The organism is Nitrospirillum amazonense (genome assembly GCF_007828035.1).
Lineage (GTDB): Bacteria > Pseudomonadota > Alphaproteobacteria > Azospirillales > Azospirillaceae > Nitrospirillum > Nitrospirillum amazonense.
In genome coordinates this window covers 230687-278281 of the sequence record NZ_VITV01000009.1, presented here as the reverse complement: position 1 = coordinate 278281, position 47595 = coordinate 230687, and the positions used below count along the sequence as shown (strand labels likewise).

38 protein-coding genes and 2 pseudogenes (1 of these 40 running past the window's edge) are annotated in these 47595 nt (G+C 65.5%); 18 read left to right on the top strand and 22 right to left on the bottom strand.

The features are described from left to right. Positions 1-89 precede the first annotated feature (89 nt). From FBZ87_RS22985 to FBZ87_RS22975, 3 genes and pseudogenes are all read left to right on the top strand, one after another. Positions 90-738, top strand: a pseudogene (locus FBZ87_RS22985) (helix-turn-helix domain-containing protein); the annotation flags it as partial. A gap of 12 nt (positions 739-750) precedes the next feature. Beyond that, positions 751-1201 (top strand): annotated as a pseudogene (locus tag FBZ87_RS30240) (transposase); the annotation flags it as partial. Between the two features lie 326 nt (positions 1202-1527). Further along, on the top strand, positions 1528-2433 hold the full coding sequence (locus FBZ87_RS22975) for a Stf0 family sulfotransferase (RefSeq protein ID WP_145612917.1): 906 nt from the start codon (positions 1528-1530) through the stop codon (positions 2431-2433). Between the two features lie 207 nt (positions 2434-2640). Here the strand turns inward: FBZ87_RS22975 and FBZ87_RS22970 are convergent, their stop codons facing one another. From FBZ87_RS22970 to FBZ87_RS22930, 9 genes are all read right to left on the bottom strand, one after another. After that, positions 2641-3441 (bottom strand): glycosyltransferase family 2 protein, encoded by an 801-nt coding sequence (locus FBZ87_RS22970; protein ID WP_145612916.1) that lies wholly within the window; start codon positions 3439-3441, stop codon positions 2641-2643. 4 nt (positions 3442-3445) lie between these two features. Then, on the bottom strand, positions 3446-3958 hold the full coding sequence (locus tag FBZ87_RS22965) for a GtrA family protein (RefSeq protein ID WP_145612915.1): 513 nt from the start codon (positions 3956-3958) through the stop codon (positions 3446-3448). Further along, positions 3955-4794, bottom strand: coding sequence for a sugar phosphate isomerase/epimerase family protein (locus FBZ87_RS22960; protein ID WP_145612914.1), 840 nt, complete (start codon positions 4792-4794; stop codon positions 3955-3957). The genes FBZ87_RS22965 and FBZ87_RS22960 overlap by 4 nt, the downstream gene beginning before the upstream one ends. Continuing rightward, entirely contained in the window at positions 4791-5738 is a 948-nt protein-coding gene (locus tag FBZ87_RS22955) for an NAD-dependent epimerase/dehydratase family protein (RefSeq protein ID WP_145612913.1), read from the bottom strand. The genes FBZ87_RS22960 and FBZ87_RS22955 overlap by 4 nt, the downstream gene beginning before the upstream one ends. Positions 5739-5929: 191 nt before the next feature. Next, the gene (locus FBZ87_RS22950) at positions 5930-6901 is read right to left on the bottom strand and encodes a glycosyltransferase family protein (protein ID WP_145612912.1); all 972 of its coding nucleotides are present in this window, start codon (positions 6899-6901) and stop codon (positions 5930-5932) included. A gap of 12 nt (positions 6902-6913) precedes the next feature. Then, on the bottom strand, positions 6914-8029 hold the full coding sequence (locus tag FBZ87_RS22945) for an NAD(P)/FAD-dependent oxidoreductase (RefSeq protein WP_145612911.1): 1116 nt from the start codon (positions 8027-8029) through the stop codon (positions 6914-6916). A 57-nt stretch (positions 8030-8086) separates the two neighbouring features. Further along, positions 8087-9583 carry a hypothetical protein gene (locus FBZ87_RS22940; RefSeq protein WP_145612910.1) on the bottom strand — a complete coding sequence of 499 codons (1497 nt, stop codon included), beginning with the start codon at positions 9581-9583 and terminating at the stop codon, positions 8087-8089. A gap of 263 nt (positions 9584-9846) precedes the next feature. Next, a complete protein-coding gene (locus tag FBZ87_RS22935) occupies positions 9847-11298 on the bottom strand; it encodes a M20/M25/M40 family metallo-hydrolase (protein ID WP_145612909.1) in 1452 nt (483 codons plus the stop codon). A gap of 77 nt (positions 11299-11375) precedes the next feature. Next, positions 11376-12491, bottom strand: a complete 1116-nt coding sequence (locus FBZ87_RS22930) for a phosphatidylinositol-specific phospholipase C1-like protein (protein WP_145612908.1) — start codon at positions 12489-12491, stop codon at positions 11376-11378. Between the two features lie 328 nt (positions 12492-12819). Here FBZ87_RS22930 and FBZ87_RS22925 point away from each other — a divergent pair, with 328 nt between their 5' ends. Further along, positions 12820-14673: a DUF885 domain-containing protein gene (locus FBZ87_RS22925; protein ID WP_145612907.1), complete on the top strand. Its 1854-nt coding sequence runs from the start codon at positions 12820-12822 to the stop codon at positions 14671-14673. A gap of 63 nt (positions 14674-14736) precedes the next feature. Here FBZ87_RS22925 and FBZ87_RS22920 read toward each other — a convergent pair whose 3' ends face one another. From FBZ87_RS22920 to FBZ87_RS22910, 3 genes are read right to left on the bottom strand one after another with little or no spacing between them, the layout of a single operon-like run. Beyond that, positions 14737-16239, bottom strand: a complete 1503-nt coding sequence (locus tag FBZ87_RS22920; protein ID WP_145612906.1) for an efflux transporter outer membrane subunit — start codon at positions 16237-16239, stop codon at positions 14737-14739. Continuing rightward, positions 16239-19415, bottom strand: coding sequence for an efflux RND transporter permease subunit (locus tag FBZ87_RS22915; RefSeq protein ID WP_145612905.1), 3177 nt, complete (start codon positions 19413-19415; stop codon positions 16239-16241). The genes FBZ87_RS22920 and FBZ87_RS22915 overlap by 1 nt, the downstream gene beginning before the upstream one ends. A 15-nt stretch (positions 19416-19430) precedes the next feature. Then, on the bottom strand, positions 19431-20612 hold the full coding sequence (locus FBZ87_RS22910; RefSeq protein WP_145612904.1) for an efflux RND transporter periplasmic adaptor subunit: 1182 nt from the start codon (positions 20610-20612) through the stop codon (positions 19431-19433). 233 nt (positions 20613-20845) lie between these two features. On the opposite strand from FBZ87_RS22910, the gene FBZ87_RS22905 reads away from it, so the two are divergent. Then, positions 20846-21550 (top strand): TetR/AcrR family transcriptional regulator, encoded by a 705-nt coding sequence (locus FBZ87_RS22905; RefSeq protein WP_145612903.1) that lies wholly within the window; start codon positions 20846-20848, stop codon positions 21548-21550. A 20-nt stretch (positions 21551-21570) separates the two neighbouring features. Here the strand turns inward: FBZ87_RS22905 and FBZ87_RS22900 are convergent, their stop codons facing one another. After that, a complete protein-coding gene (locus FBZ87_RS22900; protein ID WP_145612902.1) occupies positions 21571-21843 on the bottom strand; it encodes a hypothetical protein in 273 nt (90 codons plus the stop codon). 212 nt (positions 21844-22055) lie between these two features. On the opposite strand from FBZ87_RS22900, the gene FBZ87_RS22895 reads away from it, so the two are divergent. Continuing rightward, entirely contained in the window at positions 22056-22700 is a 645-nt protein-coding gene (locus tag FBZ87_RS22895) for a TetR/AcrR family transcriptional regulator (protein ID WP_186454927.1), read from the top strand. Positions 22701-22761: 61 nt separating this feature from the next. Here the strand turns inward: FBZ87_RS22895 and FBZ87_RS22890 are convergent, their stop codons facing one another. Next, positions 22762-23616, bottom strand: a complete 855-nt coding sequence (locus tag FBZ87_RS22890) for an SDR family oxidoreductase (protein WP_145612900.1) — start codon at positions 23614-23616, stop codon at positions 22762-22764. A 105-nt stretch (positions 23617-23721) separates the two neighbouring features. Here FBZ87_RS22890 and FBZ87_RS22885 point away from each other — a divergent pair, with 105 nt between their 5' ends. The 9 genes from FBZ87_RS22885 to FBZ87_RS22845 all read left to right on the top strand — a co-directional run bounded on the left by FBZ87_RS22885 (position 23722) and on the right by FBZ87_RS22845 (position 33958). Beyond that, positions 23722-24660: a LysR family transcriptional regulator gene (locus FBZ87_RS22885; protein WP_211107103.1), complete on the top strand. Its 939-nt coding sequence runs from the start codon at positions 23722-23724 to the stop codon at positions 24658-24660. A 154-nt stretch (positions 24661-24814) separates the two neighbouring features. Continuing rightward, positions 24815-25378 carry a 3'-5' exonuclease gene (locus FBZ87_RS22880; RefSeq protein ID WP_186454926.1) on the top strand — a complete coding sequence of 188 codons (564 nt, stop codon included), beginning with the start codon at positions 24815-24817 and terminating at the stop codon, positions 25376-25378. Positions 25379-25533: 155 nt separating this feature from the next. Beyond that, positions 25534-25899 carry a c-type cytochrome gene (locus FBZ87_RS22875; protein WP_211107101.1) on the top strand — a complete coding sequence of 122 codons (366 nt, stop codon included), beginning with the start codon at positions 25534-25536 and terminating at the stop codon, positions 25897-25899. A 33-nt stretch (positions 25900-25932) separates the two neighbouring features. Continuing rightward, the gene (locus FBZ87_RS22870; RefSeq protein WP_145612897.1) at positions 25933-27333 is read left to right on the top strand and encodes a D-arabinono-1,4-lactone oxidase; all 1401 of its coding nucleotides are present in this window, start codon (positions 25933-25935) and stop codon (positions 27331-27333) included. Then, complete coding sequence (locus FBZ87_RS22865; protein WP_145612896.1) at positions 27326-28627, top strand: alanine racemase; 1302 nt, start codon at positions 27326-27328, stop codon at positions 28625-28627. The genes FBZ87_RS22870 and FBZ87_RS22865 overlap by 8 nt, the downstream gene beginning before the upstream one ends. A 104-nt stretch (positions 28628-28731) precedes the next feature. Next, the gene (locus tag FBZ87_RS22860; RefSeq protein WP_211107099.1) at positions 28732-31017 is read left to right on the top strand and encodes a TonB-dependent receptor; all 2286 of its coding nucleotides are present in this window, start codon (positions 28732-28734) and stop codon (positions 31015-31017) included. A gap of 135 nt (positions 31018-31152) precedes the next feature. Then, the gene (locus tag FBZ87_RS22855) at positions 31153-32571 is read left to right on the top strand and encodes a coniferyl aldehyde dehydrogenase (RefSeq protein ID WP_145612895.1); all 1419 of its coding nucleotides are present in this window, start codon (positions 31153-31155) and stop codon (positions 32569-32571) included. Positions 32572-32622: 51 nt separating this feature from the next. Continuing rightward, positions 32623-32997 carry a hypothetical protein gene (locus FBZ87_RS22850; RefSeq protein ID WP_145612894.1) on the top strand — a complete coding sequence of 125 codons (375 nt, stop codon included), beginning with the start codon at positions 32623-32625 and terminating at the stop codon, positions 32995-32997. A gap of 232 nt (positions 32998-33229) precedes the next feature. Next, positions 33230-33958, top strand: coding sequence for a hypothetical protein (locus FBZ87_RS22845; RefSeq protein ID WP_145612893.1), 729 nt, complete (start codon positions 33230-33232; stop codon positions 33956-33958). A gap of 105 nt (positions 33959-34063) precedes the next feature. Here the strand turns inward: FBZ87_RS22845 and FBZ87_RS22840 are convergent, their stop codons facing one another. From FBZ87_RS22840 to pcaF, 4 genes are all read right to left on the bottom strand, one after another. Further along, entirely contained in the window at positions 34064-35266 is a 1203-nt protein-coding gene (locus tag FBZ87_RS22840; protein WP_145612892.1) for a GGDEF domain-containing protein, read from the bottom strand. A gap of 235 nt (positions 35267-35501) precedes the next feature. Next, positions 35502-36161, bottom strand: a complete 660-nt coding sequence (locus FBZ87_RS22835) for a 3-oxoacid CoA-transferase subunit B (protein WP_145612891.1) — start codon at positions 36159-36161, stop codon at positions 35502-35504. Positions 36162-36177: 16 nt separating this feature from the next. Then, the gene (locus FBZ87_RS22830) at positions 36178-36864 is read right to left on the bottom strand and encodes a 3-oxoacid CoA-transferase subunit A (RefSeq protein WP_145612890.1); all 687 of its coding nucleotides are present in this window, start codon (positions 36862-36864) and stop codon (positions 36178-36180) included. A gap of 79 nt (positions 36865-36943) precedes the next feature. Then, on the bottom strand, positions 36944-38149 hold the full coding sequence (pcaF, locus tag FBZ87_RS22825; protein WP_145612889.1) for a 3-oxoadipyl-CoA thiolase: 1206 nt from the start codon (positions 38147-38149) through the stop codon (positions 36944-36946). 254 nt (positions 38150-38403) lie between these two features. Between pcaF and FBZ87_RS22820 the strand changes: the two genes are divergently transcribed. Together FBZ87_RS22820 and FBZ87_RS22815 are read left to right on the top strand one after the other, a co-directional pair. Further along, on the top strand, positions 38404-39168 hold the full coding sequence (locus FBZ87_RS22820) for an IclR family transcriptional regulator domain-containing protein (protein WP_145612888.1): 765 nt from the start codon (positions 38404-38406) through the stop codon (positions 39166-39168). A 73-nt stretch (positions 39169-39241) separates the two neighbouring features. Continuing rightward, the gene (locus tag FBZ87_RS22815; protein ID WP_186454925.1) at positions 39242-40465 is read left to right on the top strand and encodes a phytanoyl-CoA dioxygenase family protein; all 1224 of its coding nucleotides are present in this window, start codon (positions 39242-39244) and stop codon (positions 40463-40465) included. 46 nt (positions 40466-40511) lie between these two features. On the opposite strand, the gene FBZ87_RS22810 is transcribed toward FBZ87_RS22815, so the two are convergent. Together FBZ87_RS22810 and FBZ87_RS22805 are read right to left on the bottom strand one after the other, a co-directional pair. Continuing rightward, positions 40512-42740 (bottom strand): helicase-related protein, encoded by a 2229-nt coding sequence (locus tag FBZ87_RS22810; protein WP_246134539.1) that lies wholly within the window; start codon positions 42738-42740, stop codon positions 40512-40514. 99 nt (positions 42741-42839) lie between these two features. Further along, positions 42840-43445 carry a substrate-binding periplasmic protein gene (locus FBZ87_RS22805; RefSeq protein ID WP_186454924.1) on the bottom strand — a complete coding sequence of 202 codons (606 nt, stop codon included), beginning with the start codon at positions 43443-43445 and terminating at the stop codon, positions 42840-42842. 442 nt (positions 43446-43887) lie between these two features. On the opposite strand from FBZ87_RS22805, the gene FBZ87_RS30135 reads away from it, so the two are divergent. Then, positions 43888-44022 carry a hypothetical protein gene (locus FBZ87_RS30135; protein ID WP_277906069.1) on the top strand — a complete coding sequence of 45 codons (135 nt, stop codon included), beginning with the start codon at positions 43888-43890 and terminating at the stop codon, positions 44020-44022. Positions 44023-44124: 102 nt separating this feature from the next. Here the strand turns inward: FBZ87_RS30135 and FBZ87_RS22800 are convergent, their stop codons facing one another. Then, positions 44125-45285 (bottom strand): efflux RND transporter periplasmic adaptor subunit, encoded by a 1161-nt coding sequence (locus tag FBZ87_RS22800; protein ID WP_186454923.1) that lies wholly within the window; start codon positions 45283-45285, stop codon positions 44125-44127. A gap of 19 nt (positions 45286-45304) precedes the next feature. Continuing rightward, positions 45305-47595, bottom strand: partial view of an efflux RND transporter permease subunit gene (locus tag FBZ87_RS22795; protein WP_145612884.1) — the 3' portion only. The gene runs 925 nt beyond the window's last position; 2291 of the gene's 3216 nt are visible here — the last part of the coding sequence; its start codon lies beyond the right edge, outside the window; it ends in the stop codon at positions 45305-45307.

The following is a 47595-nucleotide window of genomic DNA, read 5'->3' as shown; positions in this document are numbered from 1 at the left end:
TCCATGAGCAATCGGTCAGGCAAAGGCTCGCCCGCATCGCCGCCCGCCGGTCAGCGCCGAAAAAGGCAAAAACGCGGTGATCCGCTGACGCTTACGTGGCGACGGCCTTCGGTACGACAGCGAAGACCGTCAGGAAATGGGTTGGTCGGTATCAGGCTATGGGCCTGCCCGGCCTGGAGGATCGATCCTCCAGGCCGCATCGGCTGCGCAAGCCCACACCGCCAGCCGTGGTGGAACAGATCATCGCCTCGCGTCGTCAGCGCCTGGTCGGCAAGCAGATCGCCCAGGAAGCTGGGGTCTCCCGCTCAACGGTCAGCCGTATTCTTCGGGCGGCAAAACTCAGCCGCGCCAAAGACCTTCAGCCGCAAGAACCGATCATCCGCTATGAGCGCGAGACGCCCGGCGACCTTATCCATCTGGACATCAAGAAGTTGGGCCGCTTCGAGAAAGTCGGCCATCGTATCACCGGTGACCGCACGGGCCAGAGCAACAGCCGAGGCGTCGGCTGGGAGTTCGTCCACGTCTGTATCGATGACGCATCACGCCTGGCCTTCAGCCAGATCATGCAGGACGAGACAGCCCATAGCTCCGTCCCGTTCCTGAAGGCCGCAGTCGCCTACTACGCCAGCCTGGCTCCACCGATACAACTGGCATCGACCACACGGCAGCTTAAAATCATTGCCGCCCATCAGCCGTATCGGCCTCGATAGGGACAACCTAATGAGGCTCCACATCTAGCCCGTACCGATGCCGCCCACCATGGCCGACCAACTCGAGCCGTCGCGGTGGGCGGCACATCCGACCGGCGAGGGCACCAAAGGCCTCCGCCTCTACGACTGGGCCCGCTTCCCACTCTCCTGGGCGCATGCCCCGGAATTCGAGCGATGGGTGCTGATCCGGCGCAATCGTCAAGCCCCAGATCAACGCGCCTATTACTTCGCCTTCGCGCCAAAGGGGTACGTCGCTTGCCGAGCTGGCGGCCGCCGCCGGCTTGCGCTGGACCATCGAGGAATGCTTCCAGCGCGCCAAAGATGATCTGGGCCTCGATCACTGCGAGGCGCGTTCGTGGCATGGATGGCACCGCCACATGACCCTCTGCATGGGCGCGGCCGGCTTCCTCGCCCAACTCGCCGCCGATCTGTGCCGATCCGCTTGGAGCAAACCGAACGAAACGAGTCCGGCGCCGGCAATCGCCGCCTGACTGCCCCCCGGCGCTCCTACCGTCCGCTGCAGAGATCCGCTGCCTGCTGGCCAGAACCATACTCGCATCGCCTGCACAACGCTATTCACCATGGCCTGGTCGTACTGGCGAAGACGGCAACAACTCAGCGCCGCTCTCGCCCATTACAAACGGCGAAAAACACAACTGTAGTACTAGGCGACGGCTTATCCAATAGGTGTATGTCTTAATATGTAGCCAGATTTGCAAATGAACAGAAAAGCGTAATAGGTGTCTATTTAAAATTACTTTGCCTCTTGCTAGCCTTTCGCCAAAGTGACATAAAAAGATTTTTGTAAGAGGCCGTCATGGTGAGTGAATTAAAGTTATGCGAGCCCTATAAGGCTGTTTTTTGTGATAATAGCACTATTAATCTTGAAACAATAATGAGGCTTAAAAAGCGGTATAAATTGTACATAATATTTATTATTGCTCGATCTGGCAGTACATGGCTAACAGAACTTGCAAAAAATTCAAATGTGTTGGGTGTCCCGCAGGAGTGGTTCAATGAGGGATGGATCCAGACAGAAGATCGTGCGTTGGGGTGTTCACCGCCTAAAATAGTCGGGCTCCGTGATATCAACACTTATGCACAGTGGTTAGCTCGGAGCTCTGCTTCTCCTTGTCGGGTCGTAGGCGTGCAATTAAGCTACTATCAGCTGCTGGCTATGCAGCAGCTTGCAAGAGTTCCCTCCAGCGCATTCCGAGACATCACGTTCTTCTACCTGCGACGAAAGAACATTATTGCTCAAGGAATATCACTTTACAAAAGCGCGTCCAGCGGAGTTTTTCACAGCTATCAAAGTACTGACCACAGTGACGCATATTTGTCCAAAGTTGCTTATGACCCTGACCGGATCAAGGAAACGATCATGGGGCTGTTGACCTGCGAAAGTGGGTTCGAGAAGCACTTCAGCGATCATGACATGACACCCAAGCGCTTCTTTTACGAAGACCTGATGGCGAATCCGCTGAATGTGTTGAACTGGATGGACCGGACGATCACGGGAGTGCTCCATCCCCGGATAAGGACTTTGCCGGCCACCACGGTCCGTCGCCTTTCCAATGCCGGCAGCCTGGCGTGGGAGCAGCAATTCCAGACAGAGTTTCCCGACTTTTGCCGAGAAGTGGACGCACGGCGGTCATCGCTCGACAGCGGTGACGTGAGCGGTCCGCTTGTGGCAGGGCACCTTCCAATTTCCCTGGCCGGATAAAACCCGAAGTCCGGTAGAGCAACCCGCCATGTTTGGCTGGCCGCGTGCTCATGCAGGGCCTGCCCCCGGGCGTTGGGCACCAAGGGGACATGCCGGTTCGCTCCAGACGCCAACCGGCGATGCGCCGGGCGCTCACCGTAGAGGTCGGTCGGGTGGGGCGGCATGGTGTCGCGTCGGCCGTGGCGTCCGCCCTTTTCCCCACGCGCTTCAGGGGTTGAAGCCTCCCGTGGCGGCGCGCCACAGCTCCTCCAGAATGGAAAGCTTGCCTTTGAAGCCGGCAATTTTGGTCGGTGTCGCCTCTCCCACCGGATAACTGCGGCGGACCGGAATTTCGCAGACGCGAAGGCCCAACTGCCCGGCGCGCGCGGTCAGGTAGAAAAGCAGTTCGTATCGCGAGAAAATATCGCGGAACGGGGCGACCCGAGGGTCCAGTAGATAGCGCCGTGAATAGGCACGAAACCCATTCGTCGTGTCGGTGAACCAGTGGCGTCCCGCGATGCTGAGCAGCGGTGCATGAATCAGCCGATTACCGATCGTCCGTTCCAAGGGCGTGTTCTCCGCCTTCCCTCCCGGAAGGTAGCGAGAGCCTTGGACGTAGTCATACCCTTCATCAAGCTTAGCGCACATGCGCCGAATGGCATCGACGCCGTCCTTGCCGTTGCCGTCCATAGTGATGATGCCGCTGTAACCGTCAGCAAGGCACCAGGAATAGGCCATCCGCAACTGAGCGCTCAGTTTTCCCGGACCGGTTTTCACCAGTACCGCGCGGATGGGCAGCGTGCGGATGAAGTCGGCGGTGAGCGACCCGTCCGTTGAGCCGCCATCGGCCACGATCACGTCGACAGGCGGCAATTCCTCGGCAATCGCCTGCAGCTGCCGGCGGATCCTTCCGCCTTCGTTGATAACCGGGATCACCAGCGCATACCTGTGCCCGCGAGGGCAGAAAAGGTTCACGTCAAACGAGGGGACTTGCCAGCCTTCCTCTTGCCGGCTGGAACGAAATTCCATCGCGCTATTCCCTCAAACTGGATTTGATTCCGGCTCGGCGAAACACCACTAGGCGGCTGAGCAGGTAGTTGACCACGAATGATGCGCCAGCCGCGGCAACGAGCACGGCGAGATTAGCCAAGTGACTGGTTGCCAAGGTATACATGGCCGTAACTAGGCCCAGGCGAACGCACAGGCCAATGAGGGAGGTCATCAGGTAAAGCGATGCCCTTTTGGTCGACAGGCCGTTTCCGCCCTGTCGGGGACGGAATGTCCATAATTCATGGAGAATATAGTTGAAAACCGCGCCTGTCAGCAATCCTGCGGCGGAGCCGACGGTGAGTGACAGCCCGGCAACATTGACGATGATTGAGCCGACCGTGAGATCGACGACCAAGCCACCGCCGATCACCAACGCGAAGCGCATCAGTTCGGGAGATAACAGCGTCGCTGTTCCCGTCGAACCCCTGCCATTGGTGCCTTTTTCCAATGAAATAACGTGGGCATCGGCAGAGGCCGACCGGTCATGATGGCTCAAGGGAGTCCCTCCAAAGTCGCGGCTGCCTTGAGAAGGGCGACGGAGGTGGCGAGCGTTTCCAGCGCGTTTGGCGAGGCCTTCATTTCAATCGAAACCGCCCGATCATAGCCGATAGATTTCAGTGCCGAGAAGACGGCACGCGCGTCTTCTTCATTCATCGGCGCCGGTGCCAAATGCGCGGAGGAAACATGAACGTGCGAGATGTGCGCCGCCGCTTCTTGCGCGAATGACACAACCTGGTCAAAGGCCTGATTCATATAAAGTGCACCAACGTCGAAATTAAAGGTTACAGCCGCGTGACCTATGTGGCGCACGACTTCCAGAGTCTCTTGGAAGGTCGTCATGAAATTGGTGCCATAGGCGGCGGCGTTCGGCTCCAGCGCAATATGGGTCCGTTTGGCCGCAGCTTGGTCGCCGAGGGGCCGGAAAATTTCAGTTACGGCTGCAAGGACCGCATCCTTCGCTAGACCCGGCGGAATGACGCGCTGCTTGGGCGAGCCAAAGACCAAGTTGGCGATGTGGAGTTTGCCTGCTAGTTCAATGGCCCGGACAAGCCCCTGTTCCAGGCGGCGCCGTGCAGCGGGCTCTCCGAACAGATCGGCGCCCTCGATGCCGAACAGCAGCGATTGCATGGAAACCAGCTGCAGCCCGAAGTGGTCGAGTTCCCTTAGGCGTGCCAGAACGGCCTCCCGAGAGGGAACGAACGGATCAACCTCGTCGGCGAACAACAAGCCTGGGGCGATCTCAAGTCCGGTTATGCCATGATCGCGAAGGATGGCGTAGGCATCCAGGCGCTGCGGATAGGACCACGCAATGTTGGAAACCGCGAGTTTCATGACGCTGCCAGGCTTCTGAAGAAAGTGCTGATGTCGCTCAGAACCGATGCGCGGTCCTGGATGTATCCTCGGCTTCCGCCCAATAAGTCAGCATGGAGGGTCTTCATATCTTCATGATAGGTCGCAGCGTCCGTCCCGCTGAAGGAATGACCGGTCACGAATTGATAGATATCACCGGCACGCAATGGCTCTGGCGCGAGATGTACCACGGGCAGTTCATTTCGGATGACAACACCGATGTCCGACCACAGGCGCGCCAAACCATAATATTGGTAACTGCTATCAGGATTTGTGAAGTTGAGGGCGGTAAAGCCGGCGGTTCTCATCGCGTCAACCAACAGGCCTCGATTCGCGCCGATCAATCGCTCACGCGCGCACCGATACATCGCCAAGCCTTGGTCGAACTCATAAACCGCTTTCAGCAAGCCGACCGCTGCGTGTGGCAGGCGATCGAGCATGTCCTTATAGCGTTCCTGGCTTAGGAAGGAAGGGGCCGGATTCAATATATCGAAGAGGAAGTTTTTTTTCAGGCCGGAGCCAAAGAGCGCGGGTAGGCGCAGGACATGGCACCGCGGGAATAGGGCCGTGCAGGCTTCTTCCAGGAAGCGCCGGTTGCGGCCATAAGCCTTACCTGTTTCGAAGCGGTTGGTGCTTTCATCCAAGCCGACGGGATCGGCGAGAACCGCGATCGTCGAAATAAGGACGAAACGTTCCGCCCGGGCTCGCTCAATATGAGAGAGTAACCGGTAAATGTTTTGGAGGTCGTTTTCCGGGTCCTTATTGGCAGCCCACATCGTAGCAGGGGCCGCGGCGCAGACCAGCACATCAAATTGGCTGCCGTCGAGTTCGGCGATATTCTTGGAATTGAACAGGCCCGCGAAGGTGTGGGCGGCGCCAAGATTTGTTCCAACGAAGCCGGTATGGCCTATAAGCCCGTCCGCCATGGTCCCTCCATTTTAAAATCCGGTTCTGGCCGTGACGGCCTGGCGAGGCACGTAAATTCAATTCCTTGAGGCATGTTCAAGTACCACCCCGACGAGATGGATTGGAACACTCCGCCTTGTCCGATGTGGGGGCGGGCTTGAGTAAGCCTAGCCGTCCATCCTAAGGTGGCATCACGTCCTAAGGACGACGGTTATACGGAATCGGTGAGCACATTTACGCGCTGGTCGTTTACCATAGTCCTGCTGTTCCGTTCTGAAACCACTGCGTATTCCGCAATTCCTCGTCTCTCATCGAGTAGGCGGCCCAGATATTCGCTGATGAAGGCAAGAATAAGGAACAGCAGCATGAACTGGATGGACATGAATAGGACGGTCGTTGTCCAACCTTCCATGACCTTTTCTTTCAAAATATTGATCAAAACGCTGTAGCAGGCGAAGATCAGTGCTATTAAGCTGCCCAGCAAACCAATCCCCGACATCCATCGTAGCGGGCGTGATGAATTGAACACCAGAAGATGGAGGAACTGTCGGCAGGCTTGTGGCAGCGACCTGTCCCGGCGAGCCTCAGCCTTTTGTTCGTAGGCTATGGCTTGGGACGGATAGCCGGTCTTTTGAAGGCGAAGATTGAGCTGGTGATGGGAACGCCCGGTATTGATTACCGCGTTGATCGCCCGCCGGCTTACGCATCTGAAGTCAGTTGCGTTTGCGGGCAACTGATAGTCGATGGACGCCAGCAACGGCGACGCGATGCGCCGGCCCAGGCGATACAGCGGGGAAGGCGCCAGAATGGAAACGCCGACGATAATATCGCTCCCGCGCTGACAGGCGGCCACGGCCTCGGCGATCAATTCAAGGGGATCGGCGGCAAGGTCGAACAACAGAACGAAATCGCCGATCGCATTCTCAACGATGGCGGACCGCGCTACGTCGGAAGGCACCGCGAAGGAAAGTTGAATGAAGCGGATGCAGGGGATATTCGAGAGGATATCCGCAGCTTGGGCATCGGATACCTGCTGGAGCACCGGTCCCTGTATGATCACTAGGATCTCGTAGTCGGAATAGAGGGCATTAAGGGTGCGTTGGACGGCCGCCAACTCATCCTTCAGGGAGGGAATCGGACGGTTGACGACGATGCCTGCGGATACAAAGAGTTCACTTTTCACTGTATGCCCCCCTCAAAGCCCGATGCTGTTGACTTCAATCGCTTTGACAACATCATAAACGTTGTCGATTTTCCCCCCTAGGACGCTATGCAGACCGGGCAACCCATGATTGGGGCGAAACAGAATTGGACGGGAATCATCGGTTTCACTTCGCGGCAAAACAGTCTTCACCTCCCACAGGGACTGGCTGTAGCGGCATTCACTCAGGACTGGGATGTAGCGGGCCGCATCCTTGCGCATGGCCTCCCACGCGCTTGCGCCCGGGCGCGCGTCGAAAAGACGACCCTGGGCACCATCGGCGTCGCCTCCTTCGTCCAGCCACTCATAATGCGGGGTGTACCGCACGTGGCTGACTGAATGCAACCCCAGGGCCGGAAACGGCATCACGGAGAAGAATGGTCCGCACATGACCGTTATCCCAGATTGCCGGATTTCGTCTGGCACCTCGACGATGCACATTTCTGTCATTTCATGTTTCAGCGGAATGGGTGGCGCCCCGGAGTTCGCGAGCAGGAAATTGATATTGGAGTAGGTGCAATTGAAAACGTGGGCAGCGGTCAATTCCTCGGCGGATGAGTCGGTGTTCCGTATGCTGACCGCCAGGGCGCCCGCTTTCTGGCGCACGCCTTCCACCGTGGTCCCCAGGCGAATCTCGACGGAGACGGCATTCAATCGCTGAAGCATCGTGTCGCGAAGCGCTGTAGCGTCAAAGGCATATTCCACGGTGGAAAAGCAGGCTTCAACGAAATGGGGGTTGGTAAGCCGACGCAGCCAGGTCGGGGCCACCTCGCAGGGGGCGCCGATTCGCTCACAGAACTTCTGGAACTGGTAGGCGGACACTTTCCCCAAAGGAGAGCCGATCAAATAAAATTTCTGAAAATCCGAAACAACGCAGTTACTATATTCTTGTATGAATCGTGGAAATGAAATCCTGGACCTCAAAGCCGTCAGGACACTGCGAGGGTAATGGTAGCCATTATGAACGCGTGCCTGATTGTGATAAGAGGCACGGCGCATACAATCTTGCTCCCGTTCTACCAGCAGGACGCGGCGTTTCTTCTTGGCAAAATATTCTGAAATGTACATGCCAAAGAAGCCGCCACCAACAATAATTATATCATAATCCATATCGTATCTCTTCAATATTAGTTGCCTAAATTAAACAATATTCTTTAAATATTGGGCTCAGGCATCATATTTATCTTTTCTGAACAAAAAGAAATATTTAGAAAGATTTATATTTTCGGTGCTGGCAAAAATATACAGGAACGCCACGATCGTTGCTGCCACCAGGAAATAAACGTACCTAAAATCGCATGCGATTCCGATCACCAAATAGCTTCCGGCGAAAGCCAGAGCCGATAACAACATGCAAATAATCACAACGTTGCCTTTGGTGGGGCGCCACAACAGATACGCAATCAGTAGCGCGGCGATGACGGCGTAGAATGTTGGGTTCATGAGCGGGCCGCCAAAATAATGCGTACTGTAATTGTAAAGTGCTTGATCCGACGGACGAGTCCCTTCTTTCAACCCAAGGCTTTGGATCAAATCTATCGGCCCGTAGATTCCGACATGAACTGGTAAGCAATGGCTGGGATCGGTTGGGAACATAAGCCATTTAAAAACTGCAATGCGGTGAGCCGCGTACGCGCGGGGGTGACTTAATATGAGCCCCTGCCAAAGGTTGATTGTTTCGGCAGGGGAGAGATGGGAAAAGCCAGAAATCGCGATCTGGGAGCTATGAGGGTTGAGCGGATTGTCGAGCCGTTCTGCCGTGTAGTTCTGCCGGATCGCGTTCTCGAATTTAGCAATATCCACGCCTCTTTCATTTAGCAGAGGCAAATCGAAATCTTCTTCAAAAGCAATGATTCCAGAGATGTCATATCTGGCAAGAACCATTAGCCCAGCCCCGACTACGCTTTCTTGCCTAACAGCCGTAATACGGATCAGTTCGTTTGATAATGAGCAAGCTCCCAAGGCGAACAACACGGCGCAAAAGCCGAAACTGACGGAACGCCAAGCCTTTTTGGCCGGACCCGTTGGCGCCACCCGCCTGTATTCCTTCAAGCCAATGGCAAGTGCCACGAATAGGATGACGACAAAACCGTTCTGACGCACCAGAGCGGCAAAGGCCGCAAGGATGCACGTAACCTCATATGCAATAAAGCGCCGCCCCTTTAATGGCCCGTCGACGGTTCCAAGCACGGCAAACGCCAAGATGGCGAGGTTGGCAAATAATACATCTTTCCAAACAATGCCTTGATAGACCAAAACGGGGGGGGTGAAGCAAGCCGCTATCGTAAGCACCATCGTAGGCAGCGGGCGCGCCGCACGGCTAATGAGAAGCGCAAGTGCACCGAAGAACAACGCCATGCTGAAGGCGAGGTAAAGCGCGGTTCCCGGCACGACGCTGTCGGCGACTCCCAGCATGGCTGACATAAGTGGCGGATGCATGCTGAGATAAGTCGCTGTCCGTCCTTCGTTTAATTGGACGATGGAATCGTAAGACAACTGGCCTGGCGCGCTAATTGCCAGGATCACCCCCCATAATAGGACGATGACGCCCAACACCAGACTTGAAACCGGGCGCTGGGCTGATTGCCGATCCAGAATGGCGCCATTAATGCTCATCGGATCGACAGTGCCATTTGCCAGTTCGCCTGATTTCAAGAAATTCATTGGAATACGTCTCCGCTAAAGAATTAAATTTTTTGTCTACAGTCGCGCCAATTGCCGAGAATTGATCTTTAAAACAAATTTTCTGATAGATTTCATATTAAGCGTTTGCGGGGATTTGATAGCACCACCCCGACCACCGTGCAAGCGTGGCCGGCGAAGTGAAGGTCGTGTTCAAGCATGCGTAGACTGGGAAGAGATAGAGAGTTGGCCGTGAATAATCACTAAGCTCCTGATCGGGCGTGTAATTATTCACGGATAGCTCCTCACCCCGCGTACTTCTTCACCACGGCGTACAGAAACTCCCGCCCCTCATAGAGCGACCGCACGCGGATGCGTTCGTTCAGGCCGTGCACCCCACTGCCGTCCGGGTCGCGGAACATGCCGCTGAGGCCGTAGGTGGCGATGCCGGCGGCGTTCAGGAAGCGGCCGTCGGTGGCGCCGGTGGACTGGGTGGGCACCACCGGCACGCCCGGCCACATCTTGGCCGCCACCTCCTTGACCGGGTCCAGGACCGTGGGCGTCAGGGCCGGGGGAGGGGAGACTGGGCTGGGTTCGCCCACCGCCGTCACCTTGATGGCGGGATCGTCCAGCACCTTAACCAGGGTCTGGCGCACGTCCTCCAGGGGCTGCCCCGGCAGGATGCGGCAGTTGACGTTGGCCTGGGCGTGCTGGGGCAGGGCGTTGGGCGCGTGGCCGGCATTTACCATGGTGGCGACGCAGGTGGTGCGCAGCGTGCTGTTCCAGCCGGCGTCCTGGCTGATGCGCGCGATGGCTGCCGGGTCGGGGTTGTCCTTGGTGATGGCGGCCATGTCGGCTCCCACCGGCCCGCCGATGACCGGGGACAGGGCGGTGAAATAGGCCTTGGTCACCGGGTTCAGCGCCACCGGGAAGTCGAAGGCCGCCAGCCGGTTCAGGCCCGCCGCCAGGTGATAGATGGCGTTGTCCTTGCTGGGCCGGGAGCTGTGGCCGCCGGGGTTGGTCGTCTCCAGCGTGAAGTCCTGGTAGACCTTCTCCCCCGCCTGGATCTCCAGGGCCAGGTACTTGCCGTCCTTGTCCAGCCTGCCGCCGGCCCCTTCGTTCAGGGCGAATTCGGCGTCCACCGCGTCGCGGTTGTGGGCCAGCAGGTAGGCCACGCCGTCGAAGGTGTCGCTGGTCTCCTCGCCGCAGGTCAGCGCCAGCTTGATGTCGCGCTTGGGCCGGAAGCCTTCCTGGCGCAGGCGGATCAGCAGATCGGCGAAGACGGCGGCCATGGCCTTGTCGTCGCTGCTGCCGCGCCCGTAGAAATAGCCGTTCTCCTCCACCAGGGTGAAGGGATCGCGCTGCCAGTCCTCACGCTTGGCCTCCACCACGTCGATGTGGGCCAACAGCAAAAGCGGCTTGGCCGCCTTGTCCGTGCCGGGAAGCACCGCTGCCAGCGCGCCATCCTTGGGCCGGCCATCCGGCACCAGCACGCGCACATCACTTTTCTTCAAGCCGATGGCGACCAGCCGGTTCGCGATGTTCTGCGCCGCCGTCGTGCAGCTGCCGGCCGACAGCGTGGTGTTGGTTTGCACCAACTGCTGGTACAGGTTGCGGAAGGCCACCCAGTCGGGCCGGGTCAGATCGACCTTAATACCTTCCTGCTTTGCGGCCTCCGCCGCGCCGGCGGCACTTCCCAGGGGAAGGCTCAGCGCCGTGCCCAATGCCAACGCCGCCCATCTGCTCGTCTTCTTCATCGCCTGCCGCTTCCAACGTTTATTGTGCGTGGAAGAATAGAGAAGGGTTTCAGGCGCTGGCAAGCGGCCTCCGGTCCCTACCGGTCCAGCGGCCCCACCCCGCACCCATCGCCCGCCGTCACCGGGTTGCAGCGTGCGACGGCCCCACCCGGCAGGCTGACGGCGAAACCGGTGCCGGCCGGTTCCGAGGCCGGATAGTCCGTGCTGATGATCTGCGCCCCGCTGCCCAGCGCCATGTCGCGGCGGCGGGTGTCGTTGGCCCGCGCTTCCTTGGTGTCGGCATCGGACCGGGTGCGGACCAGGTAACCCTGGCGCACCAGGGCGGTGATGGTGTCGCCCGGGCCATCGTTCATTTCGATGAAGGCGGCGTCGGCATCGCCGGGCTGGGCGTTGGTGAAGGCGACGCGGCCCTTCAGGCCGGGATGGCCTTCCAGGTAACGGGCGGTGACCTTCCTCTGGTCCAGCAGGAAGACGACCTTGCCCCGCGCCGCCTCCAGGCTGGGCCAGCCGCGCGTCCGGATGGCGGCGTTCAGGGTCGCGGCATCGCCCCGCACCCCGTCGGGGGTGATGATCTCACCCGCCTTGAACACCGACAGGATCTCCCGGTCCAGGGCGTCCAGGCTGGCCGGTGTCAGCGCCTCCGGCGTCACGGTGGGGAAGGGCAGGGTCAGCGCCTCCTCCTTGGTCTCGATCAGGATGAAGATGGGAACATGGCCGGGATGGGCCCGCGACCAGGCGCGGATGTCGGCCAGGCACGCGGTGAAGGGCTGGCAGGTGCTGCGGTAGTCCACATCCTCCATGTGCATGACCTTGAAGCCCGGCTTGTCCATGACGTGATCGGGGTCGAACGGCGGGTCGGCCGGCAGGCCGGCCTTCGTCACAAGGCCAGGCCCGGCGGGATGGGCGTAAAGCCCGCCCTTGCTGTCGGCGTAGATGTCCAGTTCCACCTGGCGCACCCCGGCCGACAGCTGCGCCGCGAGGGGCTGGTGGTGGTAATCCAGGGCGGCGTACTGCTGGGGATGGGTTTTCTTCCACAACACCGCCTCGTTGGGCGCGATCCCGGCGTGATAGCTGTTGTGGGTGCCAATGACCTGGATCTGGTTCATGGCGATGGCGTTCTCCGGCGCCCTGGTGGCGCAGGCGGTGAGGCCCAGGACGGCGATGGTCAGGGGCAGCAGACGGGGGAAAGGCATGGGAATGGCGTCCTCGAAAGTTCGGGCCCAGGCTTAACCGCGAATGGTTTCAAGGCTATGACGGCTAATGCCGGCGCGGGCTTTGGAGGGGGCGGCCGGCGCACGAGGTCCATTTTCGGCTGCCGGGCCGATTCGGCACCATGCCCGGCGGCCGGTTGACGCCAGCGGTGGTGGTGGGTTAGTCGGCAAACAATTTACAATGGATATAGCCGGTCAGCCGGCCGCGGAACGGAGGGTCGGCCTGTTTGATGGCGGGGCCCGGCTTTCATCCATCAAAAATTTGCGCATACTCTCCCCAAAACAGGGGCATACGCGTTGGGAGAGTTCCATGGTCAATCGTCGCCAGTTCCTGGCCGGCAGTTCCGCTGCCGTCGCCTTGTCCGCAGCCTTGCCCGCGTGGGCGCAAGCTTCCACCCCCATTGGCGCCCCCTCCGGCACTCCGTCCGGTGCCGGCGCCTCCCTGACCGCCTTGCTGGAAACCTTCTTCCAGGAGGATTTGCGGCGCCGGCCCGAGGCCGCGACCAATCTGGGCCTGGACACGGGTGACCTGGCGGGACTGCGCAGCCGCCTGGGCGACCGCTCGGCCGCCGGCCAAGCGGTGGAGCGTGAGGCCGCCGCCAGCCAGATGCGCCGCCTGGCGGGCATCGACCGCCGCAGCCTGAGCGGCATCGACGCCGTGAATTACGATTGCGTGGCCTACGTCCTGTCCAATCGGCTGGAAACCTACAAGCGCTTCGACTTCGGCCGGCCGGGCGAACGGTCCCCCTATGCCATCAGCCAATTGACCGGCTGCTACCAGTCCACGCCCACCTTCCTGGACACCAAGCACCCCATCGCCACCCAGGACGATGCCGAGGCCTATCTTTCGCGGCTGGAGGCCTTCGCCACCGCGCTGGACCAGGATACTGAGCGTCTGGACCATGACCGGGGCGCGGGCGTGGTGGCGCCGGATTTCCTGCTGGACACGACCCTGACCCAGATGCGCGCCCTGCGCGTCGATGCGGACAAGTCGGACCTGGTATCATCCGTTGCCAAGCGCGCCAAGGCCAAGGGCATCGAGGGCGACTGGGCCGCCCGTGCCGCCGGCATCTACACATCCAAGGTGCTGCCCGCCCTGGACCGTCAGATCGCGGCGGTGGAGGCCGCGCGCCGGCAGGCGACGCACCACGCCGGCGTCTGGCACGTCAAGGACGGCGACGCCTGGTATGTCGACGGCCTGCGCGCCAACACCACCACCACCCTGTCGCCGGACGAGGTGCACAACATCGGCCTGGACCAGGGCCGGGAGATCACCGCCCGCCTGGACGCCGTGCTGAAGGCGCAGGGCCTGACAAAGGGCACGGTGGGCCAGCGCATCAAGGCGCTGTACCAGGACCCCGCCTCCTTCTACCCGAAGACGGAGGAGGGCAAGGCTCAGCTGATCGCCGACCTGGGCGTGCGCCTTGCCGACGTGGTCAGCCACCTGCCCCAATACTTCTCCACCCTGCCCAAAGCCAAGGCGGAGGTGAAGCCGGTGCCGGCCCAGATCGACGCCGGCGCGCCGCTGGCCTATTACCAGTCGCCCTCGCTGGACGGCAAGCGGCCTGCCACCATCTACTTCAATCTGCACGACACCGGCGAATGGCCCAAATGGGCGCTGCCCTCCACCCTTTACCATGAGGGCATCCCCGGCCATCACCTGCAGGTGGCCCTGGCGCAGGAGACGGCGGGTATTCCCCGCTACCGCTCCAACATGTTCTTCTCCGGCTACGGCGAGGGCTGGGCCCTGTATGCCGAGCAGCTGGCCGATGAGATGGGCATGTACGAGAAGGAGCCCATGGGGCGCATCGGCTACCTGAAGTTCCTGCTGTTCCGCGCAGGCCGCTGCGTCATCGACACCGGCATGCACCACAAGCGGTGGACGCGGGAACAGGCGGTCAAATACATGGTGGACCTGACGGGCGACACCGAAAGCGCCATGACGCGGGAGACCGACCGCTACTGCGCCTGGCCGGGCCAGGCCTGCAGCTACAAGATCGGCCATACCATGTGGGTGCGCCTGCGCGACCAGGCGAAAAAGGAACTGGGGCCGAAGTTCGACATCCGCGAGTTCCACCACGCCGGCCTTTCCTCCGGCAGCATGCCGCTGGACGTGCTATCCCTGGTCATCCAGGACTACATCACGGCACGCAAGGCGGCGTGAGCCCCAGTCGGCGTGAGCCAGGGAAGGGCGCTCGGCCTGTGCCGGGCGGCCCTTCCGGCTGGTTCAGTTGGCGGACGTCTCAGCCGGCACCGTCTCCGACCCGCCCAGCACCTTGAACAGGCTGACCCGGTTTTCCAGTAGCGACAGCTGCACGGCGATCCGGGTCTGCTGGGCGCTGTACAGGCTGCGCTGCGCGTCCAGCACGCTCAGGAAGCTGTCAATGCCGCGGTCGTACCGCTTGGTCGACAGGTCGTAGGTCAGTTGGCTGGACTTCACCAGCGACGTCTGGGCCGCCAGCTGGCGGTCCAGGGTGCCCCGCGCAGCCAGCGCGTCCGACACCTCGCGGAAGGCGGTCTGCACCGCCTTCTCGTAGTTGGCGACGTCGATGTCGCGGTCGGCCTTGGCGATGTCCAGGTTGGCCTGGTTCTTCCCGTTGTCGAAGATGGGCAGGCTGACGCTGGGGCCGAAGCTCCAGGCGCTGCTGCCCGGCGCGAACAGGTCGGTCAGGCCGGCGCTGGCGGTGCCGTAGCTGCCGGTCAGCGTGATCTGGGGGAAGAAGGCTGCGCGGGCGGCGCCGATGTTGGCGTTGGCGGCCTTCAGCGTGTGTTCCGCCTGGCGGATGTCCGGGCGGCGCAGCATCAGGTCGGCCGGTAGGCCCGCCGGCAGGTCGCCCAGCACGTCCTGATCGTCCAGGCTGGCGCCCTCGATCTCCGCGTCGGACAGGGGCGTCCCCACCAGCAGTTCCAGGGCGTTACGGTCCTGGGCCACCTGCCGGGTGTATTGCTCCAGATTGGCGCGGGCGGTGTCCACGGCCGTCTGCGACTGCGCCAGATCCAGGGCGGAGCTGCTGCCCCGATCGAACATGCGCTTGTTGCGGTCGTACGTCGCCTGCTGGGCCTTCAGCGTGTCCTGGGTCAGGGCCAGCAGCTGGCGATCCGACACCAGGGTCAGGTAGGCGTTGGCCACCTCCGCGATCAGGGACAGGCGGGTGCCGGCCGTGGCCTCCGTGGTCGCCAGGTACTGTTCCAGTGCCTGCTGCGACAGGCTGTGCACCCGGCCGAACAGGTCCAGCTCATATGAGGTGACACCCACCTGGACCTGGCTGGAATTGTAGGTGACGCCCTTGGTGCCGGATCCGGCCGCGCCTGCGGACGCCCCCTGGGCGCCCAGGGCGGAGATGGGCGTGCGGGCGCGGGTGGTGCTGCCGCTCACGTTCAGCTGGGGCAGGGTGGCCGCGTCCTGGACCCGGTATGTCGCCCGCGCCACCTCGATGTTCAGCAGGGCCACGCGCAGGTCGCGGTTGTTATCCAGCGACTTCTGGATCAGGGCCTGCAGCCGGGGGCCGCGGAACACGGCCTTCCAGCTGTCGAGACCCTGTGGGGGAGAGGACTCGGTGGTCCCTTGCGCGCCCGCCGCCTCATACGCCGGCCCGGTGGGCCAGGCGTTGGGGACGGGGCTGCCCGGCCGGGTGTAGTCCGGCGCCAGGGAACAGGCGCCCAGGGACGCGGTGGTCAGCAGCAGGGCGGTGATGGCCGCGATGCGCTTGGGGGTCGAAAACACGGTCATCACGGATGTCCTGCGGTGTCGTGCCCCGGGGTGGCGGGAGCGGGCGTGCCCGAGGCGGGGGTGCCGGGGGCGGGCCGCTTGCCGAAGCGCCGAAGGACCGAGACGAAGAAGACGGGAACGAAGAAGATGGCGAGGAAGGTAGCCGACAGCATGCCGCCCATCACGCCCACGCCGATGGCGTTCTGCCCGCCCGAGCCGGCGCCGTTGGCCACAGCCAGCGGCAGCACGCCCAGGATGAAGGCGAAGGACGTCATCAGGATCGGGCGCAGGCGCTGCTTGGCGGCGATAGTCACCGCGTCGATCAGCTCATGCCCGGCCTCGTACTGTTCCTTGGCGAACTCCACGATCAGGATGGCGTTCTTGGCGGCCAGCCCGATGGTCGTCAGCAGGCCCACCTGAAAGTAGACGTCGTTGCTGAGGCCCCGCAGCGTGGCCGCCAGCACCGCGCCGATGACGCCCAGGGGCACCACCAGCATGACCGCGAAGGGGATGGACCAGCTTTCATACAGGGCCGCCAGGCAGAGGAAGACGATGGCCAGGGAAATGCCGTAGAGGGCGGGGGCCTGCGAGCCGGCCAGCCGTTCCTCGTACGACAGGCCCGTCCATTCGAAGCCGAAGCCCGTCGGCAGCTTGGCCGCCAGCTTTTCCATCTCCGCCATGGCCTGGCCGGTGGTGTGACCGGGGGCGGGCACGCCCTGGATGTCGCGCGACGACACGCCGTTGTAGCGCTCCAGCTGGGGTGAGCCGTATTCCCAATAGGCGTTGGTGAAGGTGGAGAAGGGCACCATCTGGTTGGCCGACCCGCGCACATACCAGCGGCTGATGTCGCCGGGCAGCATGCGGAAGGGCGCGTCCGCCTGGGCGTAGACCTTCTTGACGCGACCCTTGTCGATGAAGTCGTTGACGTAGGCCGAGCCCCAGGCGGTGCTGAGCGTGGTGTTGATGTCGCTGATGGACAGGCCCAGCGCCTCCGCCTTGGTCTGGTCGACCTTGACGCGCAGCTGCGGCACGTCCTCCAGCCCGTTGGGGCGGACTTGCGCCAGGATGGGGTTCTGCGCCGCCATGCCCAGCAGCTGGTTGCGCGCGGCCATCAGCTTCTCATGGCCCAGGCTGGCCCGGTCCACCAGTTCGAAATCGAAGCCGGTGGCGTTGCCCAGTTCCAGCACGGCGGGCGGCGTCAGGGTGTAGATCGAGGCGTCGCGGTAGGCCGCCAGCTTCATCATGGCGCGTTGGGCGATGGCGCTGGCCCGCTGCTCCGGCTTGGTCCGCTCCGACCAGTCGCGCAGGTTCACGAAGGCGAAGGCGGAATTCTGGCCGCGGCCGGCGAAGCTGAAGCCCACCACCGTGAACAGGCCCTTCACGTTATCCTTTTCGTCTTCCAGGAAGTGCTTCTCCATGGCCTTGGCGGCGGCCAGCGTGCGCTCGGCGGTGGCGCCGGGCGGGGTGGAGGCCTGGACGAACAGGAAGCCCTGGTCCTCGTCCGGCAGGAAGGCGGTGGGCAGGCGCACGAACAGCAGCACCAAGCCCACGACGATGACGCCATAGACCAGCAGATAGCGCAGCGTGCGCCGGCTGACATGGCCCACCGCGCGGCCGTAGGCCTCGCTGGTGCGGTTGAAGCCGCGGTTGAACCAGCCGAAGGGGCCGCTCTCCACGGCGCCGCCGCCATGATGGGCCGCGGGCTTCAGCAGGGTGGCGCACAGGGCCGGGGTCAGGATCAGGGCCACCAGCACCGACAGGCCCATGGCCGACACGATGGTCAGCGAGAACTGGCGGTAGATGGCGCCGGTGGAGCCGGAGAAGAAGGCCATGGGCACGAACACGGCCGACAGCACCATGGCGATGCCCACCAGGGCGCCGGTGATCTGGCCCATGGACTTGCGCGTGGCCTCGCGGGGGGACAGCCCCTCTTCCGCCATCACGCGCTCCACGTTCTCCACCACCACAATGGCATCGTCGACCAGCAGGCCGATGGCCAGCACCATGGCGAACATGGTCAGGGTGTTGATGCTGAAGCCGCAGGCCGACAGCACGCCGAAGGTGCCCAGCAACACCACCGGGACGGCGATGGTGGGGATCAGCGTGGCGCGCCAGCTTTGCAGGAAGACGAACATGACGATGAAGACCAGGACGACGGCCTCGGCTAGCGTCTCGACCACGTCATGGATGGACAGGCGCACGAAGGGCGTCGTGTCGTAGGGGTAGGAGACCTCGAGCCCCTCGGGGAAGAAGGGCTTCATCTCGTCCAGCTTGGCGATGATGGCCTTTTCCACCTGCAGGGCGTTGGCCCCCGTGGTCAGCTTGATGGCCAGGCCGGCGGCCGGGTGGCCGTTGAAGCGGGCCGCGACCTCATAATTGTTGCTGCCCAGCTCCACCCGCGCCACGTCGCGCAGGCGCACCTGCGATCCGTCCTGGTTCACGCGCAGGATGATGTTGGAAAACTCCTCCGGCGTCTCCAGGCGGGTCTGGGCGATGATGGTGGCATTCAGCTGCTGGCCCTTCACGGCGGGCAGGCCGCCCACCTGGCCGGCGGAAATGGCCTTGTTCTGTACGCCGATGGCGCTGGTCACGTCCGCTGCCGTCATCTGCACGGCGGCCAGCTTGTTCGGGTCCAGCCAGATGCGCATGGCGTGCTGCGGACCGAACAGGGTGATGTCGCCCACGCCGTCGACGCGGCTGATGGGATCCTGCAGGTTGGACGCGACGAAGTCGCCGATTTCCGTTTCGCCCAGCTGACCGCTGGGGGAATAGAAGGCCAGCACCATCAGGAAGTTCTTGGTGGCCTTGCTGACCTGCACGCCCTGCTGCTGCACCTCGGTCGGCAGCAGCGGCGTGGCCAACTGCAGCTTGTTCTGCACCTGCACCTGGGCGATGTCGGGATCGGCCTCGGGGTTGAAGGTCAGGGTGATGGTGACGTTGCCCGAGCTGTCGCTGGTGGAGGACATGTAGCGAAGATGGTCGATGCCATTCATCTTCTGCTCGATCACCTGGGTGACCGTGTCTTCCAGCGTCTTGGCCGACGCGCCCGGATACGTGGTGGTGATGGCCACCGACGGCGGGGCGATGCGGGGGAACTGCTCAATGGGCAGGGTGTAGATGGCCAGCGCGCCCGCCATCATGATGACGATGGCGATGACCCAGGCGAACACGGGCCTGTCGATGAAGAACTTGGACATGGGGATGGCCCTGCCTTACAGCGGCTGCGGGGTGGCGGGGGCGGCCGCCTTGGGCTGGGCCTCGTCCGCCTTGACGTCCGCGCCGGGGCGCAGGCGCTGCAGGCCCTCCACCACCACGCGGTCGCCGGCGTTCAGGCCGCCGGTCACCACCCACTTGTCACCCTGGGCCTGGGTGGTGGTAACGGGGCGGATGGCGGCCTTGTTGTCCGGGCCCACCACCCAGACGGTGGTGCCGCCGTCGGCGCCACGCACCACGGCCTGCTGGGGCACCAGCATGGCCTGGTCGCGCACGCCCTCCTCCACCCGCGCCCGCACGAACAGGCCCGGCAGAAGTTCCGCCTTGGGGTTGGGCACGGTGGCGCGCAGGGTGACCATGCCGGTGGTCTGGTCCACGGTCACATCAGCGAACTGCAGGCGGCCGGGCTCGCCATAGGGCTTGTCGCCCAGGCCGTCGATCAGCAGGCTGATGGGCGCGTCGCCCGCCGTGGCGCCCTTCACATGGCCGGCGGCGATCTCCTGCCGCAAGCGCATCAGGTCGACGCTGGACTGGGTGACATCGACATACATCGGGTCCAGCTGCTGCACGGTGGCCAGCGCGGTGGTCTGGTCGGCCGTGACCAGGGCGCCCTCCGTCACGGTGGACCGGCCGACGCGGCCACTGATGGGGGAATAGACGCGGGTGTAGTCCAGGTTGATCTGGGCCGTCTTGACCTGGGCCCGGGCGGCGTCCACCGCCGCCTGGTCGGTGGCCAGGCTGGCCGTGATGTCGTCGTAGTCCTGCTTGGATACGGCGTTGACCGTCACCAGGTCGCTGTAGCGCTCCGCCTTGGCCTTGACCGACTTCACGGTGGCCTCGGCCTGGGCCAGGCTGGCCTTGGCGCTGGCCAGCGCCGCCTCATAGGGGGCGGGGTCGATCTGGTACAGCTGCTGGCCGGCCTTGACCTCGCCGCCCTCGGTGAACAGCCGCTTCAGGATGACGCCGCTGACCTGCGGCCGCACCTCCGCCACGCGAAAGGCGGAGGTGCGGCCGGTCAGCTCGGTCGACAGGGTCACGGGCTGCGGCGTCACGGTGACGACGCCCACCGAGATGGGCCCCTGCGGGGGTGGCGCCTGCTTTTTCTCACCGCAACCGGCCAGCGCCACCGCCGCCACCGACAGCGTCGCCACCAAGGCCACCCTAGGAATAGTGAGCGTCATCAAATGCCTCTTCCACCGAAAGCCAGCCCCGTCCCGTCACCCCGTTCAGTTGGCGGCCAAAACGCGTTTCAGCCGGGACAACCTGGGGGTGGCAAGGGAACGGGGAAAAAAGATAGGCAAGAGTGCAAGGAACAGAAGCCTCGCCCTTGCCTGATGACAATTACGTACTGTATCATACAGTACAGTCCTGTGACGGGCGTCACCGGGGCCTTTGATTAAGCTATGAAAAAACGATGACCATCCCCGCCAGCGCCCCCTTGCCCACCTTGACCGATATGTCCAATGCGCCGACCCAGGTGTCCCCGGCCGCCGATGCGGCGCCCGCCCCCAAGCTGGGCCGCCGGGCGGAGGCGCGGCGCGTCGCCATGATGGACGCCGCGCTGAAGGTCTTCATGGAAAAGGGGTTCGAGCGTGCGACCCTGGGCGACATTGTGGCCCTGTCCGGCGGATCCCGCGCCACCCTCTATGAGCTGTTCGGCGGCAAGGAGGGGCTGTTCCTGGCGGTGCTGGAGGTGGTGACCGGCCACATCAGCCAACTGATGAACGACATCGCCGAAAGCTGCGGACCGCCGGAGGAGGTGCTGACACAGTTCGGGACCTCGCTGCTTGAGGCGCTGGTGCAGCCCGACGTCATGGCCATGATGCGCATACTCGTGGCGGAGGGGCGATTGTTCCCCGACCAGCTGGAAGGCTTTTTCCGCACGGGGCCGGACCAGTCGCGCGAAATGGTGGCCAACTACCTGCGCCGCGCGGCCGACCAGGGGCTGATCGTGGTGGATGATCCCGTCACCGCTGCCCACATTTTCTTCGGTATGGTCACGGCCGGGTATTCGTTCGAGGGCCAGATCAACCCGGCCCGCCTGGGCGACGCCGCCTATCGCCGCACCTACGTCCAGCGGGTGGTGCACCTGTTCCTGCACGGCCTGTGCCCGCGCTGACGTTCCGTCGGTGGCGGGCGTCAGCCGTGCTGGCGGCGCTGATTCAGCTGGATGAACAGGACCCCCAAGGCGGCGACGGCGGCGGCGAAGGGCGCGCCGATGATCCACACCATCAGGAAGACGTACTGCGAGACATTCAACAGCAACAGGACCAGGGCCAGCAACACGATGGCGCCCAGGGCCGCGATGGCCATGGACCAGCTTACGATGGACAGGCAAGCCACCGTGGGGTCGCTGGTGTCGACGCTGACGATTTCCCCGTCGTCGGTCGGACTGTCACTGGCGCTGCTCATGTCGCATCCAGTCCTTTTGTCTCCCGTCTATGAAGTTTATCACTCCGACACGTAGAATCCAGGGGCTGCCGGGCTATACCTGCGTATGGATGTAGGTATCCGGGGAAGGGTGGGGCGCGATCGGCCTTGGCGTTCCGGTACCGGACGCGGTAGTCATGGGGCGCAGTAGGCGCCGCGCCGTTCTTCAACCCCCTTGCCGACCCCCGTGCCCCGTGTCAGACACAGCCTCCGACGTCCCTCTCGCCTCCGGCCCGACCTCGGGCACCACCCTGAGCGGCCGGGCGGCGGCCATGCGCATGCGGCTGATGCAGGCGGGGGCCGAGCTGTTGGGCGAGGTGGGGATCGAGCGCATCTCCACCAACCAGGTGGCCAGCCGCGCCGGCGTGACACCCCCCGTCTTCTACCGCCATTTCAAGGACAAGTACGACCTGCTGGCGGCCCTGGGCAGCACCCTGATGGAGGCCCAGAACGACATCCTCTATGAGTGGCTGGAGCGCAGCGCGCCCGCCGGTTTTGAAGAGCTGATGGGGGCCCACTACCAATTCCTGCTGTCCACCATCCAGGCCACGGCCGAAATGCCGGGGGCGGTGTGGATCATGCGGGCGCTGCGCGCCGTGCCCTCGCTGACCGCCGTCCGACTGGCCTCGCACGAGATGGTCACCGACCGCATCTGCCGCGCCATGGGCCCGCTGTTGCCCGAGATGGACCCGGCCGAATTGCGCCTGCGCACCCGCATCGCCGTGGATGCCGGCTACGCCGCGGTGGAGATGGCGCTGGACGACCCCAGCATGTCGCCCGAAAGCGTCTGCCGCGCCCTGACGCAGATGTGGTTGGGCGGCCTGCGCCACGGGGTGTGAGGCCGCAGTGTGAGGCCGCCCGGCACTCAATCCATTATCTCTGGCCCACTATCTCGGCCCATTATTTCGGCATGAAACGCTCACGCATCAGGGCCATGTAGACCTCCTCCGACGTCTCGCGGCGGGCAGCGATCAGCGGCTTGATGTCGTCCGTCGCCACATAGCGCAACTGGTTGGCTCCGTCGGTCGCGGCGGTGTAGATCACCTCCGCCACGCCATCCGGCGTGGTGCCGGCCAGGGAATTGCGCCAGCCCTCGAAGAAGGCGTCCAGCTTGGCGACGAAGGGGCGATAGTCGGCGAGATTCGCCTGGGCCCCCGCCTCCGTGCCGCTGCGCGGGCCGAAGTTGGTGCTGGTCACGCCGCCCGGTTCCACCAGCTTCACCGTCACGCCCACACTGGCCAGCTCGAAGGACAGTGCCTCGGAGTAGCCCTCCAGGGCGAACTTGCTGGCGCAGTACAGGGACATCAGGGGCAGGCCGAAGGCGCCCGCGCCGGAACTGATGTTGATGATGGTGCCGGCGCCGTTAGCGCGGAAATGGGGCAGGACGGCCCGGGTCACGTCCATGACGCCGAAGACGTTGACCTCGAACTGTTCGGTTATCTTGGCCATGGGCGTGGCCTCGAACACGCCGAACAGGCCGAAGCCGGCGTTGTTCACCAGCGTGTCGATGCGGCCGAAGCGGCGCAGCCCGGCCTCGACGGCGGTGGCGATGCTGTCGCGGTCCTGCACATCCAGGCGGACGACCTGCACATTGTCCAGGGTGGCCAGGCCGGGATCGCGCGTCGGGTCGCGCATGGTGGCGATGACGTTCCAGCCGCGCGCGGCGAACAGCCGGGCGGCGGTCTCCCCGAAGCCGGACGAACAGCCGGTGATCAGGACGGTCTTGGCCGGGGTGCTGGGGTTGGCGGTGCTCATGGTCTCTTTTCTCCGTGAAGCAGTGTTGAGACCGCTGATGTAATGCGCCGCCATTGATGCGATAATCGGCGCAATCTTGCATGCGCTGATGAAGGATATCGCACAGTGACGGATCTGACGCTGCGTGAGCTGGCGGCCCTGGCGGCGGTGGCGGAACACCGCAGCTTCCGGGCGGCGGCGGCGGCCATCGGCGCCTCCCCCTCGTCGCTCAGCCACCGGGTCGCGGCCATGGAGCGGCAGCTGGGCGTGCGTCTGTTCAATCGCACCACCCGCAGCGTGGCCTTGACCGAGGCGGGGGAGCATTTCCTGGCGCGGGTGATGCCGGCCACGCGCGAGATTGCCGACGCGGTGGAAACGGTGAACCGTTTCCGCGACACCCCTGCCGGCCTGCTGCGGCTCAATACCTCGGAGGAGGCCGCCGCGCGCATGCTGCCTCTGATCCTGGATTTCATGGCCCGCTATCCGGACATGCGGGTCGATCTGGTGGCCGAGGGGCGCATGATCGATATCGTCGCCTCCGGCTTCGACGCCGGCTTCCGCGCCGCTGATACGGTGCCGGAGGACATGGTGGCCATCCCGCTGGGGGAGGAGGAGGGGTGGGCCGTCGTGGCCACGCCCGCCTATTTCCAGACGCACGGGCTGCCCCGCGTGCCGGCCGACCTGCTGCGCCACGACTGCATCCGCGCCCGCCTGCCCAGCGGCACCATCTACCGCTGGGAATTCGCCCCCCACGGCGGGCCAGCGCGCGGTGGCCCAATGGGTGACGGGGAGATCCGCATCGACGTTCCCGGCCGCCTGACCCTGGGCAGCCATGCCCTGTGCCTGAACGCAGCCCGCGCCGGCGCCGGCATCGCCTATGTCAGCCTGCGCGACGTGGCGGCCGACCTGGCCGCCGGCCGGCTGGCCCGCGCGCTGGCCGATTGGACGCCGCCCTCGCCGGGCCTGGCGCTGTACTATCCCCGCCAGCGCCTGCCGTCGGCCGGGCTCAAGGCCTTCATCGACCACACCAAGGCCTGGCGTGCGGGGGGCCGGGGGTATGCGTGATTCTTTTTAACCGGTTGCCGGCCTATATAGCCGGGGTCGGCGCCTATCCCGGAGGCGCCCCTTGGATATGGATCAGGTCATGGGTAAGGCGCAGATTATTTCAGCTGGCTTGCCAGCCGGGTCAGTTGGCCAGCCAGCCGGGCGCTGGGTCGCCATGGACATCGAAATGACCGGTTTCCGGCCGGTGCAGGGGCGCAGCATCATCGAGGTGTCAGCCGTCGCGGTTTCACCGTCGGGTGCGGGCGGGCATGTGCGGGAGGCGTGCAGTTGGCGCATCAATCCGCGCTGCCCGCTCAACCCCATCGCCATCGGTGTGCACGGCGTTCGGGCGGAGGAACTCGCCGACTGTCCCGACTTCGCGGATGTGGCGGGCGATATCCTGGCCTTCATCGGTTCCGACCCGCTGGTGTTCCATGGTGCCGCCGGTGATGTTGCCCTGTTGAACCAGGAACTGGCAGCGGCCGGTCTCCCAGCCCTGGCCAATCCGGTGGTGTGCACCGAAAAACTGGCCCGTCGCCGCTGGCCGGCCGAACGCTCCCGCCTGTCCCTGGTGGCGGAGCGTGTGGGCGGCACCGTCCGGACGCGTTACAAACGGCGGCGGCAGCAGGACGGTGGCGTCAGCGTCACCGGCGATTACCAACACAAGTCCCGGGCCGATGCCGAGATGACGGCGGACGTCTGGCTGGCGCTCGGCGGCCCTGGCGGGGCGCTGGCCTGACAAGGCTGCCTGCCGCCACAATCCCCCTTGTCAGCCCCACCATCTTTAGCTATCACTAACTTGTTAGCGATGACTAACGCCGTGCCCGCGATAGACGGGTGGCGACGGGGAGTTTCATGGGCTTGGGCATCGGGCATTTTCCGAAACGGGCAGGCGTGCCCACACTGATCCTGCTGGCCGCGCTGGCGGCGGGCCTGTCGGCCTGTGATCCGGCGCCGGAGGCACCGCCCACGATCGAGGCGCTGGCCGCGCGGCGCCCGGCGGAGGATCGCCTGGCTGGCCTGTATGAGGCCAGCTGCAAGGCCTGCCATGCCAATCCAGATTCCGGCGCCCCCCTGGCGGGCTACGCCACGGCGTGGAAGCCGCGCTGGGCCAAGGGGCCGGACACCCTGCTGAAACACACGCTGGAAGGCTTCAACGGCATGCCGGCGGGCGGCCAGTGCTTCTCCTGCACCGCCGACGATTACCAGGCGCTGATCCGCTTCATGGCCGGGCAGGCGCCGGCTGCACAAGCCAACTGAACGACAAGCCTTGATGGGGGAACGGACCGAACCATGCTGACACGGCGCACCCTGTTTCTGTTGATGGGCGGCACGGCGCTGGCCGCCGGCGGCGTGGCGGCCTCCCGCGTGGGCGTGCAGCCGGAACCGCCGGCCCCGCCCAGCGCCGACGCCGGCGGGCATCTGCTGTGGCGCAACTGGTCCGGCATCCAGCATTCCTACCCCGCCAGCCGCGCGGCGCCGGCGGATGAGGGCGAACTGGCCGACCTGGTGCGCAAGAGCCCCGGCCCCATCCGCGCCGTGGGCGCCGGCCATTCCTTCATGCCCCTGGTGCCCACCTCCGGCACGCTGGTGACGCTGGACCGCATCGCCGGGCTGGATGGCCACGACGCGGCGGCGCTGACCGCCCATGTCCGGGCCGGCACCCGGCTGGCCGACCTGGGCCCCGCCCTGTCCGCCGTGGGCCAGGAGATGCCCAACCTGCCGGACATCAACAAGCAATCGCTGGCCGGCGCCCTGTCCACCGCCACCCACGGCACGGGCGTCAACCTGATGGCCCTGCATGGCAACGTCCAGGCCTTCCGCCTGGTGACGGCGGATGGCCAGGTGCTGGATTGCGATGCCACCCGGAACGCCGACCTGTTCGCCGCCGCCCGGGTGGGGCTGGGCGCCTTCGGCATCCTCACCCGGGTGACGCTGAAGAACAGTCCGGCGCACCGGGTGGAACGGCGGGTGTGGCTGCAGCCTGTGGAGCAGACCCTGGCGGAATGGCCCACCCTGCAGGCGGCCCACCGCAACGTGGAGTTCTACTACCTGCCCTTCACCGGCATGACCGCCATCATCACTCATGACGAGACGGACGCGCTGGCCACGCCCCGGCCGCCCACCCAGGACAATGATGCGGTCATGAGCCTGAAGGCGCTGCGCGACTGGCTGGGCTGGTCCCCCGCCATCCGCCGCCGCGTGGCCAAACATGTGCTGTCCGGCCTGGAACCGGAGCGGGTGGTGGCGGAAAGCTGGCAGCTGCTGTCCAACGAGCGCCCCATCCGCTTCAACGAGATGGAATTCCACCTGCCGCGCGAGGCGCAGGTACAGGCGCTGAAGGACGTGATCGAGGCCATCGAGACCCGGCGGCATGATGTCTTCTTCCCCATCGAGGCGCGGGTGATCGCCCCCGACGACGCCTGGCTGTCGCCCTTCCACGACCGGCCGTCCGGCTCCATCGCCGTGCACGCCTATTACAAGGACGACTACCAGTTCCTGTTCGACGTGGTGGAACCCATCCTGCGGCGCCATGGCGGCCGGCCGCACTGGGGGAAGCTGAACACGCTGAAGACCGCCGATTTCATCGCCCTTTATCCCCGCTTCCGCGACGCCATGGACATGCGCCGCCAGGTCGACCCGGAGGGGCGCTTCCTCAACGACTATCTGCGGGGGGTGTTCACCGATGCGTGACGACTATGGAAGGCGGCCCAGCCGTCGCGGCGTGCTGGCGGGCGGCATCGCCGGCGCCGCCGTCGTGGGCGCCGCCGCCCTCGCCTGGCCGGAGGGCGACCATGGCGGCGGGCACGACGCCTATTTCACCGCACTGTCGGCGGCCCTGACCAAGGCGGGGGTGGCCCAGCCGGTGCTGGTGGTCGACACCACGCGGCTGGACGCCAACATCAAGGCGGTGGGCGATACCCTGGCCAAAGCGGGTGGCCAGGCCAAGGGCCTGCGCATCGTCGTCAAGTCGCTGCCCTGCCACGAGCTGATGGACCGGGTGGCGGCGGGCCTGAAGACCAAGCGCTACATGGTCTTCAACCAGCCCATGCTGGTGGAAATGGGGACCCGCGTCCCCGATGCCGACATGCTGATGGGCAAGCCCCTGCCGGTGGCGGCGGCCGCCGCCTATTACGACACGCTGGGGGCGCTGGCCCCGGCGCCCCAGTGGTTGATCGACACGCCGGAGCGCCTGGCCCAGTACACAGGCATGGCCAAGGCGCGCGGCGTGGCGCTCAATGTGAATTTCGAGATCGATGTGGGCCTGCACCGGGGCGGCCTGACGGATCCCACGGCGCTGGCCGCCATGCTGGCGGGCCTGGATCCTGCCGTCACCGCCTGCGGCCTCATGGGCTACGACCCGCATGTCGCCAAGATGCCCGGCGTGTTCGACATGCGGGGCAAGGCGCTGGCGCGGGCCAAGGACATTTATGCCCGCATGGCCGGCGTCCTGCGGGAGAAGGCGCCGCTGAAGGAAGGTCAGGCGCCCTATACCTTCAACACGGCGGGCAGCCCGACCTACGCTCTGCACACCGACGACCCGGTGGCGACGGAGGTGGCCGTCGGCTCCGCCTTCGTGAAGCCCACGGACTTCGACATCGACACCCTGGCGCATCACCAGCCGGCCTGCTTCATCGCCACGCCGGTCTTGAAGGTGGCGGAGCCGGGGCTGATCCCAGGGCTGGAAAGCCTGGCTGGCGTCGCCGCCTTCTTCGATCCCAACACGGCCCGCGCCTTTTTTGTGCAGGGCGGGCACTGGCTGGCCAACCCGGTGTCGCCACCGGGCCTGCAGCTCAGCGGTCTCTACGGCCGGTCCAGCAACCAGGAACGCTGGTCGGGATCCCGCCGCGTGCCGCTGAAGCCGGACGACTGGGTGTTCCTGCGCCCCTCGCAGAGCGAGGCGGTGCTGCTGCAATTCGGGCCGCTGCTGGCCTATGACGGCACCGCCATAAACGGGCGGTGGCCGGTGTTCGAGATGTCGGCCTGACCGAAAACGGCAGCCGAGCGCGTACCCCGGCGGGCACCGGGGCCAGGAAGAAAGAGTGTTTAGGGCGGTTGCGCAACGACGGAACCAAAAACAGGGAGCCAACCATGATGCGGATAGGCAAGGCGGGTGCTGGGTTCATGCTGCTGGCGGGTGTGGCGCTGGTGGCTTTGCAGGCGCCGGCACGCGCCCAGTCGGCGGCACCGCCCGACACCGACGGCGTGTTGCAGGAAATCGTGGTCACGGCGCAGAAGCGGGCGGAAAACCTGCAGGATGTGCCGGTGGCCATCACGGCGCTGACGGCCGAGACGCTGGAGAAGACCGGCGTGCGCGACGTGCAGGATCTGCCGGCCCTGACGCCGGGGCTGCAGATCAAGACGTCCGACGCCAGCGCCAATCCCAAGGTGTTTATCCGCGGCGTGGGCCTGAACGACTTCAACGCCAACGCCGCCGGCGCCGTCGGCATTTATGCGGACGGCGTCTTCGTGGCGTCGCCCCTGGCGCAGTTGGGGCAGTTCTTCGACCTGGAACGAGTGGAGGTGCTGAAGGGGCCCCAGGGCACGCTCTACGGCCGCAACACCACCGGCGGCGCCATCAACATCACGTCGCGCCAGCCGACCTTCGAGACCACCAGCGACGGCAGCCTGGAATACGGCCGCTTCAATTCCGTGAAGGCGGAGGCCGGTGTGGGCGGCGCCATCGTCCCGGGCAAGCTGGCGGTGCGCCTGGCGGGCGTCTACGAACGCGACGACGGCGACACCTACAACCGCTACTACAACGACTACGTCAACGCCGTGAACCGCTGGGGCGGGCGGGCCAGTCTGCTGTTCACGCCCAGCGATGACCTCAGCGTCACGGTTCAGTTCCATGGCGGCCAGAACCGGGGCGACAGCCGGCATTTCCAGTCCCGGCCCCTGATCCCGCAGGATCCGTCCGTCGCGGGCCCCGATGGGCTGTGCGCCGCCGGCGCCTACGCCTCCGGCCTGTGCACCGACGCATTGGGCTATGCCGATACCGACAACAACCCCTACGCCGGCGCCTACAACATCAAGGGCCAGGATAAGGTCGACACCTGGGGCGCCTCCGTCAACGTGCGGTGGGACCTGGGCAAGGCCACCCTCTATTCCATCACCGGCTTCGACAGCGCCGAGCGCAACGATCTGGAGGACACCGACGCCAGCCCCAACAACCTACTGACCAGCACCTACAAGGCGACACAGCACGACGTGTCCCAGGAACTGCGGGTGGAGGCGCCGCTGGGCGACAGGTGGCGCGGCGTGGCCGGCGCCTATTTCCTGCATGACTATCTGAACACCGCCAGCCAGTACGACATCCTGCGCGACCTGCGGCCCCTGTTCATCACCGACGACAACCCCACCGGCTTCTCGCTGGAGAACAACGTGGCCACGGTGGGCTATCCTTATACCCAGATCAGCGACAGCTACGCTGTTTTTGGCCAGGTGGATTACCAGCTGACGGACATGGTCACCCTGACCGGCGGCCTGCGCTATTCCCAGGATGACAAGGATTTCCGCTACCGCAGCACGGTGGAGCAGGTGGTGGACGTGTTGAGCTACGCCGCCTCCAAATCCTTCGACAGCGTGTCGGGCCGCGCCTCCATCCAGGTGAAGCCCACCGACGACGTCATGCTCTACGCCAGCTACAACCGCGGCTACAAAAGCGGCGGTTTCTTCGGCGGCTATACTCGCGACGCGGCCGACCTGGCGCCCTATGCCGACGAGACGCTGGACGCCTATGAGGTGGGCGCCAAGACCGAGCTGTGGAACAAGCGCCTGCGCCTGAACGCCGCCGGCTTCTATTACGACTACAGCAATCTGCAGGTCTTTCAGATCGTCACCCGCGACGGCGTCCCCACCCAGACCTTCAACAACGCCGCCAACGCCCGCCTCTACGGTGTGGACGCGGACGTCACCCTGGTGCCGCTGAAGGGACTGGAGATCAGCCTGGGCGGCGAATACCTCAACAGCGAATACCAGAACTATGTCTCGGAGGGGGAGAGTCTGTCCGGCAACCGCTTGCCCTCCGCGCCCCGCTGGACCCTCAGCGGCTTGGTCAGCTATGACCAGCCGCTGGACGGTGCGGGCGGCAAGGACGCCGGCACGCTGAACGCCAGCATCGACGTCTCCTACCGGTCGCTGGTCTATTTCGACAGCCACAACCTGACCCGTCTCAGCCAGTCCGGTTATTGGCTGACGGACGCGCGGCTGGGCTGGACCGCGCCCAACGGCACCATCAGCCTTGGCCTGTGGGTGCGGAACCTGTTCGACCAGACCTACATCATGGATATCAACAACCTGGACAGCTTCGGTCTGGATTCCATCAGCATGGGCTCGCCCCGCCGCTTCGGCGGTTACCTGAGCTGGCATTTTTAAGGTTCCTCAGGCGCCGGCAGGCCCGTACGGGCCTTTGGCTATCCTCTATTTCCAGTCCGCTGCGCTCCCCGGAAATCTGCGGGGGGCCGGCGGTCGCCGGCCTGTAAGAAAGTGGGAAGGGTGGAGGAGGAAAGGATGATGGCGGTGGAGCAACGGGGTGACGACCTGTTGGCGGTGACCCGGGCCTTTGACCGGCTGCGGGCGGCGGCGCGGCAGGATCCCTACCCCCCGGCGGAGCGGCGGCGGGACCAGCTAAGGGCGTTGGAACGAGCGCTGGTCCGCCGCCAGGATGCCCTGGTCCAGGCCGTGGATGCCGATTTCGGCGGCCGGCTGGCTCATGAGACGCTGTTCGCCGAGATCTTCGTGTCGCTGGAAGGCCTGCGCCATGCCCGCCGCCACCTGGCGGGCTGGATGCGGCCCCGCCGCCGGTCCGTGCCCCTGGCCCTGGGCCCTGGCCGCGCCTGGGTGCAGCCGCAGCCGGTGGGCGTGGTCGGAATAATCGCCCCCTGGAACTACCCCTTGTTCCTGGCGCTGGGGCCCCTGACCGGGGCGCTGGCCGCCGGCAACCGGGTGCTGCTGAAGCCATCGGAGCTGACGCCCCGCACCACGGCGCTGATCGCCGATATCGTGGCCGAGGCGGTGCCCGGTGACGTGGCCACCGTCGTTTCCGGCGGGGCGGAGGTGGGGGCCCACTTCGGCCGGCTGCCCTTCGATCATATCCTGTTCACCGGATCCACCCGGGTGGGGCGCCTGGTGATGAAGGCGGCGGCGGAGACTCTGACGCCCGTCACCCTGGAACTGGGCGGCAAGTCGCCGGCGCTGGTGCTGCCCGATGCCGACCTCACCTCCGCCGCCACCGACATCGCCTATGGCAAGTTCACCAACGCCGGCCAGACGTGCGTGGCGCCCGACTACGCCCTGGTGCCCCGGTCCCGGATACAGGACTTCGTGGCGGAACTGGCCCGGGCCGTGCCCGGCTATTTCCCGGCGGAAGGGGATGCCAGCGCTATGTCCGCCGTCTTCGGCGGGGCGGGCCGCGCCCGCATGGCGGCGCTGGTGGCGGAGGCCAAGGGGCGGGGGGCCGTGGTGCGTGAATTGGGCCCGCCTGTGCCGGGCCTGGACATCGGCCCCGCCGTGGTGCTGGACCCGCCCGAGGATATTGCCCTGCAGCGGGAGGAGATCTTCGGGCCCCTCCTGCCTATCGTGCCCTATGACGATGTCGGCCAGGCGCTGGACTATGTGCGGGACCGGCCCCGGCCGCTGGCCTTCTACCTGTTCGGGCGCGATCGCGCCCTGATCGACCGGGCGCTGAAGACCACCGCTGCCGGCGGCGTGGTGGTCAACGACACCCTGATCCACGTGGCGGTTGAGGATCTGCCCTTCGGCGGCATCGGTCCCAGCGGCATGGGCCGCTATCACGGCCGCGACGGCTTCGACACCTTCAGCCACCTGAAGGCGGTGTTCGACCGCAAGGGCCCCCGCCTGGACCGCCTGGCCCGCCCGCCGCTGAAACCCCTGCACCGCTGGCTGACCAAGCTGCTGATCGGGGGGTAGGCGCTGGCGTCGGCGGCGTCCGCATCCTATCTTCGGGGCATGCTGAGAAGGGTGCTCCACATCCGCGCGTGCGTCGTCTTCGCCCTGCTGGGCCTGCTGCTGCCGCCCGCTGTCGCGCGGGCGGACGTGTGGGATTATGCCCGCTCCGCTGGGCCTATCATCGGACAGGCCAAGGCCTGTGGTGTCACGGTGGCGCGCACCGACCATGCCTCCGACCAGGTGCGGGAACTCCTGGACCTGACGGCGCCCAACCCGGACGAGCGCCGCAAGGTGGGCGAGATGTTCGATTTCCTGGTCAACACGGCTGTCACCATGCAGACTCAGGCGCCCAACCGGAACGAGTGTCCCGAAGCGCTGGTCACCTTCGCCGACCTGGAAAGGCGCCTGCCCCTGTGGCGGGAGATGCTGCCGCCGCGCAAGCCCTGACCCAATAATTCCCGAAAGGATCATCGCTTGCAGTGATGCGATGCATTACTGCAAGCGCGTGTGGCTAATTTAACCCTAATAAGTCAAACGGCTATCTTCGGATAATCAGGCGCATTTTTTTCGAGAAAAATGCGACGGACTCCAGATCCCCTTGCGTGCAACGCGCGTCGGGGGGTCTCAACGGGGCCGACCCCCGATATTTCCAATCAGACCCCGACGACGGAGAGTGTTCATGTCGATCTCTTCTGTGTCGTCGTCTACCACCGCTGCGTATACGACGAGCACCAGCGGCACGGCTCAGTCCGCGAAGTCGACCATCAAGGACGACTTCAAGGCCTTGAGCGACGCGCTGTCTTCCGGTGACCTGGATACGGCCAAGTCGGCCTATGACACCCTGAGCAAGGATTTGCAGGCCAACGCGCCCGCCAATTCCGCGTCCTCCTCCAGCGGCGGCAACCCGCTGAAGGACGCCTTGGACAAGGTGGGAACGGCCCTGCAGAACGGCGACGTCTCGGGCGCGCAGAGCGCCTTCGCCGACATCAAGTCCCACGGGGGTGACCGCCATGGCCCGCCGCCGGGCGCGCCCCCGGGCGGGGATGCCAGTGGGATTGGCGGTGGCCAGGGCGGCGGCAACGGTCAGGCGTCCGCCGTGCGTTCCGCCTTCTCCAGCCTGTCGGACGCCTTGTCCTCCGGCGATCTGTCCAGCGCCCAGTCCGCCTACAGCAGCCTGACCCAGCTGCTGAGTCGCAACGACAACAGCGGCACGGACAGCGACGGCACGTCCTCATCGACCGACGGCACTGCCAGCGACACCGCCAGCGACACCGGCAAGCCGCTGAAAAGCCTGCTCAGCCAGATCGGCAGCTCGCTCAACAGCGGCGACGTGTCGTCGGCGGCCAGCCTGCTGTCCTCTTTCACCCAGCGGACGGGCGCGGGGCAGTCGGTGAACGTGACGGCCTGATGCAAAGTCTGATGTATGGATCGAGGGTGGTGAACCGCCCCGATCACGCCTGAACCGGTGGGCGCCGGGGCCGTGGCAACGGCCTCGACCTCCCATGCGCGGACGTCAGGCGGTCCAGCCCGATTGGGCCAGGGGTAGGGGCGTCTCCAGCCCACCGGGCCCGATGCTCAGCGTTTCGGTGCGGTTGCGGCCGGTGTCCTTGGCGCGGTACAGCGCCTGGTCGGCCGCCGTTACCAGCTCCTCCCACACATGGCCGTCGGCCCCCAGCGTGGCGACACCGATGCTGACGGTGCAGCGCACCGCTCCCTGCGGCCGGTCCAGGGAGATGGTCGCCGTCTGCTGGCGCACCCGTTCCGCCACCGCCCAGGCGTCTTCCAAGCCGGTTTCGGGCAGCAGGGCCATGAATTCCTCCCCACCCACCCGGGCCAGGATGTCGCTGCGCCGCAGCTCCCGCGTCAGGCAGTCCGCCACGGCCACCAGCAGGGCGTCACCGGTGCCGTGGCCCCAGCGATCGTTCACCGCCTTGAAATGGTCGATGTCGATCATCAGCAGCGACAGCGCCCGATGGTGACGCAGGGCGCGCGACACCTCCATCTCGCCCGCCGCCCACAGCACCCGGCGATTGGCCACGCCGGTCAGCGGGTCCTGCCGGGCCTGCTGCATCAGTTCGGAATCCAGGCGCCGGCTGATCATCCACAGATAGCCGTTGGTGACGGTGGTGGTGATGCAGATGATGACCAGGCGGGTCGCCACCTTCATGGCGTGCGGCTCCTGCATGGTGCCCTCCCAGTCGATCACCAGGGCCCAGCCGGCCCGGGCCAAGGCCAGCAGCGCCCACGCCGCGTACAGGGCGCCGGTGACGGTCGCGGCGGGACATAAATCCCGCTCCGCATGGCGCACCAGGTGCCAGGCGATGGCGGCCGACAGGGTGGTGAAGAACAGGCTGCTGACCAGGATGCGGCCCCGGCTTTCCGGCGCGCCCACGGTGAACCACAGGAACACGGCCGCCAGCAGCGCGCCCGCCACCAACACGGGCCACGTCTCATGCACCGGCCGGCCCAGGAAACGGACCACGCCGACATAGGCCAGGCCATAGCCGGTGAAGATCAGGAAATTGCTGGATAGCAGACCCAGCCAGCCCGTCTGGCTGTTCAGGGCCAGGCCGGCCGCCTGGGCGAAGCCGGATGCCGCCCAATAGGACAGGCCCGCCTGGCGGGGCAGGGACAGGGCCGCCATCAACAGGCACAGGGCCGCCACGGTCTGCAGCAGCGTGTTGACGACCAGCAGGCTGGGGATGTCCAGGTCCACCGACGTACCCTTCCCACCCGGGACGGCCCCAGCCGATGCCGGGGCCTAAGCATGCCCTGAAGGATACGAGAGGTTCGTTCCACCTACAATGGTACGAACAAGCCGCCAGGCCAAATCTTCCGGTTAGGTCAATGGCTTAAGGGGTCGGTGGTTCATATGTGGTTTACGCTTCTTCCCTATCCCGCTCATACCACCCGGGATGGGGCCAAGCCCCCGGCACCAACCGCCCGGTGGCTCAGGCCGCCGCCAGCGTCAGGCCGGACAACGCTGCCAGCGTCTCCAGGCTCAGGCCCTGGCACAGATCGCGCACGGCGAAGCCGCCAGCCGTCACGTCCAGCACCGCCAAGTCGGTGTAGACGCGGGTGACGCAGCCCAATCCGGTCAGGGGATAGGTGCAGCGGTGCACCAGTTTGGACTGTCCGTCCTTGGTCAGGTGCTCCATCATCACGAAGACCTGGCGCGCGCCCACGGCCAGGTCCATGGCGCCGCCCACGGCCGGGATGGCGCCGGGCTTGCCGGTGGACCAGTTGGCGATGTCGCCGTTCTCCGCCACCTGGAAGGCACCCAGGATGGCGATGTCCAGGTGCCCGCCGCGCATCATGGCGAAGGACAGGCTGTGGTCGAAGAAGGCGCCGCCGTCCAGCAGGGTCACCGGCTGCTTGCCGGCGTTGATCAGGTCCGGATCCACGGCGTCGGCGGCGGGCCTGGGGCCCATGCCCAGGATGCCGTTCTCGCTGTGCAGCAGGATTTCCTTGTTGGGCGACAGATGGTCGGCGACCAGTTCCGGCATGCCGATGCCGATGTTGACGACGGCACCGTCCTCGATGTCGTTGGCGATGCGGGCGGCCATCTGGTCGCGGGTCCATGCGACGTACTTGGGGGGCGTGTGGCTCATGGTTCTAACTCCTGGCTCAAGCGGCCGAGCGGGCGGCGTGCGTGCCCACGGCCACCACACGGCTGATGAAAATCCCCGGCAGGGCAATGGCCTCCGGATCCAGGGCACCCAGCTCCACGATCTCCTCCACCTGCGCCACGGAGATTTTGGCGGCGGAGGCCATGATGGGGCCGAAGTTGCGGGCGGTTTTGCGGAATACCATGTTGCCCCAGCGGTCGGCCAGGCGGCCCTTGATCAGGGCGACGTCGGCGTGGATGGGGTATTCCAGGATATAACCACGGCCGTCGATCACCCGGCTTTCCTTGCCCTCGGCCAGCGGCGTGCCGTAGCCCGTGGGGGTGAAGAAGCCGCCGATGCCGGCGCCGGCGGCACGGATGCGCTCCACCAGGTTGCCCTGGGGCACCAGTTCCAGTTCCACCTTGCCGGCGCGGTACAGTTCGTCGAAGATGAAGCTGTCGGTCTGGCGGGGGAAGGAGCAGATGACCTTGCGCACCCGCCCCGCCGCCAGCAGGGCCGCCAAGCCGGTGGTGCCGTTGCCGGCATTGTTGCTGACGATGGTCAGGTCCCGGGATCCCTGCTCGATCAGGGCATCCACCAATTCCATGGGCATGCCGGCGTTGCCGAAACCGCCCACCATGACCGTGGCACCATCGGGGACGTCGGCCAAGGCTTCCAGGGCTGAAGTACGAACTTTGGATAACATCGGTTCTTATTCCTCAAACGCGGTGGCCCCAGTCGGGGCCTGGTCGCTCCGTTCCGGTGTGCTTAGTGCCTGGGGGTGATCAGACCCGTTCGATGACGCTGGCGATGCCTTGGCCCACGCCGATACACATGGTGCACATGGCGCGCCTGGCGTCCGATCCGGCCAGTTCGTGGGCGGCGGTGGCGACCAGGCGGGCGCCGGACATGCCCAGGGGATGGCCCAGCGCGATGGCGCCGCCGTTGGGGTTCACCCGTGCGTCGTCGTCGGCGATACCCAGCTGGCGCAGCACGGCCAGGCCCTGGCTGGCGAAGGCCTCGTTCAGTTCGACCACGTCGATGTCGCCGATGGTCAGGCCCAGGCGGGCCAGCAGCTTCTGTGTCGCTGGCGCCGGGCCGATGCCCATGACGCGCGGCGGCACGCCGGCGGTGGCGGCCCCGACGAAGCGGGCCAGCGGCGTCAGGCCGTATTTGCGCACGCCCTCGGCGGAGGCCAGCAGCAGGGCGGCGGCGCCGTCGTTCACGCCGGATGCGTTGCCGGCGGTCACCGTCCCTTCAGGCTTCACCACGCCCTTCAGCTTGGCCAGCGCCTCCAGCGTCGTGTCGGGGCGGGGGTGTTCATCCACCGACACCACCTTGGGGTCGCCCCTGCGCTGGGGGATGGTGACGGGGACGATTTCCCGCTCAAACCGGCCGCGCGCCTGGGCGGCGGCGGCCTTGCGCTGGCTGGCGATGGCGAAGGCGTCCTGGTCGGCGCGGGAAACGCCAAAGTCCTCGGCCACGTTCTCGCCCGTCTCTGGCATGCTGTCGACACCATAGGCCGCCTTCATCGCCTTGTTGACGAAGCGCCAGCCGATGGTGGTGTCGAAGATCTCGGCCTTGCGGGAAAAGGCGTCTTCCGCCTTGCCCATGACGAAGGGCGCGCGGGACATGCTTTCCACCCCGCCGGCGATCATCAGGTCCGCCTCACCCAGGGCCACCACGCGGGCGGCCATGGCCACAGCGTCCATGCCCGATCCGCACAGGCGGTTGACGGTGGTGCCGCCCAGGCCGACCGGCAGGCCTGCCAGCAGCGCCGCCATGCGGGCCACGTTGCGGTTGTCCTCCCCCGCCTGGTTGGCGCAGCCGAAGACGACATCGCCCACCGCATCCCAATCCACCCTGGCGTTGCGCGCCATCAGGGCCTTCAACGGTACCGCCGCCAGATCGTCGGCACGCACCGACGACAGGGCGCCGCCATAGCGCCCGATGGGGGTCCGGATCGCGTCACAGATGAAGACTTCGGTCATGAAATACGCACTCCTTCGTCGTCGCGAAGGAAGGGGCCTGGCTGGCGCCCGGACGGCGGTCACCCTGTGGGCGATCGCGCAGGGCCTGATCGGCCGTCCCCTCCCCGGAAAGTCGTGGCCGATATTTTTTGGTCGGCCGCATCTTTTTGTTCGTCTAGCGTACAAATGTCCGTATAATGAACATTAGAGTGAACCTCCCGCCCCGGCCTGTCAACGGCTGCGGGCGCAAATTTCTGCATGGGTGAGGACGGCGCATGAGTGACGCGGACGGTGAGGCGGGTGCCGAGGGTGGGGAGTTCGTGCGGGCGCTGGCACGCGGCTTGGCGGTGATCGAGGCGTTCGGCGCCACCCACACGCCCATGACCCTGTCGCAGGTGGCCAAGCGCGCCGACGTGACGCGCGCCACCGCGCGGCGCCTGCTGCACACCCTGTGCGCGCTGGGCTACGTCGCCTTCGATGGCAAGCTGTTCAGCCTGCGGCCCAAGGTGTTGAACCTGGGCCTGGCCTATCTGTCATCCCTGACCCTGACGGGTGTCGCCCAGCCCTTCATGCAGGAACTGGTGGGCCGGGTGCAGGAATCCTGCTCCATCTCCGTGCTGGACGGCACGGACATCGTCTACGTCGTGCGCGTGCCCATGAAGCGCATCATGTCCATCGAGATCAGCATCGGCACCCGCCTGCCGGCCGCCCGCACCTCCATGGGCCGGGTGCTGCTGTCGGCCCTGCCCGATGCCGATCTGGACGCCATCCTGGCCGCCACGCCGGATATCAAGGCGGACGCGGTCAAGGCCGCCGTGCGCCAGGCCGGCGGCCAGGGCTGGGCCCTGGTGAACCAGGAGCTGGAGGAGGGCTTGCGCTCCATCGCCGTACCCATCCGCGGCCGGGGCGGGATGATCATCGCCGCCATGAACGTCAGCACCCACGCCTCCCGCGTGACGGAGGCGCAACTGGAAGGTCAGTTCTTATCCGCGCTGCAACAGACGGCGGAGGGCATTTCAAGAGCTCTCCTTTTCGGTTGAAAGTGTTGCTATTTTCTTCGACAAAGGGGAAGCATTAGCCTAATTGCCTATGTCTTGTAATCGGAAGGCATACATGTCCCCCGTTCCACATTCGATCTCCCCTTGGGTTGTTACTAACCGGCCGCCGGCCACGCCCGTTTATGGTTTGCTGCGTCTGGCGTCGACCCTTCATTGCTCCGAGCCCATTGACGGCATCTGGGTGGAACTGAACTTTGGCGGCGTCACGCAGCGTTTCGCCGCCAGCGACATCGCTACCAAGGTTGGCGAAGCCGCTTGGGAACTGGCTGTTCTCGCCAACAGCCACCTCGTGCCGAATGGCGTGGTTAACCTCCGTGTCACCACTGGCATCGCGACCGGGCCTTTTGCGGAGATGCCGGGCCTCGAACTGCTGATCAGCAATCAAGGCACCCTCGCGGACAGTGTGCGGGCCGATCTGTTGGCGCATGGTTCGCCTGTTCTGATTGCCGGGCATGTCGACAGCGCCATGTATCCTTTCAGCCACGGGCAGTCGGTTGCTTGGTTCAATCAGCCGGACGCGATCGCGGCGGCGGCCGATGTGCCACTGAGCGTGGAACCGGCGGCAGACGCCGAGGCGGCGATTCAGCACTTGATCCGCTGGGGCTTTACCGTTCTTCATGAAGCGGTGCCCATCGAAACAGTCACAGCGTTCAACAACGCGGTGGAAGCGGCGCTGCTCAGTGGACGCCTACTGCATCGCCCTGGTTCCAGTGAGCGCATCCACGATGCCCACCGCTTGCCCGAAGGCCGAAAAATTTGGCTGTTCCCGCCGGTGCTGGATTTCCTGAAGCGGTGGTTCCGAGATGATGCCTGCGCCTGCCAGACGTTGCTGTACGTGAATGGCAGCCAGCAAGATGCACACCAGGACACAATCCACCTGACCCCTTACCCCGCTGGTTATATGTGCGGTGTGTGGGTGGCGTTGGAGGATGTGCGACCGGAATCCGGTGAGCTTTTCGTTTACCCCGGCAGCCATCGGACGCCGCGCCTGCTGGCGGAACCGCTGGGTTTGGCCAAGGTCACTTCCGACTATTCCAGCTATGTGGTGTTTGGGGACGAGATCAACCGCCTGCTTAATGCTGGCGGGTTCGAGCGCCTGGTTTATCGGCCCAAGGCCGGCCAAATCCTGGTTTGGCACGAGAACCTGATCCATGGCGGGGGTATCCGGGTGAATTCCGAAATCACCCGACGCAGCATCGTCAGCCACTACTACGCCCGTGGCGGTGTCGGCTTCTATGACAGTCGCGGCGAAGCCGCGTATCTGGAAACGCTGGATTGATGATCGCGGGGCGGCCGTGGCCGCTCCTTTCGTTCAAGGTCACTGATTACTTCCGCTTGGGACCATAGCGCTTCCGGGGGGCCCCCCGGAAGCCGGGTTTGGGCTTGTGGGGAGCTTCGCCCGCCGCCCGCGCCCGGCTGCGCATGGCCAGGACCTGGGCCAGGCGCTCGGCCACGGCGGCGCGACGTTCGGTGACGGCCTCGCGATCGGGGAAGTAGGCGGGGAACTTGCGGGTGGCCCAGTAATAGAGGTCGCAGATGCGCGACTGCGCCTCCAGGCCCAGGTCGTCCAGGCTGTCGATGCGCTTGCCGGCCACGCCGTCCAGCGGCAGGGGCTGCTCCCGCTCCAGGGCGCGGCAAATCCCGTAGACCAGGTCGGCGTCAGTCTCGCGGTCCAGGTCCGCCGGCATGAACAGCAGGGTCAGGCGGCGGTCGAAGTCCAGGCGCCGGGCGTCCAGGGCCACCGCCATCTTGCGCACCGGCGCCAGGTCGGCCAAGGCGTAGGGCGATCCCTTGGTGTCGGCGGCGGCGAAGCAGTCGACCAGGGGCACCAGGCGGTCGGTGCCGACGTAGGTGGCCAACCGTTCCATCATGGCGCGGGTGGGCCGCAGGGTCAGGGGCAGGGCGGCGTGGACCTTCTCGTCCGCCGCCTTGTACATGTGGCGCAGGGCGTTGGGACTGCCGCGCCCGACCACGCCATACTCACCCACCTCGAACTTGCCATAGCGGCCGGCGCGGCCGGCGATCTGCCGCACTTCCGACCCCGACAGGGGCCGCACCTCGTGCCCGTCGAACTTCTCCAGGCTGGTGAACAGCACGCGGCGCACGGGCAGGTTCAGGCCCATGCCGATGGCGTCCGTCGCCACCACCACGTCGGCCTCGCCGGTGGTGAAGCGCTCCGCCTCCCGTCGGCGTACCTCGGGCGCCAGGGCGCCATAGATCACGGCGGCGCTCAGGCCCTTGGCACGGATGGTTTCGCGGACGGAATGAACCTCTCGCCGGGAAAAGGCGATCAAGGCGTCGCCCGCCTGCACGTCGCTCCACTCCAGCCGGCGGTCGATCAGCTTCAGCGGCGTCTTGCGCTCCAGCTCCACCACCTCCAGCGGTTCGCCCAGGTACTGGGCCATGCGCTCGATAACCGGGCGGATGTCCGGGGAGCCCAACAGGTACACCGTCTCCGCCGGCACGCCCACCAGGGCGGCCGACCAGGCCCAGCCGCGCTCCGTGTCCGCCAGCATCTGGACCTCGTCGATGACGGCCACCTCCAGACGGCTCTCCGGATCCAGCATCTCGACCGTGGAGGCGGTGATGCGGGCGCCGGGCACGCGGATTTCCTCTTCGCCCGTCACCAGGTTGGCGGCCACGCCCTCCTTGTTCAGGCGGTCCATGATCTCCAGCGCCAGCAGGCGCAAGGGCGCCAGATAGGCGCCGCTGCGGGCGTCCTTCAGGGCCTGCATGGCGCGATGGGTCTTGCCCGAATTGGTGGGACCGACCACCAGCACCAGGCGGCGGGGCATGCTGCGCGCCAGGGGGAACAGGTCCTCATAGCGCTTCAGGTCGAAATGGCTGTCGACAAAGCTGCGGCCGCGGGCATGGATGCGGTCCTGCGCCCAGGTCGCCACCTCCCGCTCCCACCGGCGCAGCACCGACGGCGCGTCCGTCAGGTGGTGGGTGGCCCGCCATAGGCGGTCGCGAATCTCGGCCAGGGCCTCGGCATCGCTGGAAACCTCGGCCTCGATCTCGGCCAGGCGGCGGGCCAGGCTGCCTTCGGCATCGCGCTTCCGGCCATTCAACTTACCGTCGGCGCCGACCAGGTCGACCAGGGCCGTGCCGTCCAGGTCAGAGAGCTCACCGACGGAGAAGGTGCGGTCCACGTTCAGGCGATAGGGGTGGGGGAAGCTGGGCAGCCGCAGTTCCAGCCGCTGCGTGACGCGCACGCGGTCGGGAACGATGGCCGGGGTGATCTCAAAGCCGGCCTCCCGCAGGGGCGGGCGGGCAGCGGCCAGCAGGGCCGGGCGCGCCACGGCTTCCGATGCGCGGCGCTGGATGACGGCCAGCAATTCTTCCTGCCGGTCCGCCTCCACCCACACTTGTTCCTTGTCCGGAAAGACCAGGGGCAGGGGCACCAGCCCCATGGCCGCCGCCTGTTTGGGGCGCACCAGGCCCAGCTGGGACAGTGTGGCGCAGCCTTCCTCCGTCGTGGCGACGGCCAGCAGCAGGTCGGGATCCCAGCTGTGGGATTCGGTGTCAGGAACGGAGGGGGTGTCGGGCATCATCGCAGCGGCAGGGATCGGAAGGATCAGGAGGTTCCGCCTTTATGGGCCGCCGAGCCGCCGCCGTCCACCCGTCTCCGGACGACGGGTGGCCCCGGCGGCTCAGTGCGCGCCGGCCAGCGCCCGGTCGAAGGCGGCGATCAGATCGTCGCCCACCGTCTGTGCGCACATGATACGCCCAGCGCCCACGGCGGACAGCTCGGGGAAGTGGGTGATGACGAGGTCGCCTGGGTCCACGCCCGCCGACAGGGCCGCGTTACGGGCGTCATCGGGGCCGGAAACGATGGTGTAATCGATATGGCCAGCCGCCACCATCTTGACCAGATCGGCGGGGGTGCCACGTATAGGTCGGACGTGGCTGGCCTCTTCCGCTGCCAAGCGATCCAAAGCGGGCCCCTTGGATGCGCCCAGCATGTTGCCGTAGACCCGGGCCGGATCCCGAATCAGGCTTTCAAAGGTCGGGTAGCCCTTGATCCAGTCGGCGCCCTTGCGGGTGATGACCAGCCACTCCGTCCCCGGGAACAGCGGCTCGGTGAACTTGAAATGCGCTTCGCGGTCCGGTGTCTTGATGACGTTGGGGGTGCAGGCCACCCTGCCGTCCTGCAGGTCCGCCAGGATGCGGTTACGCGGGATAGGTCCTAGCCAGGTAACCTCATAGCCGGCTTTGGCGGCCAACGCCTCCACCCGGGCCGCGATGGGTCCGCGCACGGCCGCACCATCCGAAGCCCCTTGCAGGAAGGGACCCACGTCAGGGTATAAAAATTGAATAACAGGCTTGCCGCTGGGTTGATCCACGGCGCCGGACAGGCCAGTACCACCCGCGATAACGCTTAAGAACAAGCTGCCAATTAAACTGGCGGTGGCGCCCACGGGTCAGGCCCCCAATCGACGGAAAAGAGCGATAGGATGGGTCATTTCTGCCTACCCGCCAAGAGACGTTATTGCCCACCGGCAACAATAATATTGCCGGCGACTGCGCCGCCACTTTCCTAATAACTCAAATCTTAACGGATTAACAATGGCTTGCCGTTTCAGGACCTGGAAACTGTCCTGATGGTAGAGGGTCTGAAAACTGGCCCGAGGTTTGCTTTCCCCTGTTTTCGCCTGCCGTCGGGATTGTCCCGATCGGCGCTTTGATGGGGGAAAATCCATGTCTTTCAAGAAGATCGTTATGGCGTGCCTGGTTCTGGTCGGTGTCGGCGTCTATGCCACCAGCCATATGACGGCTGAGCGCAAGGTGGCCCTGGCCAGCCCGATCGAGTGCAACGGCTGCGAACCTTGGTAAGGTTCATCTTTACGCTTGTACCAGGCGCCGGCCCATCCGGCGCAAAAGCAAGCGGCCGCTCCTGGGGGGAGCGGCCGTTTGTTTTTCAATGACGTCAGGCCTTTACTTCGCCGCGCCGTCCTTGGGCGCATCCTCCGCCACTGTCACGGCGTCGCCGTCGTTCAGCATGGTGTTGGGATTCAGCACCACGCGGTCCTTGTCGCTGACCCCGCCCACCACCTCGACCGTGGTGTTGAATTCACGGCCCAAGGTCACGGGGTGGAAGCGCACCTTGCCCTCACCATCGACGATGGCGACGCGCTTGCCTTCCGGCCGGGTGACGATGGTGTTCACCGGCAGGGCCAGCACCTGGGCGCCGGCCTCGGGGAAATGGGCGTTGCCGCGCATGCCGGCCGGGATGGTCAGGTCGGGGTTGGGCAGGTCGGCCTCGACCCGCATGGTGCCGCTGGTGCTGTCCACCGCGTGTGAGATGCGCACCACCTTGGCCGGGAAGGTGCGGCCCGGGAATTCCACGAAGCTGGCGTCCACCGCGGCGCCCACCGCCACGGCCGGCACCTGACCCTGGGGCACGTCGATGACCAGGCGCAGGTGGTCTTGGCGGGACACCTGGTACAGGGCCTTGCCGCTGCTGGCGTCGGCCACCACCAGGTCGCCCTGTTCCACCAGGCGCTGGGTGATGATGCCGTCAATGGCCGTCGTCACCGTCTTGTAGGCGGTCAGCTGCTCCAGCCGCTTCACGTTGGCGATGGCGGCCTCCAGGTCGGCCTGGGCGGCGTTCAGGGCGGACTCGCGGGTGTCGTAGGTCTCGCGGGTCACCCAGCCGTCGCCCAGCAGGGACTTGGACCGGCTGTAGTTGGATTTGGCCAGGGCCAGGTTGGCCTCCGCCTGGTGCTGTGCCGCGCGGGCCTGCATCAGCTGCTGATCCTGGTCGGGCGCCTCGATGACGGCCAGGGTCTGGCCGGCCTTCACCACGTCGCCGATGTCTACCAGGCGCTTGCCGATATAGCCGGAGACGCGGGCGTAGACGGTGTATTCCGTCAGGGCCTGGGTCTGGGCCGGCAGCAGCAGGCCGTCGGACGATTTCACCGGCTTGGGGTTGGTGGTCTTCACCTGCAGCGGCGCCTGCGGCCGGGCTTCGGGCGGGGCCTTGTTGCCGCTGGCCAGGTGGGGGGCAGACACCAGGCCGATGGCGGCCAGGGCCACGACGGCGGTGCCCAGCATCCAGGACCGGCGGCGGACGGTGGTCTTAGGGGCGGCGGTCATAATCATCAGACTCCTAAAATCACTCGGCGGCCGAGCCGGCGGGAACGGTGGTGGTCGCAAGCACGGCATGGCGCCGGCGATGCAGCAGGACGTACAACGCTGGAACGGCCAGCAGGGTCATGGGCGTGGAGAACAGCAGGCCGCCCATCACCGCGCGGGCCAGGGGGGCGTTCTGCTCGCCACCCTCGCTCAGCGCCAGGGCCATGGGGATCATGCCCAGCACCATGGCCAGGGCCGTCATCATGACGGGGCGCAGGCGGGCGCCGCCGGCCTCCGCCATGGCGTCCAGGGATGTCAGGCCCTGTTCGCGCCGCTGGTTGGCGAAGGACACCATCAGCACGCTGTTGGCGGTGGCGACACCGATGACCATGATCATACCCATCAGGGCCGGTTCGCTGAAGGTGGTGCCGGTCAGCAGCAGCATCACGGCGCCGCCCAGGATGGCGGCCGGGGTGGCCCCCAGCACGATCAGCGGGTCCAGCCAGGACTGGAAGTTCACCACCATCAGCATGTAGACGAAGACCACGGCCAGGGCCATGCCGGCGGCGATGTCGCCGTAGGCCTGCTCCATGGTCTTGATCTGGCCGCCCATCTCAATGCGGTTGCCGGGCTTCAGCTGCGGGCGCACGGCGTCGATGGCGGCCTTGATGTCGCGGCTGACCGACCCCAGGTCGCGGCCCGAGACGTTGGCGATGACGTCATAGCGGGGCGCGAAGGAGGTGCGGCTGATGTCCGCGGCCACCTTGGTGGGCACCAGCTTGGCAACGTTGCGCAGCAGCACCGGCGTCGTCACCCGGGTGGAATGGATGGGGGTGTTCAGCAGATCCTCGGCCGAGGCCATCAGGCGCTGCGGCGACTGCACCACGACCGGGTAGATGACCAGCGAGTTGACGTCCATCCAGTAGCTGGGATTGACCACGCCCGAGGACGCCAGCGACACCAGCACCTCCTGCGCCACGTCGTTCTGGGTCAGGCCCAGCTCGGCGGCGCGGGCCCGGTCGACCTCGATGCGGTAGGCCGGGGTGGCCGTCACCTGGCGCAGCGTCACGTCCACCAGGCCGGGGATGTTCTTGAAGCGCTGGCGCAGGTCCTCCGCGATCAGGGCGTTGGGCCCGCGGGCCGTGCCGATGATGCGGATGTCGATGGGGGTGGGCACGGCGCCGTTCAGGATCTGGCTGGTGATGTCGCCGGGCTTTTGGAAGATCTCAACGCCCGGGTAATCCTTGGCCACCATGGCGCGGATCTGCTCGACATACTCATGGGTGGGCCGCGACCGCTTCTCGGTCAGGGCACCCAGGATTTCACCGTCGGCGGAGCTGACGGTGACGCTGTCGGTCAGGCCCAGGTTCACCGGGTCGGGCAGGCCGATGTTGTCGATGATCAGGCCCAGTTCCTCTGGCGGGATGATCTTGCGGATGGACCGCTCGATGGCGCCGAACTGACGCGACGCTTCCTCCAGCCGGGTGCCGGCGGGGGTGCGGACGTGCAGGCGGAATTGGCCGGCATCGACCTCGGGGAAGAAGTTGGTGCCGACGAAGGGGATGGTGGCGGCGGCGCAGACCAGCAGCACCACAGCGAAACCGGTTACCATCCACGGCCGTGACAGGCCGCCGCCCAGCACCCTCAGGTACCGCTGGCGCAGGCCCTCGAAGCCGCGCTCGAATCCGGCATGAAAGCGCGCCCAGGCGCCGGCCAGGCCGGTCGGGGGCGCAACGTGGCCATGGTTGCCCTCCTCGCCATGGCCGTGGCCGCGCAGTTCCGCCGGCAGCAGCCAGGCGGCCATGGCCGGGACCAGGGTCCGCGACAGCACGTAGCTCATCAGCATGGAGGAGATGACGGCCAGCGCCAGGGGCGAGAACAGGTACTTGGCGATACCGTGCAGGAAGAAGATGGGCACGAACACGATGCAGATGCACAGTGTCGAAACCAGGGCCGGGAAGGCCACCTCGTCCGAGCCTTCCAGGATGGCCTGGCGCAGCGGCTTGCCCATGCCGATGTGGCGGTGGATGTTCTCGATGGCCACGGTGCCGTCGTCCACCAGGATGCCGATGGCCAGCGCCAGGCCGCCCAGGGTCATGACGTTCAGGGTGTGGCCGGCCATGGACAGCACGGCCACGGCCGTCAGGATGGACAGCGGGATGGAGGTCAGCACGATGGCCGTGCTGCGCCAACCACCCAGGAACAGCAGGATCAGGATGGCCACCAGCGCGCCCACGATCAGGCCTTCATGCTGGATGCCCTCCATGGCGTGCTTGATGAAGGTGGTCTGGTCGAACAGCGGCTGGATGCGCATGCCCTCGGGCGCCGCCT

Bases quoted from the DNA above. Each gene is read 5' to 3' on its own strand.
- FBZ87_RS22870 (WP_145612897.1), top strand. From the start codon at position 25,933: ATGCTGACACGGCGCACCCTGTTTCTGTTGATGGGCGGCACGGCGCTG.
- FBZ87_RS22935 (WP_145612909.1), bottom strand. From the start codon at position 11,298: ATGAAGAAGACGAGCAGATGGGCGGCGTTGGCATTGGGCACGGCGCTG.
- FBZ87_RS22865 (WP_145612896.1), top strand. From the start codon at position 27,326: ATGCGTGACGACTATGGAAGGCGGCCCAGCCGTCGCGGCGTGCTGGCG.
- FBZ87_RS22925 (WP_145612907.1), top strand. From the start codon at position 12,820: ATGGTCAATCGTCGCCAGTTCCTGGCCGGCAGTTCCGCTGCCGTCGCC.
- FBZ87_RS22905 (WP_145612903.1), top strand. From the start codon at position 20,846: ATGACCATCCCCGCCAGCGCCCCCTTGCCCACCTTGACCGATATGTCC.
- FBZ87_RS22890 (WP_145612900.1), bottom strand. From the start codon at position 23,616: ATGAGCACCGCCAACCCCAGCACCCCGGCCAAGACCGTCCTGATCACC.
- FBZ87_RS22910 (WP_145612904.1), bottom strand. From the start codon at position 20,612: ATGACGCTCACTATTCCTAGGGTGGCCTTGGTGGCGACGCTGTCGGTG.
- FBZ87_RS30135 (WP_277906069.1), top strand. From the start codon at position 43,888: ATGTCTTTCAAGAAGATCGTTATGGCGTGCCTGGTTCTGGTCGGTGTC.
- pcaF (WP_145612889.1), bottom strand. From the start codon at position 38,149: ATGACCGAAGTCTTCATCTGTGACGCGATCCGGACCCCCATCGGGCGC.
- FBZ87_RS22860 (WP_211107099.1), top strand. From the start codon at position 28,732: ATGATGCGGATAGGCAAGGCGGGTGCTGGGTTCATGCTGCTGGCGGGT.
- FBZ87_RS22940 (WP_145612910.1), bottom strand. From the start codon at position 9,583: ATGAATTTCTTGAAATCAGGCGAACTGGCAAATGGCACTGTCGATCCG.
- FBZ87_RS22835 (WP_145612891.1), bottom strand. From the start codon at position 36,161: ATGAGCCACACGCCCCCCAAGTACGTCGCATGGACCCGCGACCAGATG.
- FBZ87_RS22915 (WP_145612905.1), bottom strand. From the start codon at position 19,415: ATGTCCAAGTTCTTCATCGACAGGCCCGTGTTCGCCTGGGTCATCGCC.
- FBZ87_RS22900 (WP_145612902.1), bottom strand. From the start codon at position 21,843: ATGAGCAGCGCCAGTGACAGTCCGACCGACGACGGGGAAATCGTCAGC.
- FBZ87_RS22945 (WP_145612911.1), bottom strand. From the start codon at position 8,029: ATGGATTATGATATAATTATTGTTGGTGGCGGCTTCTTTGGCATGTAC.
- FBZ87_RS22830 (WP_145612890.1), bottom strand. From the start codon at position 36,864: ATGTTATCCAAAGTTCGTACTTCAGCCCTGGAAGCCTTGGCCGACGTC.
- FBZ87_RS22880 (WP_186454926.1), top strand. From the start codon at position 24,815: ATGGACATCGAAATGACCGGTTTCCGGCCGGTGCAGGGGCGCAGCATC.
- FBZ87_RS22810 (WP_246134539.1), bottom strand. From the start codon at position 42,740: ATGATGCCCGACACCCCCTCCGTTCCTGACACCGAATCCCACAGCTGG.
- FBZ87_RS22930 (WP_145612908.1), bottom strand. From the start codon at position 12,491: ATGCCTTTCCCCCGTCTGCTGCCCCTGACCATCGCCGTCCTGGGCCTC.
- FBZ87_RS22970 (WP_145612916.1), bottom strand. From the start codon at position 3,441: ATGGAATTTCGTTCCAGCCGGCAAGAGGAAGGCTGGCAAGTCCCCTCG.
- FBZ87_RS22800 (WP_186454923.1), bottom strand. From the start codon at position 45,285: ATGACCGCCGCCCCTAAGACCACCGTCCGCCGCCGGTCCTGGATGCTG.
- FBZ87_RS22920 (WP_145612906.1), bottom strand. From the start codon at position 16,239: ATGACCGTGTTTTCGACCCCCAAGCGCATCGCGGCCATCACCGCCCTG.
- FBZ87_RS22960 (WP_145612914.1), bottom strand. From the start codon at position 4,794: ATGAAACTCGCGGTTTCCAACATTGCGTGGTCCTATCCGCAGCGCCTG.
- FBZ87_RS22815 (WP_186454925.1), top strand. From the start codon at position 39,242: ATGTCCCCCGTTCCACATTCGATCTCCCCTTGGGTTGTTACTAACCGG.
- FBZ87_RS22955 (WP_145612913.1), bottom strand. From the start codon at position 5,738: ATGGCGGACGGGCTTATAGGCCATACCGGCTTCGTTGGAACAAATCTT.
- FBZ87_RS22975 (WP_145612917.1), top strand. From the start codon at position 1,528: ATGGTGAGTGAATTAAAGTTATGCGAGCCCTATAAGGCTGTTTTTTGT.
- FBZ87_RS22820 (WP_145612888.1), top strand. From the start codon at position 38,404: ATGAGTGACGCGGACGGTGAGGCGGGTGCCGAGGGTGGGGAGTTCGTG.
- FBZ87_RS22855 (WP_145612895.1), top strand. From the start codon at position 31,153: ATGATGGCGGTGGAGCAACGGGGTGACGACCTGTTGGCGGTGACCCGG.
- FBZ87_RS22845 (WP_145612893.1), top strand. From the start codon at position 33,230: ATGTCGATCTCTTCTGTGTCGTCGTCTACCACCGCTGCGTATACGACG.